This is a genomic window from Streptomyces sp. NPDC002619 (genome assembly GCF_042889305.1).
GTDB lineage: Bacteria > Actinomycetota > Actinomycetes > Streptomycetales > Streptomycetaceae > Streptomyces.
Genome location: NZ_JBIAQV010000019.1, coordinates 123,860 through 165,848, shown reverse-complemented (window position 1 = coordinate 165,848; position 41,989 = coordinate 123,860). Strand labels below are relative to the sequence as shown.

General features: G+C 70.2%; 35 protein-coding genes and 1 pseudogene. 10 read left to right on the top strand and 26 right to left on the bottom strand.

Translation table 11 applies throughout. The features are described from left to right. Positions 1 to 91: 91 nt before the first annotated feature. Both ACFYXB_RS27165 and ACFYXB_RS27160 read right to left on the bottom strand, forming a co-directional pair. Positions 92 to 1,444, bottom strand: coding sequence for a class I SAM-dependent RNA methyltransferase (locus tag ACFYXB_RS27165; protein ID WP_389586742.1), 1,353 nt, complete (start codon positions 1,442 to 1,444; stop codon positions 92 to 94). 88 nt (positions 1,445 to 1,532) lie between these two features. Continuing rightward, positions 1,533 to 3,581 (bottom strand): APC family permease, encoded by a 2,049-nt coding sequence (locus tag ACFYXB_RS27160; protein WP_389586740.1) that lies wholly within the window; start codon positions 3,579 to 3,581, stop codon positions 1,533 to 1,535. 408 nt (positions 3,582 to 3,989) lie between these two features. On the opposite strand from ACFYXB_RS27160, the gene ACFYXB_RS27155 reads away from it, so the two are divergent. Together ACFYXB_RS27155 and ACFYXB_RS27150 are read left to right on the top strand one after the other, a co-directional pair. Further along, positions 3,990 to 4,661 carry an NAD-binding protein gene (locus tag ACFYXB_RS27155; protein WP_389586739.1) on the top strand — a complete coding sequence of 224 codons (672 nt, stop codon included), beginning with the start codon at positions 3,990 to 3,992 and terminating at the stop codon, positions 4,659 to 4,661. After that, positions 4,661 to 5,332 (top strand): TrkA family potassium uptake protein, encoded by a 672-nt coding sequence (locus ACFYXB_RS27150; protein WP_351348234.1) that lies wholly within the window; start codon positions 4,661 to 4,663, stop codon positions 5,330 to 5,332. Before ACFYXB_RS27155 ends, ACFYXB_RS27150 begins: the two co-directional genes overlap by 1 nt. 74 nt (positions 5,333 to 5,406) lie before the next feature. Here the strand turns inward: ACFYXB_RS27150 and ACFYXB_RS27145 are convergent, their stop codons facing one another. The 9 genes from ACFYXB_RS27145 to ACFYXB_RS27105 form a co-directional block, all read right to left on the bottom strand. Continuing rightward, the gene (locus ACFYXB_RS27145) at positions 5,407 to 6,165 is read right to left on the bottom strand and encodes a DUF3159 domain-containing protein (protein ID WP_351348236.1); all 759 of its coding nucleotides are present in this window, start codon (positions 6,163 to 6,165) and stop codon (positions 5,407 to 5,409) included. A gap of 3 nt (positions 6,166 to 6,168) precedes the next feature. Next, positions 6,169 to 6,567, bottom strand: a complete 399-nt coding sequence (locus ACFYXB_RS27140) for an OB-fold nucleic acid binding domain-containing protein (RefSeq protein WP_389586737.1) — start codon at positions 6,565 to 6,567, stop codon at positions 6,169 to 6,171. Between the two features lie 62 nt (positions 6,568 to 6,629). After that, entirely contained in the window at positions 6,630 to 7,316 is a 687-nt protein-coding gene (locus ACFYXB_RS27135; protein ID WP_351348240.1) for a response regulator, read from the bottom strand. Continuing rightward, positions 7,313 to 9,874 carry an ATP-binding protein gene (locus ACFYXB_RS27130; protein WP_389586735.1) on the bottom strand — a complete coding sequence of 854 codons (2,562 nt, stop codon included), beginning with the start codon at positions 9,872 to 9,874 and terminating at the stop codon, positions 7,313 to 7,315. Before ACFYXB_RS27130 ends, ACFYXB_RS27135 begins: the two co-directional genes overlap by 4 nt. A gap of 135 nt (positions 9,875 to 10,009) precedes the next feature. Then, a complete protein-coding gene (locus tag ACFYXB_RS27125; RefSeq protein WP_389586734.1) occupies positions 10,010 to 10,702 on the bottom strand; it encodes an ABC transporter ATP-binding protein in 693 nt (230 codons plus the stop codon). 85 nt (positions 10,703 to 10,787) lie between these two features. Next, positions 10,788 to 11,966, bottom strand: a complete 1,179-nt coding sequence (locus ACFYXB_RS27120; protein ID WP_389586732.1) for an alginate lyase family protein — start codon at positions 11,964 to 11,966, stop codon at positions 10,788 to 10,790. A gap of 149 nt (positions 11,967 to 12,115) precedes the next feature. Continuing rightward, positions 12,116 to 12,880 (bottom strand): DUF3710 domain-containing protein, encoded by a 765-nt coding sequence (locus ACFYXB_RS27115; RefSeq protein ID WP_351348248.1) that lies wholly within the window; start codon positions 12,878 to 12,880, stop codon positions 12,116 to 12,118. Between the two features lies 1 nt (position 12,881). Then, complete coding sequence (gene dut / locus ACFYXB_RS27110; RefSeq protein ID WP_351348250.1) at positions 12,882 to 13,427, bottom strand: dUTP diphosphatase; 546 nt, start codon at positions 13,425 to 13,427, stop codon at positions 12,882 to 12,884. After that, entirely contained in the window at positions 13,424 to 14,008 is a 585-nt protein-coding gene (locus ACFYXB_RS27105; protein WP_389586729.1) for a PaaI family thioesterase, read from the bottom strand. The genes dut and ACFYXB_RS27105 overlap by 4 nt, the downstream gene beginning before the upstream one ends. Positions 14,009 to 14,066: 58 nt before the next feature. Here ACFYXB_RS27105 and ACFYXB_RS27100 point away from each other — a divergent pair, with 58 nt between their 5' ends. Next, positions 14,067 to 14,531, top strand: a complete 465-nt coding sequence (locus ACFYXB_RS27100) for a DUF3093 domain-containing protein (protein WP_351348254.1) — start codon at positions 14,067 to 14,069, stop codon at positions 14,529 to 14,531. Between the two features lie 183 nt (positions 14,532 to 14,714). Here the strand turns inward: ACFYXB_RS27100 and ACFYXB_RS27095 are convergent, their stop codons facing one another. The 4 genes from ACFYXB_RS27095 to ACFYXB_RS27080 all read right to left on the bottom strand — a co-directional run bounded on the left by ACFYXB_RS27095 (position 14,715) and on the right by ACFYXB_RS27080 (position 18,250). Next, a complete protein-coding gene (locus tag ACFYXB_RS27095; protein WP_389586727.1) occupies positions 14,715 to 15,629 on the bottom strand; it encodes a hypothetical protein in 915 nt (304 codons plus the stop codon). Between the two features lie 13 nt (positions 15,630 to 15,642). Further along, positions 15,643 to 15,939, bottom strand: coding sequence for a DUF4193 domain-containing protein (locus tag ACFYXB_RS27090; protein ID WP_351348258.1), 297 nt, complete (start codon positions 15,937 to 15,939; stop codon positions 15,643 to 15,645). A 404-nt stretch (positions 15,940 to 16,343) separates the two neighbouring features. After that, on the bottom strand, positions 16,344 to 17,591 hold the full coding sequence (locus ACFYXB_RS27085) for a sensor histidine kinase (protein ID WP_388497867.1): 1,248 nt from the start codon (positions 17,589 to 17,591) through the stop codon (positions 16,344 to 16,346). A gap of 5 nt (positions 17,592 to 17,596) precedes the next feature. Next, positions 17,597 to 18,250, bottom strand: coding sequence for a response regulator transcription factor (locus tag ACFYXB_RS27080; protein ID WP_351348260.1), 654 nt, complete (start codon positions 18,248 to 18,250; stop codon positions 17,597 to 17,599). A 415-nt stretch (positions 18,251 to 18,665) separates the two neighbouring features. Here ACFYXB_RS27080 and ACFYXB_RS27075 point away from each other — a divergent pair, with 415 nt between their 5' ends. Then, positions 18,666 to 18,839 carry a hypothetical protein gene (locus ACFYXB_RS27075; protein WP_351348262.1) on the top strand — a complete coding sequence of 58 codons (174 nt, stop codon included), beginning with the start codon at positions 18,666 to 18,668 and terminating at the stop codon, positions 18,837 to 18,839. Between the two features lie 142 nt (positions 18,840 to 18,981). Here ACFYXB_RS27075 and ACFYXB_RS27070 read toward each other — a convergent pair whose 3' ends face one another. After that, positions 18,982 to 19,797, bottom strand: coding sequence for an inositol monophosphatase family protein (locus ACFYXB_RS27070; RefSeq protein WP_389586725.1), 816 nt, complete (start codon positions 19,795 to 19,797; stop codon positions 18,982 to 18,984). Positions 19,798 to 19,805: 8 nt separating this feature from the next. Then, positions 19,806 to 20,933 (bottom strand): ferrochelatase, encoded by a 1,128-nt coding sequence (locus ACFYXB_RS27065; protein ID WP_389586723.1) that lies wholly within the window; start codon positions 20,931 to 20,933, stop codon positions 19,806 to 19,808. Positions 20,934 to 21,144: 211 nt separating this feature from the next. Here ACFYXB_RS27065 and ACFYXB_RS27060 point away from each other — a divergent pair, with 211 nt between their 5' ends. The 3 genes from ACFYXB_RS27060 (at position 21,145) to sepH (ending at position 25,169) form a co-directional block, all read left to right on the top strand. Next, positions 21,145 to 22,383, top strand: coding sequence for an MFS transporter (locus ACFYXB_RS27060; RefSeq protein WP_389586721.1), 1,239 nt, complete (start codon positions 21,145 to 21,147; stop codon positions 22,381 to 22,383). Then, positions 22,343 to 23,662, top strand: coding sequence for a D-arabinono-1,4-lactone oxidase (locus ACFYXB_RS27055; RefSeq protein ID WP_351348269.1), 1,320 nt, complete (start codon positions 22,343 to 22,345; stop codon positions 23,660 to 23,662). The genes ACFYXB_RS27060 and ACFYXB_RS27055 overlap by 41 nt, the downstream gene beginning before the upstream one ends. Positions 23,663 to 24,137: 475 nt before the next feature. Then, positions 24,138 to 25,169, top strand: a complete 1,032-nt coding sequence (gene sepH / locus ACFYXB_RS27050; RefSeq protein WP_389586719.1) for a septation protein SepH — start codon at positions 24,138 to 24,140, stop codon at positions 25,167 to 25,169. Positions 25,170 to 25,227: 58 nt separating this feature from the next. Here sepH and ACFYXB_RS27045 read toward each other — a convergent pair whose 3' ends face one another. After that, entirely contained in the window at positions 25,228 to 26,079 is an 852-nt protein-coding gene (locus ACFYXB_RS27045) for a sulfurtransferase (protein ID WP_389586717.1), read from the bottom strand. 321 nt (positions 26,080 to 26,400) lie between these two features. Between ACFYXB_RS27045 and ACFYXB_RS27040 the strand changes: the two genes are divergently transcribed. After that, the gene (locus ACFYXB_RS27040) at positions 26,401 to 27,204 is read left to right on the top strand and encodes a VOC family protein (protein WP_389586716.1); all 804 of its coding nucleotides are present in this window, start codon (positions 26,401 to 26,403) and stop codon (positions 27,202 to 27,204) included. Between the two features lie 29 nt (positions 27,205 to 27,233). Here the strand turns inward: ACFYXB_RS27040 and ACFYXB_RS27035 are convergent. The 3 genes and pseudogenes from ACFYXB_RS27035 to ACFYXB_RS27025 all read right to left on the bottom strand — a co-directional run. After that, a pseudogene (locus ACFYXB_RS27035) lies at positions 27,234 to 27,392 on the bottom strand (thymidine kinase); the annotation flags it as partial. A 437-nt stretch (positions 27,393 to 27,829) separates the two neighbouring features. Next, complete coding sequence (locus tag ACFYXB_RS27030; RefSeq protein ID WP_389586714.1) at positions 27,830 to 28,546, bottom strand: two-component system response regulator; 717 nt, start codon at positions 28,544 to 28,546, stop codon at positions 27,830 to 27,832. Continuing rightward, positions 28,543 to 32,796, bottom strand: a complete 4,254-nt coding sequence (locus tag ACFYXB_RS27025; protein ID WP_389586712.1) for a HAMP domain-containing protein — start codon at positions 32,794 to 32,796, stop codon at positions 28,543 to 28,545. Before ACFYXB_RS27025 ends, ACFYXB_RS27030 begins: the two co-directional genes overlap by 4 nt. An 86-nt stretch (positions 32,797 to 32,882) precedes the next feature. Here ACFYXB_RS27025 and ACFYXB_RS27020 point away from each other — a divergent pair, with 86 nt between their 5' ends. Beyond that, positions 32,883 to 34,769, top strand: coding sequence for a SpoIIE family protein phosphatase (locus ACFYXB_RS27020; protein WP_389586710.1), 1,887 nt, complete (start codon positions 32,883 to 32,885; stop codon positions 34,767 to 34,769). 131 nt (positions 34,770 to 34,900) lie between these two features. After that, positions 34,901 to 35,194: a hypothetical protein gene (locus ACFYXB_RS27015; RefSeq protein ID WP_389586708.1), complete on the top strand. Its 294-nt coding sequence runs from the start codon at positions 34,901 to 34,903 to the stop codon at positions 35,192 to 35,194. A gap of 51 nt (positions 35,195 to 35,245) precedes the next feature. Here ACFYXB_RS27015 and ACFYXB_RS27010 read toward each other — a convergent pair whose 3' ends face one another. The 5 genes from ACFYXB_RS27010 to ACFYXB_RS26990 form a co-directional block, all read right to left on the bottom strand. Then, positions 35,246 to 37,873: a SpoIIE family protein phosphatase gene (locus tag ACFYXB_RS27010; RefSeq protein WP_389586707.1), complete on the bottom strand. Its 2,628-nt coding sequence runs from the start codon at positions 37,871 to 37,873 to the stop codon at positions 35,246 to 35,248. After that, positions 37,870 to 38,643, bottom strand: coding sequence for a SpoIIE family protein phosphatase (locus tag ACFYXB_RS27005; RefSeq protein WP_389586705.1), 774 nt, complete (start codon positions 38,641 to 38,643; stop codon positions 37,870 to 37,872). Before ACFYXB_RS27005 ends, ACFYXB_RS27010 begins: the two co-directional genes overlap by 4 nt. A gap of 561 nt (positions 38,644 to 39,204) precedes the next feature. Then, on the bottom strand, positions 39,205 to 39,855 hold the full coding sequence (locus tag ACFYXB_RS27000) for a thymidine kinase (protein WP_351348293.1): 651 nt from the start codon (positions 39,853 to 39,855) through the stop codon (positions 39,205 to 39,207). A gap of 51 nt (positions 39,856 to 39,906) precedes the next feature. Next, positions 39,907 to 41,103, bottom strand: coding sequence for an alkaline phosphatase family protein (locus ACFYXB_RS26995; protein WP_389586703.1), 1,197 nt, complete (start codon positions 41,101 to 41,103; stop codon positions 39,907 to 39,909). Continuing rightward, a complete protein-coding gene (locus tag ACFYXB_RS26990; RefSeq protein ID WP_351348296.1) occupies positions 41,103 to 41,687 on the bottom strand; it encodes a DUF5998 family protein in 585 nt (194 codons plus the stop codon). Before ACFYXB_RS26990 ends, ACFYXB_RS26995 begins: the two co-directional genes overlap by 1 nt. Positions 41,688 to 41,989: the final 302 nt, after the last annotated feature.

Below are 41,989 nucleotides of genomic sequence, written 5' to 3'. Positions count from 1 at the left end.
TTGAGGGCCTCCTTCCCGAGCTCGTGCATACCCGGACGATAGGAATTACCGGGCTGAGCAGGGAAGGGGGCCCGGCCCTCATAGGGTCAGGTCAGGAGCCCTTCGCCGCCGGTTCAAGGATGGCGACGCACTCCACGTGATGCGTCATGGGAAACAGATCGAACGCCCGCAGCGTCCGCACCCGGTACCCCCCGTCGCGGAAGTACCCCAGGTCCCGTGCCAGTGCCGCCGGATCGCAGGCGACGTATGCGATGCGGCGGGCGCCCAGGGACGTCAGGTGGGAGACCGTGTCGCGGCCGGCGCCCGCGCGGGGCGGGTCGAGGACGATGAGGTCGACCTCCGTGATGCCGGTGCGGGGGAGGACGGACTCGACCTTGCCCTGCTCGATGCGCACCCGGTCGAAGCCGGCGAGGTTGTGCCGGGCGTCCTCGACCGCGCGCTTGCCGGACTCGATGCCGAGGACCGCGCCCTTCTCGCCGAGGCGGTCCGCGAGGGCGCCGGCGAAGAGGCCGACGCCGCAGTAGAGGTCGAGGGCCATCTCGCCCTTGCGTGGGAGCAGGCCCTGCATGACCGCCTTGACCAGGGTGTCGGCGGCCATCGGGTGGACCTGCCAGAAGCCGCCGCTGCCGACGCGGTAGGTGCGGCCGTCGGCGCGCTCACGGACGAACGCGCGGCCGTGGACGCGGTGGATGCCGCCGTCCTTCTCCTCGACACGCATGACCGAGACGGGCTTGTCGAGCTCGACGAGGGGCAGGCGGGCGCCGGGGCGGGGTTCCAGGATCACCATGCGGTCCTGGGAGCCCGTCGCGGCGATCGCGTCGATGGAGGCCATGCCGGACCAGTCGCGCTCCTCGATGCCCAGTTCGCTGATGCCCGGCGCCGCGATCATGCAGTGCTCGACCGGCTCGACCTCGTGCGAGCGGTGGCGGCGCAGTCCGGCGTTACCGTCGGCGTCGACGGCGTACTGCACCCGCGTCCGCCACTGCGGCACCTCGCCCGCCGGCAGCTTGTCGCCCTCGGCCGGCATCACCGTGCCGTCCCAGCCGGCCTCCTCGGGCGTGAGGCCCGCGAGCCGCCGCAGCTGCTCGGCGATCACCTCGCCCTTGAGGCGACGCTGGGCGCCCGGCTTGGCGTGCTGCCAGTCGCAGCCGCCGCAGCGGCCGGGACCGGCGTAGGGGCAGGGGGCCTCGACCCGGTCCTTCGACGCGTCCAGCACGGACACGGCGTCGGCGCGCAGGAAACGTGCGCCCTCCTCGCCCTCGGTCACCCGCGCCAGCACCCGCTCGCCAGGCAGCGCGTGCCGGACGAACAGCACCTGGCCCTCGGCCGTACGCGCGATGCAGTGCCCGCCGTGGGCGACGGGGCCGATCTCGACCTCGTACTCCTCCCCCACCAGGGACCTGGCCTGCGCCCCCACCTGCGTCTTCTTCTGTTCTGCCTGCATGGCGGGGTGACTCCAGATCAAGGGACGGGGGCGGGCCCACACGGCGGGCCGACAACAGCCCACCAGTCTACGTCGTCCCGCGCACCCCTCAGTTCTTGGCGCTGGGCTCCTTCGGCCGCACCTGCGCAGGACCGCGCCGCACCGCACCCGGCGCGTTCCACTCCTGCCGCTTGCGGGCCCGGTCGCGGGCCACCTCGGAGGACTGGAGCTGGTACGGCACCGAGGTCACCATCACGCCGGGCGTGAACAGCAGCCGGCCCTTGAGGCGCAGGGCGCTCTGGTTGTGCAGCAGATGCTCGTACCAGTGGCCGACCACGTACTCGGGGATGATCACAGAGACCGCGTCGCGCGGGGACTGCTTGCGCAGGCCCTTGACGTACTCGATGATCGGCCGCGTGATCTCCCGGTACGGGGAGTCGAGCACCTTCAGCGGTACGTCGATGCCGCGCCGCTCCCACTCCTCGCGCAGCGCCTTCGTCTCCGCGGGGTCGACGTTGACGGTGAGCGCCTCCAGGGTGTCCGAGCGCATCAGCTTGGCGTAGGCCAGGGCCCGCAGCGTGGGGCGGTGGATCTTCGAGATCAGGACGACCGAGTGGACCCGGGACGGCCGTACGCTGTCGTCGCTCGGGCCCTCGGGAGCCGCGATCTCCTCGGCCACCCGGTCGTAGTGCTTACGGATCGCCGTCATCGTCGCGTAGAAGATGCACATGCCGAGCAGGGCGACCCAGGCGCCGTGCGTGAACTTCGTGACCAGGACGACGACCAGCACCAGACCGGTGAAGAAGGCGCCGAAGGCGTTGATCGCGCGGGAGCGGATCATGTGGCTGCGCTTGGCCGGGTCCTTCTCGACGGCCAGGTGGCGGTTCCAGTGCCGGACCATGCCCGTCTGGCTGAGCGTGAAGGACACGAACACGCCGACGATGTAGAGCTGGATCAGCCGGGTGGAGTCGGCGCCGTAGATGAAGACCAGCAGCGCCGCCGTCCCGGCGAGCAGCACGATGCCGTTGGAGAAGGCGAGGCGGTCGCCGCGGGTGTGCAGCTGGCGCGGGAGGTAGCGGTCCTGGGCGAGGATCGAGCCGAGCAGCGGGAAGCCGTTGTACGCCGTGTTCGCCGCCAGGAACAGGACGAGGGCGGTGGCCGTGGCGAGGACGATGAACAGGAAGCTGCCCTTGCCGAACACCGCCTCGGCGACCTGGGAGATCACCGGGTTCTGGACGTAGCCCGAGCCGAGGGCGACGCCGTTGTGGATCAGGTCGCTCGCCGGGTTCTCGGCCATGCGCACCTTGGTGACCATCGCGAGGGCGATGATGCCGCAGAACATCGTCACGGCGAGCAGGCCCATCATCGCGAGCGTGGTCGCCGCGTTCTTCGACTTGGGCTTGCGGAAGGCGGGCACGCCGTTGGAGATCGCCTCGACGCCGGTGAGCGCGGCACAGCCGGAGGAGAAGGCGCGCAGCAGCAGGAAGACGAGGGCGAAGCCCGCGAGGCCCTGGTGCTCTGCCTTGATGTGGAAGTCGGCGGTGGGCGCGCGCATGGTGTCGTCGAGCACCAGACCGCGGAAGGCGCCCCACGCGATCATGATGAAGACGCCCGCGACGAAGACGTACGTCGGGATCGCGAAGAGCGAGCCGGACTCCTTGACGCCTCGCAGGTTCATCAGCGTCAGCAGCACGATCACCGCGACCGCACACATCACCTTGTGCTCGACCACGAACGGGATCGCGGAGCCCAGGTTCTCGATGCCGGAGGCGATGGAGACGGCGACGGTGAGGACGTAGTCGACGAGCAGCGCGCTGGCGACCGTGAGGCCGGCCTTGGGGCCGAGGTTGGTGGTGGCGACCTCGTAGTCGCCGCCGCCGCTCGGATAGGCATGCACGTTCTGCCGGTAGGAGGCGACCACGGTGAACATCAGCACGACGACCGCGACGGCGATCCAGGGGCTGAAGTGGTAGGCCGACACGCCCGCGATGGACAGGACCAGCAGGACCTCTCCGGGCGCGTACGCGACGGAGGACAGCGGGTCGGAGGCGAAGACGGGGAGAGCGATGCGCTTCGGCAGGAGCGTTTCGCCCAGCCGGTCGCTGCGCAGTGCGCGCCCGATCAGGATCCGTTTGGGCACGTCGGTCAGTTTGGACACGACAGAGGATCGTAGGCCTTCGAACAGGTAGCCGCCCACCCTCCCCCGCTCTCGACTTCGCTCGAACGGGGGCACCCCACCCCGGATCTGCTTCAAGAGTGAACTCGAAGACGAAAGGAACTGCGGATTCCGAAGTCGGCGCGCCCATCGTGCCTAGATGGCAAACCCCGCCTGTTGTCGCCCTTCGGAGGTTCCATGCCCGTGACCGCAGAGTTGATCGGTGCCGCGGCCACCCTCGTCGGCCTCGGAATCCTGACCCTGTGCAGCGTGCGCAGCATCACGCGCCGCTGATCGCCGCAAAGCCTCGCACGGGGGTGCCCACCCCGGACGATGCGTGTGTAGCTTTGGGCGTCGGTCTGAGACCCTGATGGGGCTGAGCAGTAACTTTTGGACACCGGAAGGACGGTCGTGCACATCGTCATCATGGGCTGCGGGAGAGTGGGTTCCGCTCTCGCCCAGACCCTGGAGCAACAGGGGCACACGGTCGCCGTGATCGACCAGGACCCCACCGCCTTCCGCCGACTGGGCCCCGGCTTCGGTGGCCGCCGGGTCACCGGGGTCGGTTTCGACCAGGACACCCTGCGCGAGGCGGGCATCGAGGAGGCGGACGCCTTCGCCTCCGTCTCGAGCGGTGACAACTCGAACATCATCGCGGCGCGGGTGGCCCGTGAGATGTTCGGCGTGGAGAACGTCGCGGCCCGGATCTACGACCCCCGCCGCGCCGAGGTCTACCAGCGCCTCGGCATCCCGACGGTGGCCACGGTCCGCTGGACGGCGGACCAGATGCTGCGCCGGCTGCTCCCCTCCGGTGCCGAGCCGCTGTGGCGCGACCCCACCGGCGGCGTCCAGCTCGCCGAGGTGCACACCTCCCCGGCCTGGGTGGGCCACAAGATCAGCAGGCTGCAGGAGGAGACCGGGGTGCGCGTGGCGTTCTTGACCCGGCTCGGCGAGGCGATCCTGCCCAGCTCGCAGACGGTGCTGCAGGAGGGCGACCTCGTGCACGTGATGATGCGGACGGACGAGGTCGACAAGGTCGAGGCCGTGTTCGCGCAGGGTCCCGAAGAGGAGGGCGGTCACTGATGAGGGTCGCCATTGCCGGTGCCGGTGCGGTGGGCCGCTCGATCGCGGGCGAGCTGCTGGAGAACGGCCACGAGGTCCTGCTGATCGACAAGGCGCCGACCGCCATCTCGGTCGAGCGGGTCCCGCAGGCGGAGTGGCTGCTGGCCGACGCCTGCGAGATCACGTCCCTGGACGAGGCAGCGCTGCAGCGCTGCAATGTCGTCATCGCCGCGACGGGCGACGACAAGGTCAACCTGGTCGTCTCGCTGCTGGCGAAGACGGAGTACGGCGTTCCGCGCGTCGTCGCCCGCGTCAACAACCCGAAGAACGAGTGGCTGTTCAACGAGGCCTGGGGCGTCGACGTCGCCGTCTCCACGCCGCGTCTGATGTCCGCCCTGGTCGAGGAGGCGGTGAGCGTCGGCGACCTGGTCCGGCTGCTCCGCTTCAGCCACGGCGACGCGAACCTGGTCGAGCTGACCCTGCCGGAGGAGTCGGCGCTGGCCGGCACCCAGGTCGGCGACGTCGAGTGGCCCGAGGACACGTCCCTGGTCACGATCATCCGCGGCACCCGCGTCCTCACCCCGTCCAAGGAGGACTCCCTGGAGCCGGGCGACGAGCTGCTGTTCGTGGCCGCGCAGGCACGCGAGGAGCAGCTGGAGGACCTGCTGTCGGTGCGTCGCGCGGACGACTGACGGTTTTCGGCGGTACGACGATGAGGGGCGCCCGGTGCAGTACCGGGCGCCCCTCATCGTCGTAAACCTTGTGTCTACCTGCGGTGACGGCCACCGGTGGAAGCCCCGCCGCCCTCCTGGGCCAGCGCGGCCTTCCGCTCCTCCTCGGCCTTCTCCTCCGCCTCCATCTCGGCGAACACGTCGATCGGTGCGGGCGCCTTCGCGAGGAAGACCCATGTCAGCCAGACCGCCAGCAGGAACGGCGGGATCTTCAGCGTGACGAGGACCCAGCCGAGCTGGGTGGTGTCGGCCCACCAGTACAACGGGAAGAGGATCGCGCACTTGGCGAGCAGGATCAGGCCCCAGGCCCAACTGGCCTTGGCATAGGCCTTCTTGCGGCCGGGGTTGCGGGTGCGCCAGGAGAGGTTCTCCTTGAAGACCGGGCCGAGGATGAGGCCGATCAGGGGCACGCCCGCGAGTGTCGTGACGATGTACGCCAGGGCCAGGCCCAGGGTGTACAGCATGCCCGGCAGGTAGAAGTCCTTGGCGTTGCCCGTCATCATCGCGAAGACCACGCCGAAGGCGACGCCGAAGACGCCGCTGAAGGCGTGCTTGACGGTGTCCTTCATCACCAGCCTGACCACGACCAGGACCAGGGACACGGCCAGGGCGGCGATCGCCGACCAGTGCAGGTCCTTGTTGATCGTGAAGATGGTGACGAAGAGGAGTCCGGGCAGGACGGTCTCGACCATGCCCCGGACACCGCCGAACGCCTCGAACAGCGCGGCCTCGGTCACCGCCCGCGCATCGTCTTGCTGCTGGGCGTCTTCGGTCGGCTTGTCGAGTGACGTCACCGGCTACTCCCTACCGAGGGGTCTCAGTTCGTACTTGGGATTGAACAGCACCCGGCGGCCCCGGCTCATCGAGATCCGGCCCGATGCGATCAGCTTGCGCCCCGGTTCTATACCGACGATGGAGCGCCTGCCGAGCCACACCACGTCCAGCGCGGCGGAGCCGTCGAACAGCTCGGCCTCCAGGGCCGGGACTCCGGCGCGTGGTCGGATGGTGACCGTGCGCAAGGTACCAGTAACCGTGACGACCTCGCGGTCCTGGCAGTCACCGATCCGGACACAGCCCGCGGTCTCGGCGTCTTCCCGCAGCTCCTCGGACTCCAAGTCCTCCTGGGACGAGGAGAGCCGGTCGAGCATGCGCCGGAACCGGCCCACCGGCTTTTCGGAACGGGGAACAGCGCTCATGTCCAAAGCGTACCGGGGCCCACCGACACTGTCGTACCCCTGCCGCTCCCCCTCGAACCGGCTCACCTCTCGAACCGGTACCCCATCCCGGGTTCGGTGATGAAGTGCTTCGGGTGTGAGGGGTCCGTCTCCAGCTTTCTGCGCAGTTGTGCCATGTACACGCGCAGATAGTTCGTCTCGGTGCCGTACGACGGGCCCCACACCTCCTGGAGCAGCTGCTTCTGGCTGACCAGGCGGCCCGTGTTGCGGACCAGCACCTCCAGCAGATGCCACTCCGTGGGGGTCAGCCGTACGTCCTTCCCGCCCCGGTTGACCTTCTTGGCGGCCAGGTCGACCGTGAAGCCCTCGGTCTCCACCAGGACGTCGTCCTCGCCGCTCCCGTCGACGGGCTCGGCGCGGCGCACGGCGGCCCGCAGCCGGGCCAGCAGTTCGTCCATGCCGAAGGGCTTGGTGACGTAGTCGTCGGCGCCCGCGTCGAGCGCCTCGACCTTCTCGTCGGAGGTGTGCCGGGCCGACAGGACCAGGATCGGCACCCGGGTCCAGCCGCGCAGGCCCCTGATCACCTCGACGCCGTCCATGTCGGGCAGGCCCAGGTCGAGGACCACCACGTCGGGATGGCGGGAGGCGGCGAGTTCGAGGGCGGTCCTGCCGTCGGGGGCCGCGTCGACCTCGTACTTTCGGGCCTTGAGGTTGATCACGAGGGCGCGCACGATCTGCGGCTCGTCGTCGACCACGAGCACACGGGTCATGAGGCCTGCCTTTCGGGTATGACGGCCGTATCCGCTCCTTCGGCGGGGACGGGTGCGGGACGCGATCCTGCGGCGGGGAGGCTGAGGACCATGGTGAGGCCGCCGCCGGGCGTGTCCTCGGCGTTCAGGGTGCCGCCCATGGCCTCGGCGAAGCCCCGGGCGACCGCGAGGCCGAGACCGACGCCGGCGCCGCGCGGGGCGTCGCCGTAGCGCTGGAAGGGCTCGAAGATGCGTTCCTTGGCCTCGTCGGGGACGCCCGGGCCGCGGTCCACGACCCGCACCTCCACCCGGTCGGCGATGGCGCTCGCGGCGACCAGCACGGGCCGGTCCGGCGGGCTGTACTTGACGGCGTTCTCCACCAGGTTGGCGGCCGCCCGCTCAAGGAGTCCGGGGTCGACGGCGACCATCGGCAGGCTCTCGCCGATGTCCAGCTCCACGCTGTCCTCGGGTACGCCGACCAGCGCCATCGGCACCACCTCGTCGAGGTCGATGTCGCGGACGATCGGGGTGACGGTGCCGGTCTGCAGCCGGGACATGTCGAGCAGGTTGCCCACCAGGTGGTCGAGGCGGTCGGCGCCCTCCTCGATGCCTTCGAGCAGCTCCGCCCGGTCCTGATCGGACCAGGCCACGTCGTCGGAGCGCAGCGAGGTGACCGCCGCCTTGATCCCGGCCAGCGGGGTGCGCAGATCGTGGCTGACGGCGGCCAGCAGGGCGGTGCGGATGCGGTTGCCCTCGGCCAGCGCGCGGGCCCGATCGGCCTCCTCCTGCAGGCGCCGCCGGTCCAGGACGACGGCGGCCTGGGCGGCGAAGGCCGCGAGCACCCGGCGGTCCTCGGCAGGCAGGACGCGCCCGCTCATGGCGAGCGCCATGTGGTCGCCGACCGGTACGTCGACGTCGGCGTCCTCGGGCCGCTCCAGCGGCCGCCCGAATCCGGCGCGGCCCGCGCAGGTCCACGGCTCGACGTCGCCGGCCCGCTCCAGCAGGGCCGCCGACTCCATCCCGAAGGTCTCCCGGACCCGTTCGAGCAGCTCCTCCAGGCTGGTCTCGCCGCGCAGCACGTTGCCGGCGAGGAAGGAGAGGATCTCCGACTCTGCGCGCAGCCGGGCCGCCTGGTGGGTGCGCCGGGCCGCGAGGTCCACCACGGAGGCCACCGACACCGCGACCCCGACGAAGATCGCGATGGCCACGATGTTCTTCGGGTCGGCGACGGTCAGACGGTGCAGGGGCGGTGTGTAGAAGTAGTTCAGCAGCAGCGAGCCGAAGGCGGCCGAGGCCAGGGCGGGCAGGAGTCCGCCGAGCAGGGCCGCCGCCACGGTCAGCGTCAGGAACAGCAGCATGTCGTTGGCGAGGCCGAGGTCGACGGTGTTGAGCAGCACCGCCATGACCACCGGGCCGACCAGTCCGACCAGCCAGCCCGCGACGATCCGGGACCGGCCGAGCCGCGCGCCACGGGCCACGGGCAGCCCGCGTCCCTTGGCGACCTCGTCGTGGGTGACGATGTGCACGTCGAGGTCGGGTCGCGACTCCCGGGCGACCGTGGCGCCGACGCCGGGCCCGAAGATGTACTGCCAGGCCTTGCGGCGCGAGGAGCCGAGGACGATCTGGGTGGCGTTGACACCGCGCGCGAAGTCCAGGAGGGCGGCGGGTATGTCGTCGCCGACGACGTGGTGGAAGGTGCCGCCGAGGTCCTCGACGAGGGTGCGCTGGACGGCCAGTTCCTTCGGTGAGGCGGCGGTCAGCCCGTCGCTGCGGGCGATGTAGACGGCCATCACCTCACCGCCGGCGCCCTTCTCCGCGAGCCGCGCGGCCCGGCGGATCAGCGTCCGCCCCTCCGGGCCGCCGGTCAGACCGACCACGATCCGCTCCCGCGAACCCCAGATCGCCGAGACCCGGTGCTCGCTGCGGTACTGCTTGAGGTATTCGTCGACCCGGTCGGCCACCCACAGCAGCGCAAGCTCGCGCAGGGCGGTGAGATTGCCGGGCCGGAAGTAGTTCGACAGGGCCGCGTCGACCTTGTCCGACTGGTAGATGTTGCCGTGCGCCATCCGGCGGCGCAGTGCCTGGGGCGACATGTCGACCAGCTCGATCTGGTCGGCCCGCCTTACCACCTCGTCGGGGACCGTTTCCTGCTGCCGTACGCCCGTTATCGACTCGACGACATCGCCGAGTGACTCCAGGTGCTGGATGTTGACGGTCGACACGACGTCGATCCCGGCCGCCAGCAGCTCCTCCACGTCCTGCCAGCGCTTCGCGTTGCGCGAGCCGGGGATGTTCGTGTGGGCGAGTTCGTCCACCAGGGCGACCTGGGGCCGGCGGGCCAGGACCGCGTCCACGTCCATCTCGGTGAAGACGGCGCCGCGGTATTCGAGTTCCTTGCGCGTGATCTGTTCCAGGCCGTGCAGCATCACCTCGGTGCGCGGCCGGTCGTGGTGCTCCACGAAGGCCACCACGCAGTCGGTGCCACGCTCCACACGCCGGTGCGCCTCCGACAGCATCGCGTAGGTCTTGCCCACGCCCGGTGCCGCGCCGAGATAGATCCGAAGCTTGCCGCGTGCCATGGCCCCATTGTCTTCCGGTAACTGCTGCCTACGCAGCGTCGACCTTACGGCCAGCAATCCCGGCAATAGGGACAGGGGGTCGGTCGGCGGGCATCTTTGACGCAACCCTGACGGGCCCGGCGGGTGCTCGGTGGCTCAGTGCTCGACGATCTTCCCGTCGCCCAGTTCCAGCACCCCGTCGGCCAGGTCGAGCAGGGTCGTGTCGTGCGTGGCGACCAGCGCGGTGACGCCCTCGCTGTGGACGACGGCGCGCAGCAGTTCCATCACCGCGAGCCCGGTCTCCGCGTCCAGCTGGCCGGTCGGCTCGTCGGCGACGAGGAGCGCGGGGCGGTTGGCGAGGGCGCGGGCGATGGCGACGCGCTGCTGCTGGCCGCCGGACAGCTCGCCGGGCCGCTGGGCCGCGTGGTCGGCGAGCCCGACCAGGGACAGCAGCAGTTCGACGCGCTCCTCGCGCTCCCGCGGGTCGGCCCGGCGCAGCCGCATCGGCACGCCGACGTTCTCGGCGGCGGTGAGGATCGGGATGAGCCCGAAGGACTGGAACACGAAGCCGATCCGGTCCCGGCGCAGCTCCAGCAGTCCGTTCTCGCCGAGTGCGGCGAGATCCTGCCCGTCCACGTCGATCCGCCCGCGGTCGGGTGTGTCGAGCCCGCCGACGACGTTCAGGAGTGTGGTCTTGCCGGACCCCGAGCGCCCCTTGAAGGCGACCAGCTCGCCGCGCGGGACCTCGAAGGAGACACCGCGCAGAGCGTGTACGGCGGCGGCTCCATGGCCGTACGACTTGTGGACGTCCTCGACGCGGACCATGGTCTCGGTGGCCACTCGGCTCATGGTGCCTCCCGTATCCCCGTCCCGCGCCCCCCGCGGACCGGGCGCCAGTATCGCCGCCTGGCGCCCGGTCGATCAACGGTTCGGGTCAGTTCGGGTTGTCGCCGTGCGTCAGGGTCTCCCAGGCGACGAAAAGGTTGTTGCTGCCCGCGGGGCGCTGCGCCTCTGTCAGTGCCTGGGTGTTGGTCATGGCGATGCCCAGGCGGTTGTGCAGGGCGTTGTAGCCGACCTCGGTGACGGGTCCGAGCCCGAGGTTGAGGGAGCCGCCGCACAGCCAGCTCGGCACGGCCTCGCCGCGCTGGTACTTCGACTGGAAGCCGAGCGCCTGCCGCAGCCGCTCGCCGATGTCCGTGCCGTACAGGTCCTGGCCCTGGATCCGGCTGGTCTCGGCGATGTGCGAGATCGCGGAGATGCCGTATCCGGTGTGGGTGAAGTCGCGGCAGGTCTCCTGGGTGAGGCCGGTGACAAAGGTGGACTGGCCCTGCCAGTAGGAGACGATCTTGGCGGTGGTGTCGAGGTTCTGGCTGGGCACGGTCTTCGGCACGGAGCCGTCGGAGGACAGATAGACGTAGGCGGCCGTGCGTGTGCGGAACTTGGCGATGGCCGTGTCGTACGAAGTCTTGTCCTCCAGGAAGACGGAGATGCCGACGGCGGCCTCCATCATCGACAGCTCCCAGTTGCCATTGGAGTTGGAGCCCTTGATGACGACGGGGAGGTAGACGTTGCGGAGCATGGTCACGAAGCGGCCGGAGTTCGCCCAGCCGCCCGTGTAGGTGTACTTGATGATCTCGGCGGCCTTGGGCCAGGAGGAGCCGGCCCAGCCGGTCTGCAGGGGCGCGTTGCTGTTGGTGTGGCTCTGGATCGTGGCAGACCAGGCGTCCATGATCTCGATGGCCTTCTGGGCGTAGCGCGCGTCCCGGGTGACGTACCAGGCGAGGGCGTCGGTGTACGCGGCGATCGCGTCCTCGCGTTCGTCGGTGCAGCCGTAGTTGGGGTTCGAGTACGAGCCGCACTCGACGGTGGCGCGGGGCTTGGGGGTGCGGTTCAGGTCGGCGTACTTGCTGGCCATCATCTGGTCGTAGGCGGCCTTCCAGGGCTGGGCGCCCGCCTGGACCTTGGCTCGGGCGAAGTCCAACTGCCCCTGGGAGACGGTGACTCCGGGATGGACGAAGGTGGCGGGGGCGGCGTCGGCGCGGTGGGCGGCGGGTGCCGTCAGGACGCCCAGTACGAGGGCGGTCACGACCGCGAGAAGGGGGGTACGACGCACAGCAACTCCGTTCTCGTATGTGAACTCGGAGCGCCTTTATGAACGTAGGCGTTGGCCGTGGACCATAGGTACAGTCCAATGCCCCGTCAAGAGTCCGCGCACGAGAAAGGGCCGCACCCGCCAGGGGTACGGCCCTTGTCACATCAGAGTTACCGGACCTCGGTGATCTCCGGTCCGCGCTGCAGCTGGCCCATGCCGCCGGAGAAGCGCGAGCCGCTCTCCTCCTGCTGGACGCCCTCGGGCACCATCTGGGCGTCGTTCGGCAGCTTCAGGACGATCGGGTCACGGGGGGCCATCGGGCCCTCGCCGCGCACCACGACCGTGTCCCGGAAGATCTGCTCCAGAAGCCCGGCCGCCTGCGGCTGCACCGCGCCCTGACCCGAGATCACACCGCGCAGGAACCAGCGCGGACCGTCCACGCCGACGAACCGCACGACCTGGAAGCCGCCGGTGCCGTCCGGCAGCTGCACCGGCACCTGGGCGCGCATCTCCCAGCCCAGCGGACCCTCGACCTCGTCGACGATGCCGCCCTGCTGGGTGATGCCGGAGCCGATCTCCTCGCGCACCTCGCCCCAGATGCCCTCGCGCTTGGGTGCGGCGAAGGCCTGAAGCTGGATGGCGCTGTCGCGCAGCACGACGGTCGCCGCGACGATCGCGTCACCCGCGACCTCGACCCGCAGCTCCATGCCGTCGACACCGGGCACGAACAGACCACCGAGGTCCACGCGGCCCTCGCTCGGGTCGCGCACCTCGGAGTCGTCCCAGGGCCCGTCGGGCCGCGGCTCCGGCTCGAGCCGTACGCGCTCGCGCTCGCCCTCTACCTCGTCCGCCTCGGTCTCGACGCTGTCGACGACCTGCTCGGCCTCGCCGGCCGCGCCCTCGGCGGCACCCTTCCTGTTGCGACGTCCGAACACGTCACTGTCCTTCCCGGTCGGATACGACCGAAGCGTATCGATTCCCACGCGTCCGGCCGCCCTCGGCGGCCCGACCGCTTGTGCCGCTCACGTCGCCCACCGCGGCATGACCGCCGGTGGACCCGAAGCCCCCCTCGGCCCGTGCCGAGTCGGGAAGCTCCGCGACCTCCTGGAAGCGGACCCTCTCGACCTGCTGGACGACCAGTTGGGCAATCCGGTCGAAGCGCTCGAACCGTACGGGCTCGTACGGGTCGAGATTCACCACGATCACCTTGATCTCCCCACGGTACCCGGCATCAACCGTCCCTGGGGCATTCACCAGGGCGACGCCGCAGCGGGCGGCGAGACCGGACCGGGGGTGCACGAAGGCCGCGTACCCCTCCGGGAGGGCGATCGAGACCCCCGTGGGCAGCACGGCACGCTCGCCGGGCTTCAGTTCACGCCCCTCGGTGGTGCGCAGATCGGCCCCCGCGTCGCCGGGGTGCTCGTACGCCGGGAGCGGTACGTCGGGGTCGACACGGCGGATCAGGACGTTCAGGGGGCTCACGGGTTCACCTCGAAGGCGCGGGCACGGCGGACCTGGTCGGGGTCGTCCATCGCGGCCCGGATCTCCTCATGGCGGCCGTGGTCGATGAAGTGGTCGACCTTGACCTCGATGAAGAGGGCGTCGGCGCGGACGGCGACGGGTCCGTCGGGGCCGTCTATCCGGCCGACGGCGGTGGAGTAGATCTTCCGCCCGGCCACGGCGGTCACCTCGGCGGACAGGTACAGGGTCGTCCCCACCGGCACGGGCCGTACGAAGTCGGTCTCCAGGCGTCCGGTCACGGCGATGGTCCGCAGCAGCCAGTTCAGCGAGCCGAGCGTCTCGTCGAGCGCCGTGGCCAGCACACCGCCGTGCGCGAGGCCGGGGGCGCCCTGGTGGGCACCCTGCACGGTGAACTCGGCGGTGAGGGAGACGCCCTCGCCCGCCCGGGCCTCCAGATGCAGTCCGTGCGGCTGGTCGCCGCCACAGCCGAAACACTGGCCGTAGTGCGCGCCGAGGAGCTCACCGGGCGCGGGAGCGTCGGGGTGCCGCACCGGTCGCACGGCGTCGGCGGAAGGCTGAAGAGCTGCGGAACTACCACTCACAGGCGCAGACCTTACCCGCGCGTCGGTCCTATCCCGACACCATGCCAAGCTTGGTTTCATGCAGCTCTCCGCCACCCCGTACGAAGAACGCCTCACCGCCCCCCGCTCCTGGTGGCTGATCAGCTTTCTGGTCGGCGTCTCCTTCGCCCTGATCCTGCTGCCCTTCGGCACCCTGCCGATGCTGGGCGGGCTGGTGGGCGGCACGGCGGCGGCCGCGGTGACGGCCAGCTCGTACGGCTCGCTCCGCATCCGCGTCGTGGGCGGTCACCTCATCGCGGGCGAGGCGAAGATCCCGGTGTCGGCCCTCGGCGACTCGGAGGTGCTCGACCCGGAGGAGGCCCAGGCCTGGCGCACGTACAAGGCGGACACCCGCGCCTTCCTGCTCCTGCGCGCGTACATCCCGCGGGCCCTGCGCGTCGAGGTCACCGACCCGTCCGACCCGACGCCGTACCTGTACCTGTCGACACGGGACCCGGAAAAGCTGGCGGCTGCCATCGAGGCGGCACGGGGATCGGCGGCGTAACGGCGATGTAGGACCGCCGGTTCGCCGCGAGGGGGCGGGAACCTGCGGACGCGTCTGCTGCGAGCGCACCGGGGAGCCTGCCGGCACGCCTGCCGCGAACGGGGTCTCAAGCCCGTCGGCACAGCTGCCGCGAGCCGGGCGCGGGAGGCCGGCTCCCATCCCCCGCGAGCCGGCCGGCGGGCTTCAGCCCAGTTCCTTGCCGATCTCGCCCATCGTCAGCGGGTCCGCCGGAGGTTCCAGCGGGGGCAGTTCGGGGAGTGCGTCCCACGGGACCTGGGCCTTGCGCAGGTCGGCGCGGATGCGCGTGGCGAGTTTCTTGGTGTCCCGGCGGTTCATGACCGCCCCGACCGCGGCGCCGACCATGAACGGCATCAAGTTCGGCAGATCGCGCACCATCCGCTTCATGATCTGCTGGCGCAGCTCGCGCTTCATCTGGCCCCCGAGGGCCGAGTTGATCGTCGACGGCTTCATGACGTCGATACCGCGCTCCCCCGACCAGGAGGACAGATACGCGGTGCTGCGGGCCTTGAGGTTCCCGGGCGGGCGGACGCCGTAGACCTCGTGGAGTTCGGCGATCAGCTTCAGCTCGATCGCCGCGACCCCGGTGATCTCCGTGGCCAGCTCCGTCGGCATCGCGGGCGGCACGGGCAGCATCGCGGCGGCGCCGATGCCGGCCCCGACCGACGAGGTCGCGTTCGCCGCGCCGCTCACGAGCTTGTCGGCGATCTGCTCGGGCCCCAGGCCCGGGAACTGCCTGCGCAGCGTCGCGAGGTCCCGTACGAGGATCCGCGGGGCGATGTCGATGATCCGGTCCGCGAGGTACGACAGGCCCGCCTTCGCGCGGCTGCCGCCCTTGCGGGCGCCTTCCCGGGCGAAGTCCCGGGCCTTGTCCCGGACGACGGCGACCCGTCGCCTGGCGACGGGCGCCGGCTGCTCCGCCGGTGCCGGGAGGTCACCCCGGTCGGCGGGTTCGAGCGAGGCTCCCCCTTCGGTTGAGCCCCGCTCGTCCTCACGCGCTCCGTGCGGGCCGTCGGACGGCCCAGGGTCCGCTCCCCGCAGGGGGAAGCGGCGCTTCCGAGGTGGGGTCGAGCCAGTCACGGCCGACCCCTCCTCAGTCGCAGTCGCGGCAGATCGGCTGACCGTTCTTCTCCCTGGCCAGCTGGCTGCGGTGGTGCACGAGGAAGCAGCTCATGCAGGTGAATTCGTCCTGCTGCTTCGGCAGGACCCGGACGGCCAGCTCCTCGTTCGAGAGGTCGGCTCCGGGCAGTTCGAGGCCTTCCGCGGCCTCGAACTCGTCGACGTCCACTGCGGCGGTGGACTTGTCGTTCCGGCGGGCCTTCAGTTCTTCAAGACTGTCCGAGTCGACGTCGTCGTCGGTCTTGCGTGGAGTGTCGTAATCGGTTGCCATGTCGCTCTCCCCCTCTGGGTGTCTGCGGTGTCTTCCGCGCACGTAACGCGTGAGAGGCCGGACTTGTGCCCGACCTGAGGCGGAGATTTTGCCTCACATCAAGGTCTGTTACTCAATCGACACCCAACCGGACTCCTCAAGAGTGATCGGCTTGGATGGCGATGGGGACCGTACACGGTCCGAATGCCGCACCTCAAAGGCGTCTCACCGTGTACTTCCCGTGATCAAGACCCCTGAAAACCAGGATTTTCCCGGCTTTCTGCCCATGGGCATGATCACGGAGAGTAGATGGCCGGAAAACCGCCCATGTGATCGATCACACATGCGAAACCATGGCGAGGTGCCAGAAAATTCCGCGCAAAGCGAACATCCTCGCGTGTGTCGTCGACCCCCTCAAGATCGAATCACACCGGCAGTGTGACCCGCATCACGAGCCCGCCCCCCTCTCGCGGCTGGGCCACGATGTGCCCGCCGTGCGCCCGCGCCACGGACCGGACGATCGACAGACCGAGCCCCACACCCTTGTCGCTGCCCGTGCGCTCCGTACGGAGCCGTCTGAAGGGCTCGAAGAGGTTGTCGATCTCGTACGCCGGCACGACCGGGCCGGTGTTCGACACGGTCAGTACGGCCCGACCGTGCTCGATCTCGGTGTTCACCTCGACCCACCCGTCCTTGGCCACGTTGTAGCGCACCGCGTTCTGCAGCAGGTTCAGCGCGATCCGCTCCAGCAGGACGCCGTTGCCCTGGACCACCGCGGGCCTGCGCTCGCCCCTGATCCGTACGCCCTTGGCCTCCGCCTCGCCGTGCACCTGGTCGATGGCCTGCGTTGCCACCTCGGCGAGGTCGACAGGCTTGCGTTCGACGATCTGGTTGTCGCTGCGGGCGAGCAGCAGCAGACCCTCCACGAGTTGCTCGCTGCGCTCGTTGGTGGCCAGCAGCGTCTTGCCGAGCTGCTGGAGCTCCACGGGCGCGTGCGGGTCGGACAGGTGGACTTCCAGGAGCGTGCGGTTGATCGCGAGCGGGGTGCGCAGCTCGTGGGAGGCGTTGCCGACGAAGCGCTGCTGGGCCGTGAAGGCGCGCTGGAGGCGCTCCAGCATGTCGTCGAAGGTGTCGGCCAGCTCCTTCAGCTCGTCGTCCGGGCCGTCCAGCTCGATCCGGCGGGACAGGTCCGAGCCGGCCACCTGGCGGGCGGTGCGGGTGATCCGGCCCAGCGGCGACAGCACCCGGCCCGCCATCGCGTAGCCGAACGCGAAGGCGATCACGGCGAGGCCCAGCAGGGCCAGCAGCGACCGGCTGAGCAGGTCGTCCAGGGCGACCTGGCGCTGGTGGTCGACGCACTGGCTGATCGCGTCGTTGAAGGCCGCCAGCGGCAGGCTCGTCGTGTTCATCGCGGGGCAGTTGTCGCTGGAGACCTGCAGCTTCTCGAAGTTGACGATCTTGAACAGCGGCTGGTTGCCCGTGTTGATCGCCTGCGCGGCCAGCAGGTAGATGATCGACAGCAACAGGATGCCGGCGATCAGGAACATTCCGCCGTACAGCAACGTGAGCCGTATGCGGATGGTAGGGCGCAGCCAGGGGAACGGGGGCTGGGGCCTTCTGGGGTCCCAGGTGGGCTTCGGCGGAGCCTGGGGCGGTGCGGGAGTCGGGGCCACCGTCATCAGATCCGGTAGCCCGAGCCGGGGACGGTGACGATGACGGCCGGCTCGCCCAGCTTGCGGCGCAGGGTCATCACGGTGACGCGCACGACGTTGGTGAACGGGTCCGTGTTCTCGTCCCACGCCTTCTCCAGGAGCTGCTCAGCGGAGACGACGGCGCCCTCGCTGCGCATCAGCACCTCCAGGACGGCGAACTCCTTGGGAGCGAGCTGGACCTCCTTGCCGTCGCGGAAGACCTCGCGGCGGTTGGGGTCGAGCTTGATCCCGGCGCGCTCCAGGACGGGCGGCAGCGGCACGCTGGTGCGCCGGCCGAGGGCACGCACGCGTGCGATGAGCTCACTGAACGCGAACGGCTTCGGCAGGTAGTCGTCGGCGCCGATCTCCAGGCCTTCCACGCGGTCGCTGACGTCGCCGGAGGCGGTGAGCATCAGCACGCGCGTGGGCATACCCAGCTCGACGACCTTGCGGCAGACGTCGTCGCCGTGCACGAGCGGGAGGTCGCGGTCGAGGACGACCACGTCGTAGTCGTTGACGCCGATGCGCTCCAGGGCGGCCGCACCGTCGTACACGACGTCGACGGCCATGGCCTCCCGGCGCAGTCCGGTGGCCACCGCATCGGCGAGCAATTGCTCGTCCTCGACGACGAGTACGCGCACGTCGCTTGTCCTTCCTGTGTCCACCCGCGTAGCTCACAGGGGGCGCGCGCGGGCAGGGGGCTTCGTGGAGTGTGGCCTCCATCCTGCCCTTTTCGGCTATAAGTCGGCTGTAAGGCGGGTGCGGGGCCGGACAGATCCGTTCGCCGGGGCGGGAATGCGAGATTTTCTCTTCCGGTTGAGGTTTCCACAGAGGGGAGCGGGGGGAGGACGGCTTGTACACCCCGCGATCACGCTCTGCATGTGCCGCACCACCATGCGGTACCTCGCGGTCCGCTTACCGCAGAGCGGGCGTGGGTGTCCGGCACCGCCGCCGCCCAGCAGGGCAGCGCTGGGCACCTGCAGGAGACGTGATCGCCCCTTCCGAACGGCACACCCCCGTGCCACCGACCCACGACCCAGGACGAGGGGGCGCAGCATGGACGCATTCACCGCAGGACTTCTGCAGCGCATAAAGACGACCGAGTCCGACCTGTCGCGGGCTCGCGACGAGGGCGACGACTTCCTCGTCGAGGTGGAGCAGGCCGAACTCGACGACCTGCGCCGCCTCGCCGCCGAACACGGTGTGGAGGTCGGCGTGACCAGCGTCTGAGAGCCTGAAGCGCAACAGTGGGACCCCGGCGAATCCAGCGCCGGGGTCTTGCTGTTTTTTTCTGTCGGCCGACAGCCAGGGCCCACCAACGTCCGCTGTGCCGACGCGCCGGCCCGGAGTGCCCCGTGGGCGAACGACCAAATCAGTCGTGCCAAGCGCCGAAGCCCTCCAGCAGGGACTGGAGGGGCTCGAAGACTCCCGGGGTGCCGGCGACCGTCAGGTCGCGTGAGGGGCGTTCTCCGGGGCGCCCGCCCGTCAGGGCGCCCGCCTCTCGGGCGATCAGGTCGCCCGCCGCCACGTCCCAGGCGTTCAGGCCGCGCTCGTAGTAGCCGTCCAGGCGGCCCGCGGCCAGGTCGCAGAGGTCGATCGCTGCCGAGCCGCTGCGGCGGATGTCACGCAGGAGCGGGATCAGCCGGGCGGCGACCTCGGCCTGGTGGGCTCGGACCTCGGAGACGTAGTTGAAGCCGGTGGAGACCAGCGCCTGATCCAGGGGCGGCGCCGGCCGGCAGGCCAGCTCGCGCTCGCCCTCCCAGGCACCCGTGGCACGGGCGCCCCCGCCGCGTACCGCGTGGTACGTCTCGCCCCGCATCGGAGCGGCGACGACGCCGACGACGGCCTCCCCGCCCCGCTCGGCCGCGATGGACACCGACCAGGTCGGCAGCCCGTACAGGTAGTTGACCGTGCCGTCGAGCGGGTCGATCACCCAGCGGATGCCGCTCGTGCCCTCGATGGAGGCGCCCTCCTCGCCGAGGAAGCCGTCGTGCGGGCGGTGGCGGGAGATCAGGTCGGTGATCAGCTTCTCCGCCGCGATGTCCATCTCGGTGACTACGTCGATGGGGCTCGACTTGGTCGCGGCGACCGCGAGATCGGCCGGGCGGCCGTCCCGGAGCAGCTCGCCGGCCAGGCGGGCGGCCTCCTGTGCCAGTTCAAGCAGTTCCGAGTGCAGGGGATCGGTCACGGGGCTCCTCATGCGTAGGGGCTGTCGGCGCCCGCGGCGGCGGGGCGCGGGGCCCGGGCTGGGCAGCAGCCGGCCGGGCACACGTTGTGGCTTGCGCCGAGCGTGCCCAGGGCGCATGGGGTGACCTCGTGCCCGCTCTCGGTCGCGGCGCGCTCCAGGATCAGTTCGCGGATCGCGGCAGCGAAGCGCGGGTCCGCGCCGACGGTGGCCGAGCGACGCACCGGCAGGCCCAGTTCGGCGGCCTTGGCCGTGGCCTCCGTGTCGAGGTCGTAGATGACCTCCATGTGGTCGGAGACGAAGCCGATGGGGGCCATCACGACGGCCGGGACCCCGGCGCTGTGGAGGTCCTGCAGGTGATCGCAGATGTCGGGCTCCAGCCACGGGATGTGCGGGGCGCCGGAGCGGGACTGGTAGACGAGCCGCCAGGGGTGGTCGACGCCGGTGCGCTCACGGACGGCGTCGGCGATCAGCTGGGCCACGTCGAGGTGCTGCTCGACGTACGCGCCGCCCTCTCCGTGAGCCTCGGCCGGGCCGGAGGTGTCGGCGGCCGAGGTCGGGATGGAGTGGGTGGTGAAGGCGATGTGGGCCGCGTCCCGGGCGTCCTCGGGGAGGTCGGCCAAGGACTGGAGCACCCCGTCGATCATGGGCTCCACGAAGCCGGGGTGGTTGAAGTAGTGCCGCAGCTTGTCGATCTTGGGGAGTTCGAGGCCCTCGGCCTCCAGGCCGGCCAGCGCGTCGGCGAGGTTCTCGCGGTACTGGCGGCAGCCCGAGTAGGAGGCGTAGGCGCTGGTGGCCAGGACCAGGATGCGGCGGCGGCCGTCGGCGACCATCTCGCGCAGGGTGTCCGTCAGGTACGGCGCCCAGTTGCGGTTGCCCCAGTACACCGGCAGGTCCAGCCCGTGGTCGGCGAAGTCCTTGCGGAGGGCGTCCAGCAGGGCGCGGTTCTGGGCGTTGATGGGGCTGACCCCGCCGAACAGGAAGTAGTGCTGCCCGACTTCCTTGAGGCGTTCCTTGGGGATGCCGCGCCCGCGCGTCACGTTCTCCAGGAACGGGACCACTTCGTCGGGTCCCTCGGGGCCGCCGAACGAGAGCAGGAGCAGGGCGTCGTAGGGGGTGGCATCGAGCGCGTCTGGCATATCTCGATCCTGCCACCCGGTGCTGACACCCGGGAAACAGCGGGGTGACGAGTGCGGTTCAGGACGGTTCGTCCCGGTGTCCGCCCGGGTGCATTAGGGTCACCTAACTCGTAAGCTGTATCGACCTCGTTCACGCCTTACGGAGGCGCCGTACGCCCACGTACGCGCGCGTGCCCAAGGCGCCTGCCGTACCGGACCACCGGAGACACCCGTGCCCAGCCCGTATCGCGCCCTGTTCGCCGCCCCCGGCACCAGGGCCTTCTCCGCCGCGGGCTTCCTCGGCCGGATGCCGCTGTCGATGATGGGCATCGGCGTGGTCACGATGATCTCCCAGTTGACCGGGCAGTACGGGCTCGCGGGCGCGCTGTCGGCGACCATCGCGCTCGCCGCCGCGGCGATCGGGCCGCAGATCTCCCGGCTGGTCGACCGGCACGGGCAGCGCCGGGTGCTGCGCCCCGCGACCCTGGTGGCGCTCGCCGCCGCGGCCGGCCTGCTGCTCGCCGCGCACTTCGACTGGCCGGACTGGGTGCTGTTCGTCTGCGCCGCCGGAATCGGCTCGGTGCCGAGCCTGGGCGCGATGATCCGGGCCCGCTGGGCGGCGCTGTACCGGGGCACCCCGCAGCTGCACACCGCCTACTCGTTCGAGTCCGTGGTGGACGAGGTCTGCTTCATCTTCGGGCCGATCATCTCCATCGGCCTGTCCACGGTCTGGTTCCCGGAGGCGGGCCCCCTGCTGGCCGCGTGCTTCCTGGCCGCCGGCGTCTTCTGGCTGACCGCCCAGCGCGCGACCGAGCCGGAGCCGCACCCGCGCGAGGACCACGGCGGCGGTACGGCCCTGCGCTCCCCCGGTCTCCAGGTGCTGGTGGCGACGTTCGCGGCCACGGGTGCGATCTTCGGGGCGGTCGACGTGGTCACGGTGGCCTTCGCCGACGAGCGCGGCCACAAGGGCGCCGCGAGCGTGGTCCTGGCGTTGTACGCGGCGGGTTCCTGTCTGGCCGGAGTGGTCTTCGGGCTGCTGCGCCTCTCGGGGTCGCCGGAACGCCGGTGGCTGCTGGGCGTCTGCGCGATGGCCGTGAGTATGATCCCCCTCCTACTGGTCGGAAACCTGCCGCTTCTGGCCGTGGCGCTGTTCGTTGCGGGCCTGTCCATCGCACCGACGATGATCACGACGATGTCCCTCATCGAAGAGCACGTACCTCGCGCGCAGCTCACCGAGGGCATGACCTGGGTGAGCACCGGCCTCGCGGTCGGGGTCGCGCTCGGCTCCTCCGCGGCCGGCTGGGTGATCGACGCAGCCGGTGCGCGCGCCGGGTACGGGGTTCCGGTGGTGTCCGGGGCCGTCGCGATCGCGGTCGGTTTCCTCGGGTACCGCCGGCTCTGCAGGCCGGTCACGGGTCGGGGAGGCACCGTTGAGCACCACAGCGAGCGGGAAGAACGGCACGTGGCATAACTGGGGCGGCAATGTCGCCGCCCGTCCCGCGCGGGAGGTGACGCCCGCCTCCGTGGAGGAGCTGGCGGCGGCCGTGCGCGCGGCGGCCGAGGACGGCCTGAAGGTGAAGGCGGTCGGCACCGGGCACTCCTTCACCGCCATCGCCGCCACCGACGGGGTGTTGATCCGCCCTCAACTGTTGACGGGTATCCGCACCATCGACCGGGACGCCATGACCGTCACGGTGGAGGCCGGCACTCCGCTCAAGAGACTCAACATGGCCCTGGCCCGCGAGGGCCTGTCGCTCACCAACATGGGCGACATCATGGAACAGACGGTCTCCGGCGCGACCAGCACCGGCACCCACGGTACCGGCCGCGACTCAGCCTCGATCGCCGCCCAGATCAAGGGGCTTGAGCTGGTCACCGCCGACGGGTCGGTCCTGTCGTGCTCCGAGAAGGAGAACCCGGACGTCTTCGCCGCCGCCCGCATCGGCCTCGGCGCGCTGGGCATCGTCACCGCGATCACCTTCGCCGTGGAGCCGGTCTTCCTGCTGGCCGCTCGCGAGGAACCGATGCCGTTCGAGAAGGTCCTCGCCGAGTTCGATCAACTCTGGGCCGAGAACGAGCACTTCGAGTTCTACTGGTTCCCGCACACCGGCAACACCAACACCAAGCGCAACAACCGCAGCGCCGGTCCCGAGCAGCCTATGGGGCAGCTGTCCGGCTGGTTCGAGGACGAGTTCCTCTCCAACGGCGTGTTCCAGGTGGCCCAGTGGGTCGGACAGGCGGCGCCCGCGACGGTGCCGTCGATCGCCCGGATCTCCAGCAGGGCCCTGTCCGCCCGCAGATACACGGACATCCCCTACAAGGTCTTCACATCGCCGCGCAGGGTGCGGTTCGTGGAGATGGAGTACGCCGTTCCGCGCGAGGCGCTGGTCGACACCCTGCGCGAACTGAGGGCCATGGTGGAGCGATCGCATCTCAGGGTCAGCTTCCCGGTGGAGGTGCGCACCGCCCCGGCCGACGACATCACCCTGTCCACCGCCTCGGGCCGCGACAGCGCGTACATCGCCGTCCATATGTTCAAGGGCACGCCGTATCAGGCGTACTTCACCGCCGCCGAACGCATCTTCACCGCGCACGAGGGCCGCCCGCACTGGGGCAAGGTGCACACCCGGGACGCCGCGTACTTCGCCGGGGTCTACCCGCGCTTCGGCGAGTTCACCGCACTGAGGGACCGGCTCGATCCGGAACGCCTGTTCCAGAACGACTACTTGCGGAGGGTCCTGGGGGCGTGACGGCGCGCGACTCGACCAGCCGAATGCGCAACTAGGGGGCGCAAGAGGGGACATAAGGGGCACGCAAGCGGAACTCACGGCTCCAATAACGGCAATTACGTGAAGTACGCCACGTTTGGGATCAAGGAGACCGGGGTGCGGGCGGTCAAGTCGCATCCCTTGACTGAAGTTGGGCGGCGCGCCGATCCACGCACGTGGTCCGAATGGAGTACTGTTGCGAGCCCTGGGTCCGGTCTCCCGCCAGGGCGTCCGGGGCCTTGATGGACCGCCGGGAGGGGGCTAGTTGCACAGGGTGACAGAGTTCGTCACTTAGCGTTGCGAATAGGTAACCGTGCCATAACGGCGATCCAGGGCCCACGCCCGACACGCCGGGCAACTCGGCAAGGTTGTGGCAGGCTGCACCCGGGCAGGCCACACTCGACTAGCGGAAGCAGCGACGCACGTGACGTCGGCAGGCACCACCCGGGAGGTCCCCATGCCCGAACTGCGTGTCGTGGCCGTCTCGAATGACGGCACACGGCTGGTGCTGAAGGCTGCCGACGCGACGGAGTACACCCTTCCGATCGACGAGCGGCTGCGCGCCGCCGTGCGCGGCGACCGCCCCCGTCTCGGTCAGATCGAGATCGAGGTGGAGAGCCATCTTCGCCCCCGCGACATCCAGGCGCGTATACGTGCCGGTGCGACCGCGGAAGAGGTCGCCCAACTCGCCGGCATCCCCGTCGACCGCGTGCGGCGCTTCGAGGGTCCGGTGCTGGCCGAGCGCGCCTTCATGGCGGAGCGGGCCCGCAAGACCCCGGTCCGCAGGCCCGGCGAGAACTCCGGTCCGCTCCTCGGCGAGTCCGTCCAGGAGCGGTTGGTGCTGCGCGGCGCCGAGAAGGACACCGTGCAGTGGGACTCGTGGCGTCGCGACGACGGCACCTGGGAGGTCCTGCTCGTCTACCGGGTCGCAGGCGAACCGCACTCGGCGAGTTGGACGTACGACCCGCCGCGGCGACTGGTCCAGGCCGTCGACGACGAGGCGCGCTCGCTGATCGGCGAGTCCGACGACCTCTCCGTACCGGAGCCGAGCTTTCCGTTCGTGCCGCGCATCGCCCGGCTGCCGCGTGAGCGCGCCCTCGACCGTGGGCTGGAGCGGGAGCGGCTGAGCCTGCCGGCCCAGGCGTCCGAGCCCGCCGAGGAGAGCACGGGCGAACGCGACTCGCTGACCAGCCTGTTGGAGGCGGTGCCGAGTTTCCGGGGCGACATGGTGGTCCCGGAGCGCCCGGCGGAGCCTGTGGAGGAGCCCCCTGCCGAACCCGCGGCGGAGGAACCCCCCGCTCCGGCGGCCTCGGCCGGTTCCGCCTACGCGGACGTGCTCATGCCGCGCTCGGTGGGCAGCCACCGCGACCGTCTCGTCGGCGCCACCGACCGACAGGCCGAGGCCGACGGGGTGCGCCCCGGGCGCCGGGCGGCAGTGCCGAGCTGGGACGAGATCGTCTTCGGGACCCGGCGCAAGAAGCAGGACTAGCCGGCCGTACGACCGTATGGAGAGGGGGCTCTTGAGCGAGCCCCCTCTCCATTTTTCGCTACTGCGGGTCCGGACCGACGGCGACCGGACGGGACAGGTCCGAGGACCACTCCGACCACGAACCCACGTACAGCGCGGCCGGAATGCCCGCGACCGCGAGCGCCAGCACCTCGTGGGCGGCCGAGACCCCCGAGCCGCAGTACACGCCGACCTCCGCCTCGCCCGACGCGCCGAGAGCGGTGAAGCGTGCCCTCAGTTCCTCGGCGGGCAGGAACCGGCCGTCCGGTCCCACGTTCTCGTTCGTCGGCGCGGACACGGCGCCCGGAATGTGCCCGCCGACCCGGTCGATGGGCTCGACGTCACCCCGGTACCGCTCCCCCGCGCGGGCGTCGAACAGCACTCCGGAGCGGGCCAGCGCGGCGGCGCCCTCCGCGTCGAGCAGGTCCACCGCCCCCGGCACCGGCTCGAAGTCGCCCTCGGCCGGGGCGGGTACGTCCGTGGACAGCGGTCCCTCCCACGCGGCCAGCCCGCCGTCCAGGACCCTCACGTCCGGGTGCCCCGTCCAGCGCAGCAGCCACCAGGCGCGGGCCGCCGCCCAGCCCTGCCCGCCGTCGTACACGACCACGGGCCGGGTGGCCGTCACTCCGGCGCGGCGCATCGCCGTACCGAATTCGGCCAGGTCTGGCAGCGGATGCCGGCCGCGCTCGCCGGGGGCCGAGGCCAGTTCCTTGTCCAGGTCGACGAAGACCGCGCCCGGGATGTGCCCGGCCGCGTACTGAGCGCGGCCGTCGAAATCGGGGGCGCCGGCCGCCTTGACCACGCTCAACTGCCAGCGGACGTCGAGCAGTACGGGCGGGTTGTCCCCGTTCAGGTCATGCGCGAGTCGGGTTGCGGTGATGATGGCTTTCATGGCTCCCATGAATACGTCAGGGGTGGCCGCATCGTCCAGGTCCGACTACTCTGCTCGGCCGGACGGCCTCGGTCACGAGGTGTACGGGATCGAGCACATGCTGTGCAGCTGATGGACACCCGGCGGCAAGGACCCGGAAACGGGTGAGAAACGGCGGATCAGGCATCCTCGCGTCGGTGGTCACGTTCGGCGGCGCGGCCGTGGCCCACGACGCCACGGAGGGTGCGAGCATCGGCACGGGGCGTGCACGCGGCTGCGGCACACCGGGTGCGTTGAGCGGAAGCGACACGGCCACCGTGAGGGGCCGGGGAGAGAGTGACGATGACCGAGGCACGTGGGTCGACCGGACCGAACGGTGACGCGCACGCCCGGAACGCGCCCGGCACCCCCTGCTGGGTGAGTCTCATGGTGCACGGCCTGGCCTCGACCGAGGAGTTCTACGGCGCCCTGTTCGGCTGGGAGTTCGAGCCCGGACCACGACAACTCGGCCCCTACGTACACGCCCTGCTCGACGGCCGGGAGGTGGCCGGCATCGGGCAGCTGCCGCCGGACCGTCATCTGCCCATCGCGTGGACGCCGTACTTCGCCTCGGACGACGTGGACCGGACGGCCGACACGGTACGGCTGTGCGGCGGCACGGTGGGCGTCGGCCCCCTGACCGCGGACGACGCCGGACGGCTCGCCATCGCGTCCGATCCGTCGGGCGCCGTGTTCGGCCTGTGGCAGGCGGCCGCGCACTCGGGCACGGTCGTCACCGGCGTGCACGGCACGCCCGCCTGGAACGAACTGCTCACCTTCGAGACCGCGAGCGTCACCAAATTCTACGAGACGCTGTTCGGTTACGAGGAGGAGCCGGTGGTTTCAGCCGACTTCGACTACATGACCCTGAACATCGAGGGCCGCCCGGTCGCCGGCATCCACGGCGTCGGACATGCGCTGCCCCGCGACCGTGGCCCGCACTGGCTGACGTACTTCGAGGTCGACGACACGGACGAGACGCTGGGGCGGCTCCGGGACCTCGGCGGCCATGTCCTGAAACCGGCCCGCGACAGCGCACACGGGCGGGTCGCCACGGTCTCGGACCCGGAGGGCGCGATCTTCTCCGTGATCCAGAGCCCGCACTGAGCCTCAGGAAGGCGACACGGGAAGGGCGTCCGGGCCGAGGCGGCCGTCATACGACGCCGGTGGTGGCGGCACAGCACCTCGTAACCGACCTCGTCCGCCGACTGGTTGACGTCGCCGACGACCACCTGGGCACCCTCGACGACCATTTCGTCCCCTATCGTGCGCGCGTTGTGCGTGGCGCGGGCGCCCGTCGGAGGTGGTCGTGAGGATCGGAGCCACAGCGCGTCGCCCGCCGCGGGTTCCGCCCTGGCTCACCGAGCTCGCCCGATCGGGTGGCGGTCCGCTGCCCTGTCCCAGAGGGGCCACGCTCTGGTGATCGCCGTACGGATGGCTGTCGGGATGGCCGCCAGGCATCGGGTTGTCGGCGTACTGGCCGGGGTGGGCGGGCTGCTCGGCATATTGTCCGACCGGACCCCACGTGATGAGACTGCGGCGGGTTGCCACCGCCGCTGTCTTCGGCGGCGGCGCCGCCGGCCTGCTGATCGGCACGGCCAGAGTTCCCGCCCCCCACCCACGGATCGTGCGGGACCCGCCCGCAAAGCCGCCGCGCCCGACCTGCGCGGCAGCCGGCCGGGGCCGGACCATGATCGGCGGCGAGGCCCCGGCAGGTACCTGCATACGCAGGTTAGGTGTCCCGGCGCACCCGCAGTCTGCCGACGGCGCGTTCCAGGCCGGCGATGCGGTCGGCGAGCTCGGCTGACTCGGTTCCTTCGGCGTCGCGCAGTTGCAGCTCGATCTGGGCGAGCCGCTCGGTGATCTCCGCCAGCCGCTCGCCGCTGTCCGCCGCCGCACCGGTGCCTGTGGTCCCTCCTCGCGGCTTGTCCAGGGCATCTCCCGTGGATTCGACGGCTTCCGGGGATCCCGCTGGTCCCGTCGATTCCGCGGGCGTCCTCTCGCCGACCAGCAGCTTCCGCAGCTGCTCCGCTTGTGCGGCGAGCTGGCGGTTCTTGCGGTGCAGGTCCAGGAAGACGTTGACCTTGGTGCGCAGCAGCCACGGGTCGAAGGGTTTGGTCAGGAAGTCGGCGGCGCCGATCGCGTATCCCCGGTAGATGCAGTCCGTGTCGGCGTCGGTCCCAGTCAGAAGGATGATGGGAACGTCCTTGGTCTGGTCCAGGCGCTTGATGCTGGCGGCGGTCTCGAAGCCATCCATTCCGGGCATCAGGACATCGAGCAGCACGACCGCGAACTCCTGGCGCAGCATCGCCTTGAGGGCCTCCTCTCCGGAGCGGGCGCGTACCAGCTGCTGGTCGAGTGAGCCGAGTACGGCCTCCAGCGCCACCAGGTTCTCCTCCATGTCGTCGACGATCAGGATGTTGGCCTTCTCGGGTGTGGTCGGGCTCATGGCTTCTGCCTCGGCGGGATTTCTTCGTCCTTCTCAATGGTGTGTGGTGCTTGCGCGGTTCCTGGCTCCGGTGCCGGGAGGGCGTCCTGTGGGTCGAGCAGGTCGCAGATGACCGTGAGCAGGCGGTCCACGTCCACGGGCTTGGGGACGTAGTCGGAGGCGCCGCTGTCGATCGCCTTCTCGCGGTCGCCCGGCATGGCCTTGGCGGTGAGCGCGATGATCGGCAGGTCGGCGAGGCGTGGCGTGTGCCGGATAACCCGGATAGCCTCATATCCATCCATTTCCGGCATCATGATGTCCATCAGGACCAGCGACATGTCGGGAGACCGGTCGAGGACCTCGATGCCTTCGCGGCCGTTCTCGGCGTACTTCACGGTGATGCCGACGCGGCCCAGCACATGTGTGAGCGCGAAGACGTTCCGGATGTCGTCGTCGACGATGAGGATGCGGCGTCCTGCCAGCACGCGGCCGGGGCGCCCGCTCAGCCACTCCTTGAGCCGTGTCGTCTCCGGCCAGGTGTCGTCGCGGCCGTCGGCGGCCTCCGGAGTTCCCCTGCCGACCAGACTGTCCGCGCTGCCGAAGACGCCGCTCGGCGCGTAGTCGGCAGCGGCCGACGACGGTCCGGCCTGTCCGAGGAGCGCAGCGGGGGTGGTGGCGTCCGTGGTCCGCGGCGCCGCCGGGTCGGGCCCGGGGGTGACGCCGGGGTGGCGCGATGGAACGTAGAGGGTGAAGCGGGATCCGATGCCCAGTTCGCTCTCGGCGACGATCCGGCCGCCGAGCAGCCCGGCGATCTCGCGGCTGATGGACAGCCCGAGCCCGGTGCCCCCGTACTTGCGGCTGGTGGTGCCGTCGGTCTGTTGGAACGCGTCGAAGATCACCGGAAGCTTCTCGGGCGGGATGCCGATGCCGGTGTCCTTGACCGAGAACGCGATGACGGTCTCGGCGTTCCGCAGCGCCCGGTCCTCGAACTTCGTTCCCGGCACGCGCTCGACGCGCAGTTCCACGCCGCCGGACGAGGTGAACTTCACCGCGTTGGACAGCAGGTTGCGCAGGACCTGCTGGAGGCGCTGCTCGTCCGAGAGCAGCTCACTCGGCACGTTCTCGCCGACCGTGACCTCGAAGGTCAGGCCTTTGTCGATGGTCAGCGGGCGAAAAGTGGCCTGCACGTATTCCAGCAGTTTGACCAGCGGCAAGGCCTTCGGGCGCACATCCATCCGGCCCGCCTCGATCTTCGACAGGTCGAGGATGTCGTTGATCAGCTGGAGCAGGTCGGAGCCTGCACGGTGGATGGTGGCCGCGAACTGCACCTCCTGGTCGGACAGCCGGCCGTCCGGGTTGTCGGCGAGCAACTGCGCAAGGATCAGCAGCGAGTTGAGCGGGGTGCGCAGCTCGTGCGACATGTTGGCCAGGAACTCGGACTTGTACTGCGAGGAGGTGGCCAGCAGGGCGGCCTTCTCTTCCAGCTCGGCGTTGGACCGCTGGAGCTCATCCGAGCGCTTGCGCAGCTCGGTAGTGAGGCGTTGGGACTCCGAGAGCAGCGACTCGGTACGGGAGTTGGCGATGATGGTGTTGATGGAGACGCCGATGGTGGTGACGAACTGGTCGATGAAGGCGAGGTGTACGTCGCTGAATCTACTGAACGAGGCCAGCTCGATCACTCCGAGTACCTGGTCCTCGAAGAGGATCGGCAGGATGACGACGTTGGCCGGGAGTGCGGCGCCGAGCCCGGAGTTGATGGTGATGTAGTCCGCGGGGACATCGGCGATGAGGATGCGCTTCTTCTCCAGGGCGGCCTGGGTGATCAGCCCGCGGCCCGGCGTCCCGGAGTCGAGCAGCGGGCCGCTCCCGCTGGCCGCGTCGGTGCCGTAGCCGGCGATGAACTGAAGCCCCTCGCCCGGCCTGGCGGCCGCCTCGGTCAGGAAGAACGCCCCGAACTGCGCGTTCACCAGGGGCGTCAGCTCGCTCAGGATCAGGTCGGCGACCTCGACGAGATCGCGGTGGCCCTGCATGAGGCCGGCGATGCGGGCGAGGTTGGACTCCAGCCAGTCCTTGGCACGGGTGGTCTCGCGGAGGTTGGCCACCATGAGGTTGACGTTGTTCTTCAGCTCGGCGACCTCGCCCTGTGCCTCGACCGAGATGGCGCGGGACATGTCGCCCTGGGTGACGGCGCTGGCGACCTCGGCGATCGCGCGGACCTGGGAGGTGAGGTTCGAGGCGAGTTCGTTGACGCTGGTGGTCAGCCGCTTCCACGTTCCGTAGACGCCCTCGACGCGGGCCTGGCCGCCCAGTTGCCCCTCGCTGCCGACCTCGCGGGCGACACGGGTGACCTCGGAGGAGAACGAGGAGAGCGTGTCGACCATCGTGTTGATGGTGGTCTTCAGCTCCAGGATCTCGCCGCGCGCGTCGACGTCGATCTTCTTCGACAGATCGCCCTGCGCGACGGAGGTGGCGACCTGGGCGATGTTGCGGACCTGCGAGGTCAGGTTGTCGGCCATGAAGTTGACGTTGTCGGTGAGGTCCTTCCACACCCCGGAGACCCCGCGGACCTGAGCACGTCCGCCGAGCCGCCCCTCGGTGCCGACCTCACGGGCGACGCGCGTGACCTCGTCCGCGAAGGCCCGCAGTTGCTGGACCATCGTGTTGACGGTGTCCTTCAGTTCCAGGATCTCGCCGCGGGCGTCGACATCGATCTTCTTCGACAGGTCGCCGTTCGCGACGGCCGTGGTCACCTGCGCGATGTTGCGGACCTGCGAGGTGAGGTTCAGCGCCATGAAGTTGACGTTGTCGGTGAGGTCCTTCCACACCCCGGAGACCCCGCGGACCTGCGCCTGACCGCCCAGGTTCCCCTCGGTGCCGACCTCACGGGCGACGCGCGTGACCTCGTCCGCGAACGCCGAGAGCTGGTCGACCATCGTGTTGATCGTCGATTTCAGCTCCAGGATCTCGCCCTTCGCCTCCACCGTGATCGTCTTGCCGAGGTCACCCTGTGCGACGGCGGTGGCGACCTGGGCGATGTTGCGGACCTGCGAGGTCAGGTTGTCGGCCATGAAGTTGACGTTGTCGGTGAGGTCCTTCCACACCCCGGAGACGCCGCGGACCTGAGCACGTCCGCCGAGCCGCCCCTCGGTGCCGACCTCACGGGCAACGCGCGTGACCTCGTCCGCGAACGCCAACAGCTGGTCGACCATCGTGTTCACGGTGCTCTTGAGCTGCAGGATCTCGCCCCTGGCGTCCACGGTGATCTTCTGGCTGAGATCGCCGTTGGCGACGGCGGTGGTCACCTGGGCGATGTTGCGGACCTGCGAGGTGAGGTTCGACGCCATGAAGTTGGCATTGTCGGTGAGGTCCTTCCACACCCCGGAGACGCCGGGCACCTGAGCACGTCCGCCCAGTTTCCCTTCCGTGCCGACCTCACGGGCGACGCGCGTGACCTCGTCCGCGAACGCCCGAAGCTGGTCCACCATCGTGTTCACGGTGAGCTTCAGCTCCAGCAGCTCGCCCGTCGCCTCGACCGTCACCTGCTGGGTCAGGTCGCCGCGCGCCACCGCCGTCGTCACCACCGCGATGTCGCGCACCTGTGCCGTCAACCGCGCGGCCATGGTATTGACGGCCTCGGTGACGTAACGCCAGTCGCCCGACAGGCCCTGCACCTTGGCCCGTCCGCCGAGCCGCCCCTCGGTCCCGACCTCACGTGCGACCCGGGTCACCTCGCCCGTGAACAGGGACAGTTGGTCGACCATCCGGTTCACCACGCGCCCCAGGCGCCGCAGGTCACCGCGGAGTTGGCGGTTGCCGTCGCGCAGATCCACCCGCTGCGTCAGATCACCGGCCGCGACCGCGTCCAGCACCCGCGTCGCATTCGCGACCGGAGCAACCAACGCCTCCACGAGCTGGTTCGTCGCGTCCACGCTCGTCGCCCATGCCCCCTGCCCCGGGCTCGCTGCGATCCGCTCGTCCAGTCTGCCCTGCCGCACGACCTCGCGTCGCACCCGCTGGAGCTCCGCGGCCAGATGCGCGTTCCGCGCGCCGATCTGGTTGAGCACCCCCGCCATCTCGGCCAGGACGCCTTCATGCACACCCTCCACACGGAAAGTGAAATCGCCGTCACACAATGAGTTCAAAGCCGCGAGCAACGGCCGCAGCTCGGCGGTGCGCACCCACTGTCCATCTGGGACGGAGCCCGGCCGGTCTGCGGGTTCCGGGGAGTGAAGGGAGGGGGAAGCGGGAGGCGGGGCCGGGTCGAGTGTCATGGCAGCCCACTCTCAGCAATCGGATCATATGAGTGCTTTGTCGTAAAATACGTCACATAGCTGGAGTTTATGTCACTGTGAACGACATGGAGACGCCCGTGGGGTCGTTGCCCTCTCCTCCGCGTGAGTTCGTCTCGCGGACGACCCTGCCCGCCGACGACTCAGCGGCCTCCGCGGCACGCTCGTTCGTGCGCGCCGTGCTCGCCGAATGGACCGACCCGGCGGTTCCCGCCTCACCGAAGATCACCGACCGGCTCGTCGACGACGCCGTGCTGCTGGTCAGCGAGCTCGTCACCAACGCCGTCGTGCATGCCGGTACCACGATCGAGGTCGTCTGCCGCCTGGAGGCGGGCAACGGACCGCCCGCCTCGTCCCACCTCGACGTGGACGAGCCCGTCGGGGTCGTCATCGAGGTGGCGGACCGCCACCCCTCCCGCGCGGTGCGCGGCGGGAAGGACGCACAGCGCGAGCGGTACGGCCATGGACTCCAGGTCGTCGGCGCACGGGCCGAATCGTGGGGCGTGACGTACCAGCGCGCCCAGAAGACCGTGTGGTTCCGGCTGGAGACCACAGCCGAGGAGCCCGAGACGGCCGGCGGCCCCTTCGACGGGGCGTCCCACCGCGAGCCGCACGTCGAAGAGATCCTCGCGAACGCCCCGCCGCACGACCACCGCGACGGCACCGCCGAGTGGGTCGACCGCGGAGGGCCGTCGTTCCTCGCCGAGGTCAGCGAGCTCCTCGCCGGCCAGCTCGACCAGGACATGGTCGCCGCTCTGGCCGGGCAGCTGCTGGTGCCCAGGCTCGCCGACTGGTGCGGCGTGTGGCTGTGCGCCGAGGACGACGGGATGCGGCTTTCCTGCGTCTGGCACGCGGACGAACGGTGCATCGAGGCGCTACGCCTCGTGCTGGAGAAGGAACCGCCGCCGGCCAGGCTCGGCACGACCGGTATCCCCTGGCCCTGGCCCTGGCCGAAGGGCCCGGACACGGGCGGCGCGGGCGGCTCCGCGATCGCCTTCCCCCTGGTCACGGGCAGCCGCTGCCACGGCGTGCTGCTGCTCGGCCGGGCGGGGCTGCTGCAGATGACGGACGGCGCCGTGCGGCTGGCGGAGGACGTGGCGCGGCGTGTCGCCCAGGCGGTGGTCACGGCCCGCCGGTACACCCGGCAGACCACCATCAGCCGGGCGCTCCAGCGCGGGCAGCTGCCCGCCTCCCTCGCCAGCATCCCGGGCGTCGACACGGCAATCGTCTACGAGCCGCACGGCCAGGGCCAGACCGTCGGCGGCGACTTCTACGACCTGTTCCCGATGGGAGACGGCCGCTGGGGCTTCCTGCTCGGCGACGTGTGCGGCCATGACCCGGAGGCGATGTCCGTCACCGGCCTGGCCCGGCACCTGGTGCGGCTGCTGGCACGCGAGGGCCACGGCGTCACATCGGTGCTCGGCAGGCTGAACGCCGCGATGGCGGAGGAGAGCGCTGAGGCCGAGGCGCTCAGCGGCGAGCAGGCCCGGCCCCGCTTCCTGAGCCTGCTCTACGGGGAACTGGAGCCCGACCCGGTCGCGGGCGGCGCGCACTGCACGCTCGCCAGCGCCGGGCACCCGCTGCCGCTGCGGCTGTCCGTCGACGGCTCGGTGGCGCCCGTAGCGGACCCGCAGATGCTGCTCGGAATAGGCGAGGACATCCAGTTCCACGCCAACTCCTTCGACCTCGCGCCGGGCGAGACGCTGCTCTGCGTTACCGACGGCGTGACCGAACGCCGCAGCGGGAACCGGCAGTTGGACGATGACGACGGCCTGTCCGAGCTGCTGCGGGGCTGCGTGGGGCTGGGCGCCAAGGCCGTCGCGGAACGCGTACGGCAGGTGGCGCACGACTTCGACACCGGGCCGGTCGACGACGACCTCGCGGTGCTGGTGCTCGAGGCGGTCCCGACGCCCGCACCGATGCCGGGGGCCGCTCGGGTGCGGCGCCAGGGATGATGCCGAACACCTGACCGCTGCCGGACACTCGGCCAAGGCCGGAAGCCGGCCCTGTCCCGCTCGGACAGATGGGGGTCCCCGAGGAATGCACACCGTTTCACGTTCGGCGACTTCGACGCGAAGATCAACGGATGGACGCCGCCTCGCTTGCCCCGCATGCCCAGCAGCCGGTCGGTGACGTCGCCGCGCTGACGAAGGACTTCCGCCACCAGGACTTCGACCGGAACGGCCTCCCGCTGCGCACCCACGAGATCCTCGAGAACACCCTGAACCAGGAACTCACCGGCGCCGCCGACCACGGCAGCGGAACCGGGCCGGCCACCACCGAGGCCGACATCACCGACACCAAGGAACTCCTCCGCCTGCTGGGCCCGTTGGTGCCCGCTCCACCGGAGGCGGCTGCTTCTTCGCCCTGCAAGGCGTGACGGACCGCTTGACTGGCTGGGTCCCCGCTCGCTGAACAGCCGAACAAACCTTCACGACAGGGCCTGCTCTGCCCAGATGGTCTTGCCGGAGGGCGTGTAGCGCGTTCCCCAGTGCTCGGTGATCTGGGCGACGATGAAAAGGCCGCGGCCGCACTCGTCGTCGCTGGCGGCGTGGCGGAGGTGGGGCGAGGTGTACCCGGTGTCGGAGACCTCGCAGATGAGGCTCCGGTCGCGGATGAGCCGGACATGGATCGGTCCGGCTGCGTGACGGATGGCATTGGTGACCAGCTCGCTGACGATCAGTTCGGTGGTGAACGAGAGGTCTTCGAGCCCCCACTCGGCCAGTTGGACCGTGGCCGCCGTACGGGCGTCGCCGACCGTTGCCGGGTCGGCGTCCAGCTCCCACACCGCCGTCTGGTGCCCATCGAGCATCTGCGTGCGTACGAGGAGCAGGGCGGCGTCATCGCCCACGGGCCCGGGCAGCAGAGTCGCCACCGCACGGTCGCAGAGCTCCTCCAGGGGAAGCCGGTGCTGGGCGAGAATGCCGGCGAGCAGGCCGAGCCCCACGTCGGTGTCATTGTCGGAGGCTCGGACAAGGCCGTCGGTGAAGAGGGCGATAAGGCTACCCGCGGGTAGCTGGAGTTCTGCGCTCTGGAAGGGCGGGCCCCCCAACCCCAGGGGTGGGCCCGGCGGGAGTTCCGGATAGGTGACGGCGCCGTCGTCCGGGCTCACGACAGCGGGTGGCGAGTGGCCCGCACGCGCCATGCTGCACAGCCCGGACACCGGGTCGTACACCGCGTACAGGCAGGTCACCCCGAGGGCCTCGGCACCCTCGGAGCCGGTGCTGCCCCCGCCGTGCACACTCGCTCGTTCCTTGGCGTTCTGCCCGATCGTGTCGTCCAGGTGCGCGAGGAGCTCGTCCGGAGGGAAGTCCAGCCGGGCGAGGACGCGGACGCACGTACGGAGACGTCCCATGGTGGCGGCAGCGTGCAATCCGTGGCCGAGCACCTCGCCGACGACCAGGCCGACACGGGAACCCGACAACGGAATGACATCGAACCAGTCACCGCCGACCCCGGACCGGCTGTCGGCGGGCACATAGCGGCTCACCGGCTCGACAGCCGACTGCGGCGGCAGGCTACGGGGCAGCAGGCTTCGTTGGAGCCTGAGGGCAGCGGCGTAACCACGCGTAGTGATCAGCATCAGCACGACGCCGAGCAGCAGGGCTCCGAGCCCCACGACGGTCACTCCGCCCGTCCGTCCGATGACGGGCAGGTCGATGGAGGTGGCGCCGTAGTCGGGGTCGGCATAGACGACGAAGGCGGCGTAGTAGAAGAAGTAGAACATCATCAGCCCGCCCAGACCCGGCAGCAGTCCCTTGAACAGGAAGTCCCGGGAGCTGCGGGTGAGCACCTTGCGGTAGTACCAGACGCAGGCGAAGCCGGTGAGGCCGTAGTAGAGCGAGATCGCGAGACCGACCGATTCGATGGAGTCGGTCAGGACGTTGTGACTGATCGTCGTCAGCAGGATGAGGAAGCCGATGGAGACCAGGCCCACTCCGACGGTCGACCAGGTCGGGGTGAGGAATCTGCGGTGGACCCGGGCGAGGCGGGAAGGGACGGCCTTGTGCGCGGCCATGGAGAAGACGGTCCGGGCCAGGGGCAGGATCGTGGTCTGGGTGGAGGCGACCGCGGAGGTCAGCACCATGAAGATCAGCAGCTTGCTGAGGAACCAGCCCGAGCCCTGGCTGCCGAAGACGGCGTTGCCCAGGCCCGAGAGCACATCCCCGGAGTTGTTCGTGTTGCCCAGCCCGATGCCCTCGGCGCCGACTCCGGCGAACGCCTGCGCCGAGGTGGAGACCAGGCCGTAGACGATCAGCAGCAGCACAGTGGAGATGACCGCCGCACGCCCGGGGGTGCGCGTGCTGTCGGCGGTTTCCTCGTTGACGGTGACAGCGGTGTCCCAGCCCCAGTAGACGAAGACGGCGGCGAGGACGCCTCCGGTCAGTGCTCTGGCCGAGTCCACGTGGAGGGGGTTGAACCAGGAGGCGGAGACGTGGATCGCGGTCGGAGGCGGACTGACGTAGGCCTTGACCAGGGCCGTGACGGCGAACAGCACCAGCATCGCCACCTCGGTGCACAGCAGCCAGCGCTGAACGGTGGCCGAGACCTCGATGCCGACGTAGCAGACCGCGGTCGTCACGATGATCCAGATGACGCCCGCGACGGTGGTCCACATCCTGCTGTCCGCGAGTGAGTCGAAGCCCAGGAGCCGGAAGCCGTAGATGCCGGCGATCTTTGCGAGGTTCGCCATGACGATGACGTCGGCGACGATGATGCCCCAACCGCCCATCCAGCCCGTGCGCGGACCGAAGGCGCGGGTGGCCCAGGTGAAGGCCGTCCCGCAGTCGGCGTCGCTCGTGTTGAGCTCCTTGTAGGCGTAGGCGATCAGCAGCATGGGGATGAAGGCCAGCATCGTGATGATCGGGGCCTGCAGCCCGACCCCCGCCACAATGAGGCCGAGTGTGGCCGCCAGGCTGTACGCCGGGGCGGCGGAAGCCAGTCCGATGACTACGGAGGAGAACAGCCCCAGGGCGTCGGTTTTCAGCCCCTTCTCACCGGCGGCCGAGCCAGGCACGAGCGGCGCGGCGGACTCTGCGGGACGACCGAAGAGCTTCACATCTGATTCCAACTCCGCAGCTCGCTCGCGCGCGGCACGGGCTTTCCGTGGTGGCGGCCCGCGTGCCTGGTGTGCATGCGGCGGATGGCGATGAGGGCGGCGTCGTCGTCGAGGCGTCCTCCGGTGGGGGCGAGCAGATCGCGCCGTAGGAGGTGGAGAAGGGTCTCGGGAGTGTTGTCGGTCCACTGGGCGGCGCGTTCGGTGAAAAGGTAGAAGGTGCCGTCTTGATCGCGGGCTTCGACCACGCCGTCGGTGTGGAGCAGGAGGGTGTCCCCGGCTTCGAAGGAAAACAGGTCGAGGGTGCAGTCGGCAGGGCCCGAGCCGAGCCCCAGCGGGGGTGCGGCGTACAGGTCGCCGCCGATCCGGGCCTCGTCTTCGGCCGCCAGGTACAGGCAGGCAACCTGCATTGGGCCCGGCCGGTCCGGCAGCGGCCACAGCAGCGCGTGCTGAGCGGCCTCGGCGACCGACCGCACCTGGGCCGGCCGGCGTCTGTGTTGCTTGCGGACCACGCAGAAGAACACGATCAGTGATGAGAGCACCGCGAGGGCGAGGACCTGCACCATCACGTTCCGGGAGAACAGCACGCCGAAGTGCCACCCGAAGAACGCCTGGGCCGCCACGGCCAGGACCTCGATCACCCCGGTCAGCAGGGGCCCGGCGAACGAGGCGCTGATCGCCGACGCGATGATCAGCAGCGGACCGAGATGTACGTCGGCCGGGACCAGGATGTCCACCACCGTGATCACCACGATGAGCACAACCGGGATCACGCACAGCGCATGGCCCGACTGCCACGGCTGCCTCAGACCAACAATGCGCTGCCGGAAGCCCACATCTTCCACAGTGCACCGTCCGGGGGCGGCTGACGAGCGCGGAGTACGGCGCCTGTCTCGGCAGGCGACCGCCACTCCGCGTACGTGCCTCGACCGAAAGGTCTGGACAGCAGTAGGCCCCGGGCGGCCGGCAGAGCAAGTGACCGTTGTCGACAAGACACGAGAAACGCGACGCGCGGACGGAGGTGGCGGCGCTCAGGCCGGTCGCCGCGTACTGATCGCCGGCGCGTTGCCGGTGCTGTTCCTGGCGGCCACCCACTCCACCTGGCGTGCGGCGCGACCAGCCCTTGTGTGCGGCTCCTGCCCAGGACTCGAACCTGCGGCCAAGAGCCTCCGTTGGCTCCCCTCGGACCACTCCCCCACAACCGATCGGCCCGCCACACAGCAGCAGCGACTCTCCTGCACCTCGAACCTCGCCACGGCACACGGCCGAACGATCCCGGACACCGACGGACATATGTACCGAAAAGGGCCGGGGCGCCGCCGACCGAGCCGCAGTCAGGACGATGCAACCGGCAGGACATCCGGCGACAGCGCCGCCGCTCGTGCCGCGGCGCTCGTCATCCGCCTGCGGTGATGACGCCGGCACAGCACCTCGTAACCGACCTCCCCGGCCGACCGGTCCACGTCACCGACCACGACCTGCTCCCCCTCGACCACCATCTCCCCGCCCAACGTCCGAGCGTTGTGCGTGGCCCGCGCCCCGCACCAGCACATCGCCTCGACCTGCAAGGTCTCCAGCCGGTCGGCCAACTCGATCAGCCGCTGCGAGCCCGGGAACAACCGGGTGCGGAAGTCCGTGGTAATGCCGAAGGCGAACACGTCCAGCTCAAGGTCGTCCACGATCCGGGCGAGCTGATCGATCTGCTCGGGGGCCAGGAACTGCGCCTCGTCCACGATCACGTAGTCGACCCTGCCACCCCGCGACAGTTCCTCCACCACATACCCGTACAGATCCAGACCCGGCTCGGCCTCCACCGCATCGGTCACCAACCCCAGACGAGACGACAACTTCCCCTCCCCTGCACGGTCGTCACGCGTGAAGATCAGACCCTGCAGCCCGCGAGCCGAACGGTTGTGCCCAATTTGAAGCGCCAAAGTCGACTTCCCGCAGTCCATCGTTCCGGAGAAGAACACCAGCTCGGGCATGGGAGGTTGAGCACCTTTCGGCGTGGAACGGGAGAGACGGGCGGCGGAGATTCAGGAGCGTGCTTCGAGCAGCGGCACGAACTGCTCGATGGGGGTCATCGAACCGTGGTTGCCGACCATCGCCGACTCCTTGGGCTCCCGCTCGGAGGCGATGATGAGGACGTCGTCATGAGCGGCGGCGACCACGTCGCCGATGCGCTCGTACACCCGGTCGTCCACCTGCGGACCGAACCAGCCCGCCGCGATCGCCTCGTCCCGCGAGGCCACCCAGAACTGCTCACCGATGACCTCGCGCCAACAGGTCAGAACGTCGCTCGCGGCACCCGGCAGCGCGTAGACGTGGCGGGCCCGGCCCTCGCCGCCCAGCAGGGCGACCCCGGCGCGCAATTCCCAGTCCGCGTCGAAGTCGATGCGGTGCTCCTCGTCGAACGGCACGTCGACCATGCCGTGGTCGGCGGTGACATAGAGCGCGCTGCGCGGCGGGAGCTGCTCGGCGAGACGCTGGACGAGCCGGTCGACGTACATGAGCTGACCGCGCCAGGTGTCGGAGGCGACGCCGTAGCGGTGGCCCGCGCCGTCCAGTTCGGCGTAGTACGTATAGACCAGGGAACGGTCGGCGGCGGCCAGTTGCTCGGCGGCGAGATCCATACGGTCCTCACCGGTCAGCCGCCCGTGAAACGTTCCGCCACTGAGCGCGACCTTGGTGAGCGGGGTGTTCTGGAAGGTGGGCGACGAGACCTGGGCCGCGTGCACGCCCGCCTCGTGGGCGAGTTGGAAGACGGTGGGGTACGGCTGCCAGGTCCGCGGATCGGTGTACGGCTGCCAGCGGAGCTGGTTCATCAGCTCGCCCGTGGCCGGGTCGCGGACCGTGTAGCCGGGCAGGCCGTGCGCGCCGGGCGGCAGTCCCGTGCCGATGGAGGCGAGGGATGTCGCGGTGGTCGCCGGGTAGCCGGCGGTGATCGGACGGCCCGAGCCGCCGCGCGAGCTGCCGAGCAGCGACGTCAGGAAGGGGGCCTCGTCCGGGTGCGCCGTGAGCTGCTCCCAGCCCAGCCCGTCGATCAGGAAGACACAGTTCCGGTCGGCCGCGGTCAGCTCCGGGATGGCCGCGGTCATGCCCGGTACGGACATTCCGGCGGCCAGGGTGGGCAGGAGGTCGGCGAGGGAACCGGTGCCGTACTCGGGGACGGGCGCCGATCCGAGGGCGAGAGGTTCCGGGTGGTCGTCCCAGACGGCGGGCTGGGCTGTCATCAGTCGAGTTCCGCGGTCGCCTCGGAGATGGCCTGCGCGAAGGCGAGCGCCTCGCGCACCGTCTCCGGGCCGTCCCCCGCCTCGCTGACGCGCAGGCTGAGGTCGTCAGCCGTGGAGCTGCCCGTGTAGCCGTGGTCGGCCTCGCAGTTGGGGTCGCCGCAGGCGGCGGGCTCGAGGTCGAGGCGGGCGACGGCACCCCAGCCGATGGTCAGCACGACCTCGCGGGGCAGCGTGCCTGGCGCGTACTGCTCCGGGTTGGCGACGACACGGCTCACCACGACCGAGGAGATCCGGCCGAGCTTCACGGATTCGGTGGACGTCGTGGCGTACGGCGTCGGGGAGGTGCTGTCGGCGGCCTGCTCGTCGGTGTGGCTGACGATGAAGCGATTGCCGGTGATGACCAGCACGGTCACGTGCCGGCGCACCTCGTTCTGGTCGAACGTCGTCTCCTGGTGGACCAGGTACGACCGGACGGGCTCGCCGCCCACGGCGGCCTCCACCGCCTCGGCCACGAGTGCCGGGTAGTAGCCGCTGCGCTCGATCGCCGCCCGCAGCCCCTGGGTCGTCGTACTGGTCTTGGCCATGACGTCCATCCTAATCCGTGGGCGAGGGGGGTCCGGGCCAGTCGCGAAGGTCCGGGCAGCCGGGAACCGCGTCCACGCGTGTGCCGCAGAACGAGCCCCGGCACGATCTCCAGCCGCGCGGCGGCGACGAGACAGGAGACGGCTTTCGTCCCGGCCGCGTCGGCCTCGAAGGCGACCACGACGGGCGGCGAAGCCGTGCCGCCTCTACGGGAACTCCACGGCGGTCCAGGGGATCACCTCCCAGTCCCACCAGCTCCCCTCGGGCAGCCACAGCGCGCCGTCCACGCCCCCCGCCTTTCTTC

Bases quoted from the DNA above. Each gene is read 5' to 3' on its own strand.
- ACFYXB_RS27015 (WP_389586708.1), top strand. From the start codon at position 34,901: ATGGACGCCGCCTCGCTTGCCCCGCATGCCCAGCAGCCGGTCGGTGAC.
- ACFYXB_RS27065 (WP_389586723.1), bottom strand. From the start codon at position 20,933: ATGCCAGACGCGCTCGATGCCACCCCCTACGACGCCCTGCTCCTGCTC.
- ACFYXB_RS27030 (WP_389586714.1), bottom strand. From the start codon at position 28,546: ATGAGCCCGACCACACCCGAGAAGGCCAACATCCTGATCGTCGACGAC.
- ACFYXB_RS27165 (WP_389586742.1), bottom strand. From the start codon at position 1,444: ATGCAGGCAGAACAGAAGAAGACGCAGGTGGGGGCGCAGGCCAGGTCC.
- ACFYXB_RS27025 (WP_389586712.1), bottom strand. From the start codon at position 32,796: ATGACACTCGACCCGGCCCCGCCTCCCGCTTCCCCCTCCCTTCACTCC.
- ACFYXB_RS27100 (WP_351348254.1), top strand. From the start codon at position 14,067: ATGCAGCTCTCCGCCACCCCGTACGAAGAACGCCTCACCGCCCCCCGC.
- ACFYXB_RS27090 (WP_351348258.1), bottom strand. From the start codon at position 15,939: ATGGCAACCGATTACGACACTCCACGCAAGACCGACGACGACGTCGAC.
- ACFYXB_RS27040 (WP_389586716.1), top strand. From the start codon at position 26,401: ATGACCGAGGCACGTGGGTCGACCGGACCGAACGGTGACGCGCACGCC.
- ACFYXB_RS27135 (WP_351348240.1), bottom strand. From the start codon at position 7,316: ATGACCCGTGTGCTCGTGGTCGACGACGAGCCGCAGATCGTGCGCGCC.
- ACFYXB_RS27130 (WP_389586735.1), bottom strand. From the start codon at position 9,874: ATGGCACGCGGCAAGCTTCGGATCTATCTCGGCGCGGCACCGGGCGTG.
- ACFYXB_RS27075 (WP_351348262.1), top strand. From the start codon at position 18,666: ATGGACGCATTCACCGCAGGACTTCTGCAGCGCATAAAGACGACCGAG.
- ACFYXB_RS27125 (WP_389586734.1), bottom strand. From the start codon at position 10,702: ATGAGCCGAGTGGCCACCGAGACCATGGTCCGCGTCGAGGACGTCCAC.
- ACFYXB_RS27000 (WP_351348293.1), bottom strand. From the start codon at position 39,855: ATGCCCGAGCTGGTGTTCTTCTCCGGAACGATGGACTGCGGGAAGTCG.
- ACFYXB_RS26990 (WP_351348296.1), bottom strand. From the start codon at position 41,687: ATGGCCAAGACCAGTACGACGACCCAGGGGCTGCGGGCGGCGATCGAG.
- ACFYXB_RS26995 (WP_389586703.1), bottom strand. From the start codon at position 41,103: ATGACAGCCCAGCCCGCCGTCTGGGACGACCACCCGGAACCTCTCGCC.
- ACFYXB_RS27020 (WP_389586710.1), top strand. From the start codon at position 32,883: ATGGAGACGCCCGTGGGGTCGTTGCCCTCTCCTCCGCGTGAGTTCGTC.
- ACFYXB_RS27045 (WP_389586717.1), bottom strand. From the start codon at position 26,079: ATGAAAGCCATCATCACCGCAACCCGACTCGCGCATGACCTGAACGGG.
- ACFYXB_RS27150 (WP_351348234.1), top strand. From the start codon at position 4,661: ATGAGGGTCGCCATTGCCGGTGCCGGTGCGGTGGGCCGCTCGATCGCG.
- ACFYXB_RS27140 (WP_389586737.1), bottom strand. From the start codon at position 6,567: ATGAGCGCTGTTCCCCGTTCCGAAAAGCCGGTGGGCCGGTTCCGGCGC.
- sepH (WP_389586719.1), top strand. From the start codon at position 24,138: ATGCCCGAACTGCGTGTCGTGGCCGTCTCGAATGACGGCACACGGCTG.